Annotated in this window: 53 protein-coding genes (1 of these 53 cut by a window edge); 25 read left to right on the forward strand and 28 right to left on the reverse strand. The window is 71.9% G+C overall.

The genetic code is table 11. The features are described 5' to 3' along the window. Positions 1-152: 152 nt before the first annotated feature. Genes DEJ24_RS09745 through DEJ24_RS09760 form a run of 4 tightly spaced genes read right to left on the reverse strand, consistent with a single transcriptional unit; the run spans position 153 to position 5816 of the window. On the reverse strand, positions 153-2609 hold the full coding sequence (locus tag DEJ24_RS09745) for a glycoside hydrolase family 3 N-terminal domain-containing protein (protein WP_220036708.1): 2457 nt from the start codon (positions 2607-2609) through the stop codon (positions 153-155). Further along, entirely contained in the window at positions 2606-3487 is an 882-nt protein-coding gene (locus DEJ24_RS09750; RefSeq protein ID WP_110904899.1) for a carbohydrate ABC transporter permease, read from the reverse strand. Before DEJ24_RS09750 ends, DEJ24_RS09745 begins: the two co-directional genes overlap by 4 nt. After that, a complete protein-coding gene (locus tag DEJ24_RS09755) occupies positions 3487-4518 on the reverse strand; it encodes a carbohydrate ABC transporter permease (protein ID WP_111043988.1) in 1032 nt (343 codons plus the stop codon). The genes DEJ24_RS09750 and DEJ24_RS09755 overlap by 1 nt, the downstream gene beginning before the upstream one ends. Before the next feature lie 2 nt (positions 4519-4520). Further along, a complete protein-coding gene (locus DEJ24_RS09760) occupies positions 4521-5816 on the reverse strand; it encodes an ABC transporter substrate-binding protein (RefSeq protein ID WP_111078466.1) in 1296 nt (431 codons plus the stop codon). Between the two features lie 177 nt (positions 5817-5993). Between DEJ24_RS09760 and DEJ24_RS09765 the strand changes: the two genes are divergently transcribed. From DEJ24_RS09765 to DEJ24_RS09780, 4 genes are all read left to right on the forward strand, one after another. Then, positions 5994-7028: a LacI family DNA-binding transcriptional regulator gene (locus DEJ24_RS09765; protein ID WP_111078467.1), complete on the forward strand. Its 1035-nt coding sequence runs from the start codon at positions 5994-5996 to the stop codon at positions 7026-7028. Positions 7029-7582: 554 nt separating this feature from the next. Further along, positions 7583-8836: an endo-1,4-beta-xylanase gene (locus DEJ24_RS09770; protein WP_111078468.1), complete on the forward strand. Its 1254-nt coding sequence runs from the start codon at positions 7583-7585 to the stop codon at positions 8834-8836. A 139-nt stretch (positions 8837-8975) separates the two neighbouring features. Further along, entirely contained in the window at positions 8976-9983 is a 1008-nt protein-coding gene (locus tag DEJ24_RS09775) for a LacI family DNA-binding transcriptional regulator (RefSeq protein WP_111078577.1), read from the forward strand. A gap of 50 nt (positions 9984-10033) precedes the next feature. Then, entirely contained in the window at positions 10034-11509 is a 1476-nt protein-coding gene (locus DEJ24_RS09780; RefSeq protein ID WP_146245967.1) for a hypothetical protein, read from the forward strand. An 18-nt stretch (positions 11510-11527) separates the two neighbouring features. Here DEJ24_RS09780 and DEJ24_RS09785 read toward each other — a convergent pair whose 3' ends face one another. Genes DEJ24_RS09785 through DEJ24_RS09800 form a run of 4 tightly spaced genes read right to left on the reverse strand, consistent with a single transcriptional unit; the run spans position 11528 to position 14367 of the window. Further along, on the reverse strand, positions 11528-12199 hold the full coding sequence (locus DEJ24_RS09785) for a DUF4166 domain-containing protein (protein ID WP_111078470.1): 672 nt from the start codon (positions 12197-12199) through the stop codon (positions 11528-11530). Then, a complete protein-coding gene (locus tag DEJ24_RS09790; RefSeq protein ID WP_111078471.1) occupies positions 12196-12825 on the reverse strand; it encodes an SRPBCC family protein in 630 nt (209 codons plus the stop codon). The genes DEJ24_RS09785 and DEJ24_RS09790 overlap by 4 nt, the downstream gene beginning before the upstream one ends. Positions 12826-12877: 52 nt before the next feature. Next, positions 12878-13582, reverse strand: a complete 705-nt coding sequence (locus DEJ24_RS09795) for a triacylglycerol lipase (RefSeq protein ID WP_258366353.1) — start codon at positions 13580-13582, stop codon at positions 12878-12880. Next, positions 13579-14367 carry an alpha/beta fold hydrolase gene (locus DEJ24_RS09800; RefSeq protein ID WP_111078472.1) on the reverse strand — a complete coding sequence of 263 codons (789 nt, stop codon included), beginning with the start codon at positions 14365-14367 and terminating at the stop codon, positions 13579-13581. Before DEJ24_RS09800 ends, DEJ24_RS09795 begins: the two co-directional genes overlap by 4 nt. Before the next feature lie 104 nt (positions 14368-14471). Between DEJ24_RS09800 and DEJ24_RS09805 the strand changes: the two genes are divergently transcribed. The 3 genes from DEJ24_RS09805 to DEJ24_RS09815 all read left to right on the forward strand — a co-directional run bounded on the left by DEJ24_RS09805 (position 14472) and on the right by DEJ24_RS09815 (position 16879). Next, entirely contained in the window at positions 14472-14864 is a 393-nt protein-coding gene (locus DEJ24_RS09805; RefSeq protein WP_111078473.1) for a hypothetical protein, read from the forward strand. 58 nt (positions 14865-14922) lie between these two features. Next, positions 14923-15480 carry a dihydrofolate reductase family protein gene (locus DEJ24_RS09810; protein WP_111078474.1) on the forward strand — a complete coding sequence of 186 codons (558 nt, stop codon included), beginning with the start codon at positions 14923-14925 and terminating at the stop codon, positions 15478-15480. Positions 15481-15580: 100 nt separating this feature from the next. Then, positions 15581-16879 (forward strand): NAD(P)/FAD-dependent oxidoreductase, encoded by a 1299-nt coding sequence (locus DEJ24_RS09815; protein ID WP_110904906.1) that lies wholly within the window; start codon positions 15581-15583, stop codon positions 16877-16879. Between the two features lie 97 nt (positions 16880-16976). Here the strand turns inward: DEJ24_RS09815 and DEJ24_RS09820 are convergent, their stop codons facing one another. Beyond that, on the reverse strand, positions 16977-17915 hold the full coding sequence (locus DEJ24_RS09820) for an SDR family oxidoreductase (protein WP_258374779.1): 939 nt from the start codon (positions 17913-17915) through the stop codon (positions 16977-16979). Between the two features lie 62 nt (positions 17916-17977). On the opposite strand from DEJ24_RS09820, the gene DEJ24_RS09825 reads away from it, so the two are divergent. Together DEJ24_RS09825 and DEJ24_RS09830 are read left to right on the forward strand one after the other, a co-directional pair. Next, a complete protein-coding gene (locus DEJ24_RS09825; protein WP_111078475.1) occupies positions 17978-18553 on the forward strand; it encodes a TetR family transcriptional regulator in 576 nt (191 codons plus the stop codon). A gap of 59 nt (positions 18554-18612) precedes the next feature. Further along, on the forward strand, positions 18613-19815 hold the full coding sequence (locus tag DEJ24_RS09830) for an acyltransferase (protein ID WP_111078476.1): 1203 nt from the start codon (positions 18613-18615) through the stop codon (positions 19813-19815). On the opposite strand, the gene DEJ24_RS09835 is transcribed toward DEJ24_RS09830, so the two are convergent. The 5 genes from DEJ24_RS09835 to DEJ24_RS09855 all read right to left on the reverse strand — a co-directional run bounded on the left by DEJ24_RS09835 (position 19812) and on the right by DEJ24_RS09855 (position 24215). After that, a complete protein-coding gene (locus DEJ24_RS09835; protein WP_111078580.1) occupies positions 19812-20243 on the reverse strand; it encodes a DUF1801 domain-containing protein in 432 nt (143 codons plus the stop codon). The genes DEJ24_RS09830 and DEJ24_RS09835 overlap by 4 nt on opposite strands. 196 nt (positions 20244-20439) lie before the next feature. Further along, entirely contained in the window at positions 20440-21468 is a 1029-nt protein-coding gene (locus DEJ24_RS09840) for a DUF2382 domain-containing protein (RefSeq protein WP_111078477.1), read from the reverse strand. A gap of 68 nt (positions 21469-21536) precedes the next feature. Next, positions 21537-22334 carry a hypothetical protein gene (locus tag DEJ24_RS09845; protein ID WP_181436574.1) on the reverse strand — a complete coding sequence of 266 codons (798 nt, stop codon included), beginning with the start codon at positions 22332-22334 and terminating at the stop codon, positions 21537-21539. 118 nt (positions 22335-22452) lie between these two features. Continuing rightward, on the reverse strand, positions 22453-23691 hold the full coding sequence (locus DEJ24_RS09850; protein ID WP_111078478.1) for an MFS transporter: 1239 nt from the start codon (positions 23689-23691) through the stop codon (positions 22453-22455). Continuing rightward, positions 23688-24215 carry a helix-turn-helix domain-containing protein gene (locus DEJ24_RS09855; RefSeq protein ID WP_110904887.1) on the reverse strand — a complete coding sequence of 176 codons (528 nt, stop codon included), beginning with the start codon at positions 24213-24215 and terminating at the stop codon, positions 23688-23690. Before DEJ24_RS09855 ends, DEJ24_RS09850 begins: the two co-directional genes overlap by 4 nt. 104 nt (positions 24216-24319) lie before the next feature. Between DEJ24_RS09855 and DEJ24_RS09860 the strand changes: the two genes are divergently transcribed. Continuing rightward, entirely contained in the window at positions 24320-25519 is a 1200-nt protein-coding gene (locus DEJ24_RS09860; RefSeq protein WP_111078479.1) for an NAD(P)/FAD-dependent oxidoreductase, read from the forward strand. 22 nt (positions 25520-25541) lie between these two features. Here DEJ24_RS09860 and DEJ24_RS09865 read toward each other — a convergent pair whose 3' ends face one another. The 3 genes from DEJ24_RS09865 to DEJ24_RS09875 all read right to left on the reverse strand — a co-directional run bounded on the left by DEJ24_RS09865 (position 25542) and on the right by DEJ24_RS09875 (position 28071). Then, positions 25542-25823, reverse strand: a complete 282-nt coding sequence (locus tag DEJ24_RS09865; RefSeq protein ID WP_146244531.1) for a hypothetical protein — start codon at positions 25821-25823, stop codon at positions 25542-25544. Between the two features lie 180 nt (positions 25824-26003). After that, positions 26004-27170 carry a N(5)-(carboxyethyl)ornithine synthase gene (locus tag DEJ24_RS09870; protein WP_111078481.1) on the reverse strand — a complete coding sequence of 389 codons (1167 nt, stop codon included), beginning with the start codon at positions 27168-27170 and terminating at the stop codon, positions 26004-26006. Positions 27171-27201: 31 nt separating this feature from the next. Next, positions 27202-28071, reverse strand: coding sequence for a UbiA family prenyltransferase (locus DEJ24_RS09875; protein WP_111078482.1), 870 nt, complete (start codon positions 28069-28071; stop codon positions 27202-27204). 120 nt (positions 28072-28191) lie between these two features. On the opposite strand from DEJ24_RS09875, the gene DEJ24_RS09880 reads away from it, so the two are divergent. Next, positions 28192-29535 (forward strand): MFS transporter, encoded by a 1344-nt coding sequence (locus tag DEJ24_RS09880; protein WP_111078483.1) that lies wholly within the window; start codon positions 28192-28194, stop codon positions 29533-29535. On the opposite strand, the gene DEJ24_RS09885 is transcribed toward DEJ24_RS09880, so the two are convergent. Then, on the reverse strand, positions 29453-30475 hold the full coding sequence (locus DEJ24_RS09885) for a DMT family transporter (RefSeq protein ID WP_111078484.1): 1023 nt from the start codon (positions 30473-30475) through the stop codon (positions 29453-29455). The two genes, DEJ24_RS09880 and DEJ24_RS09885, sit on opposite strands and share 83 nt — an antisense overlap. A 70-nt stretch (positions 30476-30545) precedes the next feature. Here DEJ24_RS09885 and DEJ24_RS09890 point away from each other — a divergent pair, with 70 nt between their 5' ends. The 8 genes from DEJ24_RS09890 (at position 30546) to DEJ24_RS09925 (ending at position 40826) form a co-directional block, all read left to right on the forward strand. After that, on the forward strand, positions 30546-31394 hold the full coding sequence (locus DEJ24_RS09890) for a LysR family transcriptional regulator (RefSeq protein WP_111078485.1): 849 nt from the start codon (positions 30546-30548) through the stop codon (positions 31392-31394). Positions 31395-31444: 50 nt separating this feature from the next. Further along, complete coding sequence (locus tag DEJ24_RS09895; RefSeq protein WP_111078486.1) at positions 31445-32257, forward strand: fructosamine kinase family protein; 813 nt, start codon at positions 31445-31447, stop codon at positions 32255-32257. Positions 32258-32455: 198 nt separating this feature from the next. Next, a complete protein-coding gene (locus DEJ24_RS09900; RefSeq protein ID WP_111078487.1) occupies positions 32456-34150 on the forward strand; it encodes a ribonuclease J in 1695 nt (564 codons plus the stop codon). A gap of 200 nt (positions 34151-34350) precedes the next feature. After that, complete coding sequence (locus DEJ24_RS09905; protein ID WP_258374780.1) at positions 34351-35655, forward strand: ABC transporter substrate-binding protein; 1305 nt, start codon at positions 34351-34353, stop codon at positions 35653-35655. 49 nt (positions 35656-35704) lie between these two features. Continuing rightward, positions 35705-36661 (forward strand): carbohydrate ABC transporter permease, encoded by a 957-nt coding sequence (locus DEJ24_RS09910; RefSeq protein WP_110904877.1) that lies wholly within the window; start codon positions 35705-35707, stop codon positions 36659-36661. Further along, positions 36658-37554, forward strand: a complete 897-nt coding sequence (locus DEJ24_RS09915; protein ID WP_111078488.1) for a carbohydrate ABC transporter permease — start codon at positions 36658-36660, stop codon at positions 37552-37554. The genes DEJ24_RS09910 and DEJ24_RS09915 overlap by 4 nt, the downstream gene beginning before the upstream one ends. A gap of 53 nt (positions 37555-37607) precedes the next feature. Then, the gene (locus tag DEJ24_RS09920; RefSeq protein WP_111078489.1) at positions 37608-39965 is read left to right on the forward strand and encodes a glycoside hydrolase family 31 protein; all 2358 of its coding nucleotides are present in this window, start codon (positions 37608-37610) and stop codon (positions 39963-39965) included. A gap of 105 nt (positions 39966-40070) precedes the next feature. Next, complete coding sequence (locus tag DEJ24_RS09925; protein WP_111078490.1) at positions 40071-40826, forward strand: HAD family phosphatase; 756 nt, start codon at positions 40071-40073, stop codon at positions 40824-40826. A 36-nt stretch (positions 40827-40862) separates the two neighbouring features. Here DEJ24_RS09925 and DEJ24_RS09930 read toward each other — a convergent pair whose 3' ends face one another. Continuing rightward, positions 40863-41888, reverse strand: a complete 1026-nt coding sequence (locus DEJ24_RS09930; RefSeq protein ID WP_111078491.1) for a LacI family DNA-binding transcriptional regulator — start codon at positions 41886-41888, stop codon at positions 40863-40865. Positions 41889-41975: 87 nt separating this feature from the next. Here DEJ24_RS09930 and DEJ24_RS09935 point away from each other — a divergent pair, with 87 nt between their 5' ends. Both DEJ24_RS09935 and DEJ24_RS09940 read left to right on the forward strand, forming a co-directional pair. Then, positions 41976-43847, forward strand: a complete 1872-nt coding sequence (locus DEJ24_RS09935; RefSeq protein WP_111078492.1) for a glycoside hydrolase family 2 TIM barrel-domain containing protein — start codon at positions 41976-41978, stop codon at positions 43845-43847. A 98-nt stretch (positions 43848-43945) separates the two neighbouring features. Then, on the forward strand, positions 43946-44134 hold the full coding sequence (locus DEJ24_RS09940; RefSeq protein WP_146245968.1) for a hypothetical protein: 189 nt from the start codon (positions 43946-43948) through the stop codon (positions 44132-44134). A 93-nt stretch (positions 44135-44227) separates the two neighbouring features. Here the strand turns inward: DEJ24_RS09940 and DEJ24_RS16600 are convergent, their stop codons facing one another. The 6 genes from DEJ24_RS16600 to mvk all read right to left on the reverse strand — a co-directional run bounded on the left by DEJ24_RS16600 (position 44228) and on the right by mvk (position 50030). Then, positions 44228-44434, reverse strand: coding sequence for a hypothetical protein (locus DEJ24_RS16600; RefSeq protein ID WP_146242599.1), 207 nt, complete (start codon positions 44432-44434; stop codon positions 44228-44230). A gap of 272 nt (positions 44435-44706) precedes the next feature. Continuing rightward, positions 44707-45897 carry a hydroxymethylglutaryl-CoA synthase gene (locus tag DEJ24_RS09945; protein ID WP_111078494.1) on the reverse strand — a complete coding sequence of 397 codons (1191 nt, stop codon included), beginning with the start codon at positions 45895-45897 and terminating at the stop codon, positions 44707-44709. After that, positions 45894-46958 carry a hydroxymethylglutaryl-CoA reductase gene (locus DEJ24_RS09950; protein WP_111078495.1) on the reverse strand — a complete coding sequence of 355 codons (1065 nt, stop codon included), beginning with the start codon at positions 46956-46958 and terminating at the stop codon, positions 45894-45896. Before DEJ24_RS09950 ends, DEJ24_RS09945 begins: the two co-directional genes overlap by 4 nt. Beyond that, a complete protein-coding gene (locus DEJ24_RS09955; protein ID WP_111078496.1) occupies positions 46955-48034 on the reverse strand; it encodes a phosphomevalonate kinase in 1080 nt (359 codons plus the stop codon). The genes DEJ24_RS09950 and DEJ24_RS09955 overlap by 4 nt, the downstream gene beginning before the upstream one ends. After that, positions 48031-49026 (reverse strand): diphosphomevalonate decarboxylase, encoded by a 996-nt coding sequence (gene mvaD, locus DEJ24_RS09960; protein ID WP_111078497.1) that lies wholly within the window; start codon positions 49024-49026, stop codon positions 48031-48033. The genes DEJ24_RS09955 and mvaD overlap by 4 nt, the downstream gene beginning before the upstream one ends. Then, on the reverse strand, positions 49026-50030 hold the full coding sequence (mvk, locus tag DEJ24_RS09965; protein ID WP_111078498.1) for a mevalonate kinase: 1005 nt from the start codon (positions 50028-50030) through the stop codon (positions 49026-49028). Before mvk ends, mvaD begins: the two co-directional genes overlap by 1 nt. A gap of 101 nt (positions 50031-50131) precedes the next feature. Here mvk and DEJ24_RS09970 point away from each other — a divergent pair, with 101 nt between their 5' ends. The 3 genes from DEJ24_RS09970 to DEJ24_RS09980 all read left to right on the forward strand — a co-directional run bounded on the left by DEJ24_RS09970 (position 50132) and on the right by DEJ24_RS09980 (position 52099). Beyond that, positions 50132-50581, forward strand: coding sequence for a MarR family winged helix-turn-helix transcriptional regulator (locus DEJ24_RS09970; RefSeq protein ID WP_181436575.1), 450 nt, complete (start codon positions 50132-50134; stop codon positions 50579-50581). A gap of 98 nt (positions 50582-50679) precedes the next feature. Beyond that, complete coding sequence (locus DEJ24_RS09975) at positions 50680-51102, forward strand: organic hydroperoxide resistance protein (protein ID WP_111078499.1); 423 nt, start codon at positions 50680-50682, stop codon at positions 51100-51102. Positions 51103-51124: 22 nt separating this feature from the next. Continuing rightward, entirely contained in the window at positions 51125-52099 is a 975-nt protein-coding gene (locus tag DEJ24_RS09980; RefSeq protein ID WP_111078583.1) for a zinc-binding dehydrogenase, read from the forward strand. A gap of 75 nt (positions 52100-52174) precedes the next feature. Here the strand turns inward: DEJ24_RS09980 and DEJ24_RS09985 are convergent, their stop codons facing one another. Continuing rightward, positions 52175-53635 (reverse strand): sugar porter family MFS transporter, encoded by a 1461-nt coding sequence (locus DEJ24_RS09985; RefSeq protein ID WP_111078500.1) that lies wholly within the window; start codon positions 53633-53635, stop codon positions 52175-52177. A 281-nt stretch (positions 53636-53916) separates the two neighbouring features. On the opposite strand from DEJ24_RS09985, the gene DEJ24_RS09990 reads away from it, so the two are divergent. Further along, positions 53917-54855, forward strand: coding sequence for a LysM domain-containing protein (locus DEJ24_RS09990; RefSeq protein ID WP_111078501.1), 939 nt, complete (start codon positions 53917-53919; stop codon positions 54853-54855). A 12-nt stretch (positions 54856-54867) separates the two neighbouring features. Here the strand turns inward: DEJ24_RS09990 and DEJ24_RS17105 are convergent, their stop codons facing one another. Both DEJ24_RS17105 and DEJ24_RS10000 read right to left on the reverse strand, forming a co-directional pair. Then, a complete protein-coding gene (locus DEJ24_RS17105) occupies positions 54868-55482 on the reverse strand; it encodes a hypothetical protein (RefSeq protein WP_146245969.1) in 615 nt (204 codons plus the stop codon). Between the two features lie 185 nt (positions 55483-55667). Continuing rightward, positions 55668-56119: the 3' portion of an NmrA family NAD(P)-binding protein gene (locus DEJ24_RS10000; protein ID WP_111078503.1), read on the reverse strand. 448 nt of this gene lie beyond the right edge of the window; 452 of the gene's 900 nt are visible here — the last part of the coding sequence; its start codon lies beyond the right edge, outside the window; it ends in the stop codon at positions 55668-55670.

The following is a 56119-nucleotide window of genomic DNA, read 5'->3' on the forward strand; positions in this document are numbered from 1 at the left end:
CGTCCGTCGTGGGGGCGCCGCAGCCGCCCACTCCGCACCGCAGCCCCGCGCCGCCCCCACGACGGACGGGAGGCCCGTGACCAGCCGGTCACGGGCCTCCCGTCCGACGGCACCGCGCTCCCCCGCGGCGGCCGTCATCGGCCGGTTCCCCGTCAGCCGACGACCTCCCACGTGACGAGTCGCGCGTCCCGTGTGGTGACCTCGTGCACGGGTCCCTCGACCGCGAGGACCGCGCGCGGCGTCGCGGTACCCGGCAGGACCCGGACCGCGGTGGCGCGCTCGTTGACGATCACGCCACCGGTCGCGGTGTCGGCGTCCGCGACCGAGGCCGAGGCGGCCGCGTGCGAGCCGACCCAGACCTCCACGTCGCCGGGTTCCACGATCCGGACCATCCGCCGGTCGCTGAACGCGAGGCGGGTGGTGGGGACGGTGAAGGCGAGCCGCACGGACTCCCCTGCGTCGAGTTGGACGCGGGCGTACCCGAGCAACTGCACGACGGGTCGGGTGACCGATCCGGCCACGTCGTGCCCGAACAGCTGCACCACGTGGGCGCCGGCGACCGTCCCGGTGTTCGTGACGGTGACGCTCGCCGTGAAGGCCGAACCGGCCTGCACGGAGTCGTCGACGACCAGGTCCGAGTACCCGAACGACGCGTACGACAGACCGAACCCGAACGGCCGGACCGGGGTGGAGTCGGTCGCCGTGACGTCCGAGGGGCCACCGAGCGCCGGGTGCAGGTACGAGTACGGCTGCGCGCCCGCGGACCGCGGCAGCGACACTGGCAGCCGACCCGAGGGGTTCACCGCACCGGTGACGACGTCGGCGATCGCGAGTCCGCCGCCCTCGCCGGGGAAGAACGCCTGCAGGACGGCAGCCGGCCGCGGACCTTCGCCGTCGAGCGCCCAGCTGATGGCGTACGGACGGCCGGTGAGGAGCACCAGGACGACGGGCGTGCCGGTGGCGACCACGGCCTCCACCAGTTCGCGCTGCACGCCGGGCAGGTCGAGCGACTCGGAGTCGTTGCCCTCGCCGACGGTGCCGCGGCCGAACAGGCCGGCCTGGTCGCCGACGACGACGACGGCGAGCTCGGCGTCGGTGGCGGCGGAGACGGCAGTGGCGATGCCGGTCCGGTCCTCCCCCTCGACCGCGCAGCCCTCGACGACCCGGACCGATGCTCCGGTGAAGGCGTCGGTCAGTGCCTCGGCGACCGTCGGGATCGAGAACCCGAGCGGCAGCCCGGGGTGAGCGGCCAGGACGTGGTTCGCGAACGAGTAGCAGCCCTGCAGCGCCTCGGCGCGGTCCGCGTTCGGGCCGATGACCGCGACGGTGCCGGGGGTCCGTCGGACCGGCAGGACGCCGTCGTTGCCGAGCAGCACGATCGACTCCTCCGCGAGGCGACGGGCGAGCGCCTGGTGTCGGGGCGAGTCGAGGTCGACGCCGGTGGGCGGTTCGTCCTCGTACGCCTCGGGGTCGAGCAGACCGAGTGCTTCCTTCTGCGCGAGCGCACGGAGGACGGCCCGGTCGACGTACCCCTCGTCGAGCTGCCCCGAGCGCACCCGCTCCACCAGCGGGCGCAGGTACGCGTCCCCGGTCGGCAGTTCGACGTCGATGCCGGCCTCGAGCGCCAGTGCAGCGGCCTCGCCGCGGTCGCCGGCGACGGCGTGCATCACCTCGAGGAACGCGATCGCGAAGTAGTCGGCCACGACGACGCCGTCGAACCCGAGCTGTTCGCGGAGCACCCCGGTCAGGTACTCGGGGCTGGCGGCCATCGGGACGCCGTCGGTCTCGGTGTAGGAGTTCATGACCGAGCGGGCGTTGCCGTCGAGCAGCGCCATCTCGAACGGCGGCAGGAACACGTCCCGGATCTCACGGGGCCCGGCCGAGACGGGCGCGTGGTTGCGTCCGGCGCGGGAGGCCGAGTAGCCGAGGAAGTGCTTCAGCGTGGCGTGCACGCCAGCGTCCTGCAGACCCCGCACGTAGGCGGTGCCGACGGTGCCGACCAGGTACGGGTCCTCACCGATGCACTCGTCGACCCGGCCCCAGCGGGGGTCGCGGACGACGTCGAGCACCGGCGCGAGCCCCTGGTGGATGCCGAGCTCACGCATCGAGTCGCCGATCGCGCGGCCGACCTGTTCGACGAGCTCCGGGTCGAACGAAGCGCCCCACGCGAGCGGGGTCGGGAAGGTCGCGGCCTTCCAGGCGGCCAGTCCGGTGAGGCACTCCTCGTGCACGAGCGCGGGGATGCCCAGTCGGGTCTCCCGCTTGAGGCGACGCTGCTCCTGCCAGAGCCAGGCGGCCCGCTCCTCGGCGTCGACCGGGCGGGTGCCGTAGACGCGGGTGTAGTGCCCGATGCCGTCGCGGGTCACCTCCGGCAGGGTCGCCTGGGCGTCCTGCCCGGCTGCCATCTCGCCCTGCATGGGTGCCACGACGCCGTTCTGGTCGAGCCAGTAGCCGACGATCTGCGCCGCCTTCTCCTCGAGCGTCATCCGGGCGAGCAGGTCGCGGACGCGGTCGCTCACCTCGGGGACGGCCGGGAGGCCCGGGGCCGGGTCCGACAGGTCGGTGCGGACGGTGTCCACTGCCTGTCTCGGTTCGTTGGTGATCGTCATCCCTTGACCGCCCCGGTGAGACCGCCGACGATCCGGCGCTGGAAGATCGTGAAGAAGATCAGCGCGGGGATCATCGACATCGACGTGAAGGCGAGCACCTTGGCGGTGTCGACGGAGTACTGCGACGAGAACGCCTGCACGCCGAGCGGCAGCGTGTAGCTGCCCTCGTTGTTGAGGATGAACAGCGGCAGGATGTAGCTGTTCCAGCTGGCGATGAACGCCAGGATCCCGACGGTGACGACGCCCGGCAGGGACAGCGGCACGATCATCCGGAAGAAGAACCCGAGGCGGCTGGCACCGTCGATGGACGCTGCCTCCTCGAGCTCGTCGGGGATGGCCCGGAGGAACGGCACCAGGATGATGACCGTCGTGGGCAGGGCGAAGGCGATCTGCGGCAGGATCACGCCGGCCAGGCTGTTCGTCAGACCGAGGTCCTTGATGAGCAGGTACAGCGGCGTGATCGCGACGGTGATCGGGAACATCAGGCCTGCGGCGAACAGGGCGTACAGGGCGCCGCGGCCGGCGAACCGGTAGCGGGCCAGGATGTAGCTGACCATCAGGCCGAGCACGACGACACCGACGGTCGTCGCGATCGCACTGATCGCCGAGTTGCCGAGCTCCTGCCAGAAGATCGAACTGCCGAGGACCGAGCCGTAGTTGCCGAGCTCGAACGGGGCCGGCAGGCCGGCGGGGCTCGTGGTGATCTGCGAGTTCGTCCGGAAGCCGCCCAGCACGATGTACAGCACCGGGGCGAGGTTCGCGGCGACGAACAGGATCGCCACGACGTAGGTGAGCGGGTTGGCGCGACCGATGGCCGCGCTCGACCGGCGCTCCCGTGTCGCACGACGCCCGGGGGCGACGATGCTCGTGGTGGCCATCACTTCTTCCCTTCGGTGATCGCGCCCGCGGTGTCCCGGCGGAGCACGAATCGTTGGTAGATGAGCGCGACGGCCAGGGAGATGACGAACATCACGACGGCGACGGCGCTGCCGAAGCCGTAGTTCCCGGAGTTGCGGCCGTTGCCCACCATGTAGGTCGCCATGGTCGAGGTGCCTGCGGTGGAGGCGATGTACTGCCCCCAGATGATGTAGACGAGGTCGAACAGCTGCAGCGACCCGATGATCGACAGGAACGCCCAGATGCGGATGGTCGGGCCGAGCAGCGGCAGCGTGATGCGCCGCTGGATCTGCCAGTAGCCGGCACCGTCGATCGCGGCGGCCTCGAAGAGCTCCTCGGGGATGCTCTGCAGGCCGGCGAGGAACAGGATCACCGCGAAGCCGATGTACTTCCACGAGATGATCAGCAGCAGCGTCCAGATGGCGATGTCCGGGTTGGACAGCCAGTCGGCACGCAGACCGCCGAGTCCGATGGACTGGAGCATGTCGTTGACAGCGCCGTTCGACTGCAGCAGCAGGCTCCACCCGGTGCCGACGATGACCTCGGAGATCACGTACGGCACGAAGACCAGGACGCGGATGAGTCCGCGGCCGTGCATCTTCTGGTTGAGGAGCAGCGCGAGGACGATCGCGATCGGGCCCTGCAGCACGAGCGACAGGACGACGATGAAGCCGTTGTGCATGAGGACCGACCGGAAGGCCTGGTCCTGGAAGATGATGACGTAGTTCTGCAGCCCGACGAAGTCGGTGGGCGGGCCGTAGCCCTGCCACTTGAAGAACCCGTAGTACGCGGCCATGCCGACGGGCAGGATCACGAACGTGACGAAGACGATCACGGCGGGTCCGGCGAGGACGGCGATCTCGGCGCGCTTCCGCCAGTCCGCGAGCCGCTTGGCGGGCCGACGCCCGGCGGGGCGCGGTGCGCTGGACGCACCGCTCCCCGCCGTCGTTGACCCCGAGGCGCGGTCCGACCCGGTGGTCGGGTTCGTGCCGAGCGAGGTGTCGAGGGTCATGGTCAGCCCTTGGCCGCAGCCTGGTTGGTGGTGGTGACGATGTCCTTGGCGGTGCCCTTGTCGGCGAGGACGTCGACGACGCTGGTGTTCAGCGCGTTGCCGACGTTCTGGCCGTAGAGGGTGTCGAGGTACTGCGACACGAACGGGGCGTCCTTGTACGCGGCGAGCGCGGTCTTCAGGTACGACTCCGACACGACGGACTGGGCGTCCTGGTTGACGGGGATCGCCTGGAAGGCCTTGTAGTAGCCCTCCTGGTTGTCCTTCTGCACGATGAAGTTGAGGAAGTCCGTGCAGGCCTTCTTCGGAGCCTTCGCGGTGCAGGAGTAGCCGTCGACGCCACCCATCATCGACTTCGCGTCACCCTTGCCACCGGAGACGGCCGGGAACGGGAACCAGCCGAGGTCCGGCAGCGGCTTGGCGTCCGGGGTCAGCGAGGAGATCACGCCCGGGTCCCACGCGCCCATGAGTTCCATGGCCGCCTTGTGGTTGGCGAGGAGACCAGCGGAGCTGCCGGCGCCCTGCTGTGCGGCGGTGGTGAGGAAGCCCTGGTTGAACGGCTTGGTGTCGTTGAAGGCCTCGAGGTCCTTGCCGGCCTTGGTCCAGCAGGCGTTGTCGAACTTCAGCGACTCCGCGGCGCCGGTCAGGGTCTTCTCGCTGCAGGCGCGGAGGGCGAAGTTGTAGTACCAGTGCGCGGCCGGCCAGGCGTCCTTCGCACCGACGGCGACCGGGTCGACGCCGGAGTCCTTGAGCTTGGCGATGTCGTCGTTCAGCTCGTCCATCGTGGTGGGCGTGCCGTCGATGCCGGCCTTCTCGAACAGGTCCTTCGAGTACCAGATGCCCTCGGGGAGCACGGCGACGGGCATGGCGTAGGTGCCGTCCTTCGCGTCGTAGCCCGAGAAGGTGCCGGCGCTGATGGACTTCTTGGCGTCCGCGCTGATCGAGTCCTTGATGTCGAGCAGCTGCCCGGCGTTGATCATCGCGTTGAGCTTGCCGCCACCGCGCTGCAGGAACACGTCGGGGCCGTCGCCGGAGTTGAGCGCGGTCTGGAGCTTGCCGTCCAGGTCCTCGTTCTGGATGGCCTGGATCTTGATCGTGACGTTCGGGTTCTTCGCCTCGAACGCCTTGACCGTGTCCGCCCAGTAGGCCTTGCCCGGCCCGGTGGTGGAGTTGTGCCAGAAGGTCATCGTGACCTTGCCGTTGCCGTCGTCTGCGGCTCCGCCGCTTGAGCAGCCCGTGGCGAGCAGTGCGGTGCCGGCTGCGATGGCGATGGCCGCCGCGAACCTGTTCTTCCTCGTCATTGTGGAGTCCCTCGGTAGTCGTCGTTGACATGCGACCGCGAGGCCGCACGGAGAGCATGCCTGGCGCTCGAACGGCTTGTCAATCGATTTCGATAACGATTTCTGTCCGGTGCGCCACGCGGCACGAAGTTCGTTCATCGGCACGGAACGGGGCCCGGGGACGAGTACGGTGTCGACGTGGATGCCATCGCCCGTCCTGCTCCCCTGCCGGGGCGGACCACCATCAGCGATGTCGCGCGAGCCGCCGGTGTCTCCGTCCCGACCGTGTCGAAGGTGATCAACGGACGCGATGGTGTCGCCGCCGCCACGTCGCAGCGGGTGATGGCCGTGATCGAGTCCCTCGGGTACGAGAGTTCCCTGGTCGCACGCAGTCTGCGCCGCAGCCGGACCGACGTGATCGGCATCCTGGTCACCGAGTTCGAGCCGTTCTCCACCGAGTTGCTCAAGGGCATCTCGTCCGCTGCCGACGGCACCGGGTACGAGCTCCTCGCCTACGCCGGACTCGTCAGCGGCGAGGCCCGACCCGGCTGGGAGCGCCGGTCCCTCTCCCGCCTGGCCGGCACACTGATCGACGGTGCGATCGTCGTCACCCCCACCACCCTGATGGCGAGCACCCCCATCCCCGTCGTCTCGATCGACCCGCACACCGGGCCCGAGGGCCACGCCGCGATCGACTCGGACAACGTCGGCGGTGCCCGGGCGGCCACGGAGCACCTCATCGCCCTGGGTCACCGCCGGATCGCCCACATCCGCGGGCGTGCCGACCTGGCCTCGGCCGAACTCCGCGAGATCGGGTACCGACAGTCACTCGAGGCCGCGGGCATCCCCTTCGACCCCGACCTGGTGCGGGTCGGCGACTACCAGACCGCTGCCACCGCCGAGGTCGCCCGCGGACTGCTCGCACGCCACGACCGACCGACCGCGGTCTTCGCGGCGAACGACAGCTCGGCGATCGGGGTGCTGCAGGTCGCCGGGGAACTCGGGCTCCGGGTGCCGCAGGACCTGTCCGTCGTGGGCTTCGACGACGTCCCCCAGGCCGCGAACGCCACTCCCCCGCTGACCACGGTCGCGCAGCCACTGCACGACCTCGGCGCCGAGGCGCTCCGGATGCTGCTCGAGCTCCTCGGCGGCCGCGACGTGCCGGCGCACGTGCAGCTGCCGGCGTCGCTCGTGGTCCGGGCGAGCACGGCTCCGCCCCCACCCGGATCCTAAGGCGCGAGCCGCCGGCGTCTCCGCCAGACGGCGGCGTCTCCGCGGGACGGCGGCGTCTCCGCGGGACGCCGCCAACCGTCCGAGACGCCCCCGAACTCCGCGGCGTCTCGCCAACTCGGCGGCGCGTCGCATACTCGGAGGCGTCGGACGGGAGGCACAGTGCCAGCCCGCCCCACGCCTCCCGTCCGCCTCGCGAGACGCCGGCGGCGGCGCGAGACGCCACCTCCCCGGCGAAACACCGCCACTCCCGGCGGCGTCTCGCCAACTCGACGGCGTCTCGCCCACTCGGCGACGTCGGACGGGAGGCACAGTGCCAGCCCGCCCCACGCCTCCCGTCCGCCCCGCGAGACGGCGGCGTCTCCGCGAGACGCCGCCAACTGTCCGAGACGCCGCCGAACTCCGCGCCGTCTCGGACAGTTGGGGCGTCTCGCGCAGACGGGGAGTCTCGCGCACTCGGCCACGCAGGCACGCAGGCACGCGGCCACGCAGCCACTCTCGCGCGTGGCGGGCGGACCTGATAAGTTCCCGCTCACAACAAATACGGGAGGCCGTCGATGGCGACGCACCAGGACACAGCACACCGGACCGGCGAGGCCCTCGTCACCGTGCTCGACGCGGACGGCACACCCCGGGCGGGAACCGAGGTCGTCGTGGAACAGCAGCGCCACGCGTTCGGGTTCGGCAACATCGGGTTCGACTTCGTCGGCCTCGCGAACGGTGACGCGCCCGACGAACACGACCCGGACGGGGACCCCGGCACGCCCGAGCTCGCCGACCTCTGGCTCGACGTGTTCAACACCGCGACGCTGCCCTTCTACTGGGGCCGCTTCGAGCCGGAGCGCGGCCGCCCCGACACCGAGCGACTGCAGCGGACTGCCGCCTGGTTCCGAGACCGCGGTGTCGCGACGAAGGGACACCCGCTGGTCTGGCACACCGTGCAGCCGGACTGGTTGCTCGGGTTGGACACGGACGAGGTCGAGCGTCTCCAGCGGGAGCGGATCCGCCGTGAGGTGCGCGACTTCACCGGCCTCGTCGACACCTGGGACGCGATCAACGAGGTCGTGATCATGCCGCACTTCGCGAACGGCGACAACGGCATCACCCCCCTCGCCCTGGCCCGCGGCCGGCTCGCGATGATCCGGATGGCCGTCGACGAGGCACGCGCCACCAACCCCGCCGTCACACTGCTGCTCAACGACTTCGACCTGTCGGACGCGTACGAGTGCCTGATCGAGGGCGTCCTCGAGGCCGGCATCCGCATCGACGCCATCGGGCTGCAGACCCACATGCACCAGGGGTACTGGGGCGAGGACACCATGCTCGCGATGGTCGACCGCTTCGCCCGGTACGGTCTGCCGCTGCACCTGACCGAGACCTCCCTCGTGTCCGGCGACCTGATGCCCGCGCACATCGTCGACCTCAACGACCACCGGGTGGACTCGTGGCCGTCAACGCCCGAGGGGGAAGCACGTCAGGCCGACGAACTCGAACGGCACTACCGCAGCCTGGTCGGGCACCCCGCCGTCGAGGCGATCACCTACTGGGGCATCACCGACCAGGGTGCCTGGCTCAACGCCCCGATCGGGCTCGTGCGGGCGGACGGCACACCGAAGCCCGCCTACGACGCACTCCGTCGGCTGGTGAAGGACGAGTGGTGGACCGGGCCGACGACCCTCCGTACCGACGAGTCAGGACAGGCGTCGTTCCGCGGGTTCCGTGGCGACTACGCGGTCCGTGCCGGCAGCGCGGAGGCGACACTCACGATCGGTCGGGACACGCCGACAGAACTCCGGCTGACGACGGACTGACCGTCCCGCCGTGCGGGCGGGACCGCCGTCGGACGGGAGGCGCGTGACCGGTCGGGACGCGCCTCCCGTCCGGCAGATGGCCGGGTCTGACGCGCGACGACCCGCCGATCGCATGCGCCCCGCGCGCTACGGTGCTGTCATGCGCGCCACCGTGCGGGACGTGGCCGCCCTCGCCGGGGTGTCCCCCAAGACCGTCTCCAACGTCGTCAACGGCGGGGTCGTCGTGCGCCCGGAGACCCGTGCCCGGGTCGAAGCCGCGGTCATCGAACTCGGCTACGTGCCGAACCTGTCCGCTCGGGGCCTGCGGAACGGCCGGACCGGGGCGATCGCCGTGACGCTGCCGGAGCTCGCGAGTGCGTACTCGGCCGACCTCGCACGGTGGTTCGTGGTCCTGGCGCACGACCGCGGTCTCGTCGTGCAGCTCGAACAGACCGCGACCGACCCGGAGCGGGAACGCGACCTGGTCTCGCGGGCGCGGGCGCACCTGGTCGACGGGCTCGTCCTCAACCCGGTGTCGCTCGACGCCAGCACCCTCGCGAACACCGACGGCCTGCCGCCGACCGTCGTGATCGGGGAGGTCGAACCGGAGCACGTCGACCAGGTGCACGTCGACAGCCGGGCGGCTGCGCGCGAGGTCACGACGATGCTCCTCGACCGCGGACACCGGCGGATCGCGATCGTCGGTGCCGAGCGGGGCGACGTCGTCACCGCCACCGCACGGACGCGGCAGCTCGGGCACGAGGACGCGCTGGCCGCACGGCGTGTCCCCGTCGACCCGACGCTCCGTGTCCCGCTGCCGGAGTGGACGACGCCGGCCGCGGCACGGACGTTCGGCGAGTGGCTGGACCGGAACCCGCTGCCCGACGCGGTGTTCGCGTTCACGGACTCGATCGCGTTCGGGGTGCTGCACGTCCTGGCCAGCCGGGGCGTCCGGGTGCCGGAGCAGGTGAGCGTCGTCGGGTTCGACGACGTCGACCAGGCCGCGTTCGCGGTCCCCGCGCTGACGACGGTGTCGTTCGACCGGCGGGCGTTCGCGGGCGCGGCGCTCGACCTGCTCGAACGACGGATCGAGGACCGGGAGGCACCGGTCCGGACCGTCGTCGTGCCGCACCGGATCGTCGAGCGCGCGAGCGTCGCGACGCGGTGAAGGCGCGGTCGGGGCGGCAGGTCCGAGACCCGGCCGCTAGCGTCGTCGACGTGACCGATGAGCCCGGACTTCCCGCCCCCCTCGACCCGCTCGACCCGCTCGACGCCGTCGCGGTCGGAGCGGTGACGATCGTCCCGGACACGAACAGGCCGGTGGCCGCCGTGGTGCGGGGTGACGAGTTCCGACGCTGGCTGACCTGGCCGACGGCATCCCTGCCGGTGGTCGCCGTCGAACGGACCGACATCCGGGCGATCCCGTCCGGCATGTGGGTCGTCTACGAGGCGGAGAACCTGGAGCAGTCGTCCCGGACGGCCGTGTTCCTGTCACCCGAGCAGCCGCCGCGGTCCGTGGAACTCGGCGACCGGCGAACGATCGGGGTCGACGCCGAGGGGCTGTGGGTCGGCGATCCCCGCGACGCCTCGTTCTGGACGTCGGGGACGGGTGGCACGGACGAGGACGACGACATGTCCCGGATCGACCCGGAGACGCTCGAGTGGGCCGAGGCGGCACCGTTCTGGCCCGACCGTGACGCGTGGACCGAGCCGGACGACGAAGACGAAGACCGTGCCGGGACCGACGACAGTGACAGTGACAGTGACAGTGACAGTGACAGTGACAGTGACAGTGACAGTGACGACGACGACCAGACGATGGTCGGCACTGCCAGCCAGTGGACGGTCCGGTTCGGCCACCCGCTGGGCGGCGACGACGACCAGGACGACGACGCGGACGGCGACGGTCCGGTCAGCACTCCCCTGCCGACCCCCCCGACCGAGATCGTCCGCGTCACCCCGGCTGACGAACGCACCACGGTGCAGGTCGACCACCTGGTCGACGCCGTCTCGATCGAGGACGGCCGGATGACCCTGCGCTTCCACCCCGCCGGTCCCCGACAGGTCGAGGTGCCGTTCGGCGAACGCGGGCCCTGGCGCAGCTGGGACACCGTGTACGAGGCGCGCGAGGTGGTCATCGACGTCGCAGCGGGCATCCCGTCGGTCGTCGTCACCGAGGACCACACCTCCGAGCCGGCTGCGGACGAGGACGCCGGAGCGGACCTCGAGGAACTCGAGGCGGTGTGGTCGGCTGAGGACGCCGCGCTCCAGGCCCGACGCGCGCCCTGGATCGGGCGACTCGACCTGACGGGGGTGAGCGGAGCCTCCTGGCAGACGCCGGAACCGGACCCGGAGACGGTCGAGCGCAGTGTCGCGGCGGTCCGCGAGCAGCTCGCGGGGCTCAGCGAACCGAGCATCATGTGGTCGGCCGACACCGATACCGTCACCCGGGTGCGGAGCGACTACCGCTCGGTGCAGGTGGACGTCGAGAGGTCGTGGCCGGACACCGAGGTGGTCGTGTCGTTCGAACACACGGCGGTGCCGTTCCTGCGGCTCCGCAGGCGTCTCCGGGTCTTCGACGACGCCGGGTACCCGATCGACCGGCAGTACGTCACGGTCCACCTGGAGGAGGACATCGCGACCGGCCACATCGCGTCCCGGCGCGCGGCGGTCGACGGCGTCCTCGACATCTGAGCACGCTCCGGCTGACGCCTACGTCCGCGCCTCGGTCCGCCGCGGCTTCAACCGCTCGGGAGCGTCCGTCGCCGGCACCCACTCGCAGGTGAACGACCCGCGGTACCCGAAGAGGAACCCCAACAGCCGGTTGTGCACCTCGAGGTCGACGTGGAAGGACCGGTCCTCGTCCGACCACCACTCGTGCAGGGTCGCCCGGCCGCTGAACAGCATCGGGAACCGGAACGAGAACGGCCCCTCGTGGAACCGCTGCGCGTCCGAGGTCAGGACCAGCCCACCACGCTCGTCGACGGCCAGGTCGAGGTCCACCGCCAGGTGCTGGTGCGAGCCGAGGTAGTCGAGCACCCGACCGTCGACGAGCACCATCGTCGCGTCGAACCGTGCGGTGCGCCCGGACCGCACGCTGTAGGTCCGGACGAACGTGACGGTCTCACGGCCGAGGACGTCGCGGTAGGGGTAGTTCTCGATGGTGAACGGGACGCCGTTCCCGACGTCGGGCACCAGGATGTTGCGGAGCCGACCGATCTGCAGGAACGGCACCGTCCACCACGGACCTCGGCGGATCGACTGCATGGTGCCGTGGCCGACGCACGCCTCAGCGGCGTCGAGTCCGACGCCGAACCGTCGCTGCATCATCGGGTGGAGCCGGTCGAAGTCGGCGCCGAGCGCCTCCTGGAACACCGAGGTCATGACGTTCCTCCGGGTCGGGCCAGCGTCGCCAGGGTCGCCGGGGCGTCCCGCAGGTGGTCGGCGCGACGGGTCCCGCCGACCGGTGCGCGGCGCGTCCGGGAGGCCCGTGGCCGGTCCCGGCGCCACACCGCCAGGACGCTGGTGAGCGGCCAGGCCTCCGGTTCGGCCCCGCCCTCGAGCCAGACGCGGAGGCGGTCGAAACTCCACGCGGTCGCCCACCCGAGGAGCGGTCGGACGACGAGGTCGAGCGGTCCCCACCCGGAGTCGTAGTCGTACCCGGTGATGAACCGCGTCCGTCCGTCGTCGGTCGGCACGTACCGCCAGTAGCCCCGCCCGGTGCGGATCGGAGAGAGTCCGTCGTCGGTGGCGAAGCGCAGCGCCGAGGTGCGCGTGCCGTCGTCACGCAGTCGCTCGCCGATGGAGATGCCGGTGCCGTGCACGTCGTGGAGGGCCGAGCGTCGGACGTAGGTGAAGCGAGCGGCTCCGTCCGTGTCGGCCGGCTCTGGCACGATCTCCGAGAACCGGACGTCCCAGCGGACGTGCTGCCGGGGGTCCTGCGTGGCGGCCCACACTGCGTCGACGTCGGCGTCGATCAGCGTCTCGACGTAGATGCTCCGGCTGGCCACGGGGCTGAGCGTAGTGCCGGCCCGAGCGCCACCACCAGCGGCAGCGACGCCGTCAGTCGCCGTCCGCCGCCCGCAGCACGGCGGCCGCGGTGCGCCGGTCGGCGAGGATCCGGAAGTGGCCGCCGAGGTCCAGCCGCACGTTCTCCGCCCCGGCGAGCTCACTGCCGCCGGGGATGAGCGTGTCGAAGACCGCGTAGACCGAGGTGATCCGGGTGTTCGCGTCGAGCTCCCGCGCGAGGCCCGCGAGCACCGGGTCGGCGGCGCGGAACACCCGGAGGTGTCGGACGGGTGCCAGGACGGCGTACTTCGACCCGGCGAACGGCGTCGACACCGCCACCATCCGGTCGATGCGGCCGTGCGGGTCCAGTCGGGTCATGGCGTACTTGCCGATCAGGCCGCCCTTGCTGTGCGCGAGGACGAGCACCCGGTGCAAGTCGTGCTCGTCGAGGTAGGCCATCACCTCCTCCGCCGAGACGGGCACCGGCTTGAGGTTGTGCCGGAGGACGGTGAGCACGTGCACCGGGTGGCCGCGGTCGTGGAGCACGTCCATCAGGGGGCGCATGAAGTGCCACGTCTCGTAGACGCCGGGGATCACGATCACGGCCTGCCGGTCGCCGGAGCGGTAGTCGTCGGCGGTCGTGGGCCCGAGACTCCTGACCTGCCACACCACGGCGTACACCCAGTCGAGGAGCGCCCATCGCGCACGACGCACCAGTCCGACCCGGACCGGGCTCGTCCCGGCGGTCGCGCCGGTCACAGGGGGACGCCGTCCCGGGTCGCCTCCAGGGTCTGGACGCGACGGAACTCGTCGACGAGACGGGCGACGGCGACGGGCTGGTGTTCCTGCACGTGGTGGGGCCCGGGGAGCTCGACGAGCGCGCCCGCGTCCGCGGCGGCCACGAGCCGTTCCACCCAGTCGTGCTTGGCGATGGGGTCCTGCTCGCCGCGGATCACGAGCACCGGCACGGTCAGGGCCCGGACGCTGTCGAGCATCCGGAAGTCCCGCATGGGCAGGAGTTCCCGGGCGTACTGCGGGATGCTCCGGAGGTAGTCCCCGAAGACGATGACGTTCATCCGGAGGCCCTCGATCGCGCAGTCGAGCAGGAGCTGCGCACCCAGACGCGGCAGCGAGCGCCGCCGGTCGTCGACGACCGGCCCGACCAGGACCACGGAGTTGACGACGTCGGGGTGGCGGAGGGCGGCGGCGACGGCGATCTGCGTGCCCATCGACTGCCCCATCACGACCAGGTCGCTGATGCCACGAGCGGTGACCGCGCGGACGACGAGGTCGGCGTACTCGTCCACCTGGAACCTGCGCCCGGCACGGGTCAGTCCACCGAACCCGGGCAGGTCGACCGAGACGGTCCGGTGCGTCTGCGAGAGCAGTGTCTGCACCCGGAGGAACGACCGGTGGGACATGCCGATGCCGTGCACCAGGACGATGGTCGGAGCGAGGGCGTCCCGGACGCGTCCTGCCGGGGCGAGGGTGCGCAAGCGCACGGGGTGTCCGTCGATCCGGACGGTCTCGACGAGAGCACGCATCCCCTGAGACTAGGCGGCTCACCACCCGCTGCCTGTGAACGATCCGCAGCGGGGAGTCAGCACCGTCTTCGACTCCTGCAAGGTCGACGCGGTGCACTGCTCTCATGACCGACACGAACCCCTCCGGACGGCGCCCCGACGACTGGTCGGCTGCCCCGGCACCCGCCCCCACCGGCCCGACCGCGGGCACCGTCACCGCCGCCCCGCAGTCGGGCCCCGACAGCGCTCGTCCCGCTCCCGCCGGGACGCACCCCGCTCCCCCGGCCTGGTCCGGCACCCCCGCTCCGGCACCGACCGGACGGACCACACCGCGACCGCCGTGGTTCTGGCCGATCGTGGCGGTGGCCGTCGGTCTCGCAGCACTGCTCGTCGGCGGCGGCGTCGGCTTCGCGGTCGGCCACGCGGTCGGCGGAGCGCACGGCGGCGCGTCGTTCTCCGGCCCCGGCTTCGGCCCCCGCGGCCAGACCGACAGTGGGACGGACGGCAGCGGCAACTGACCGCGGCGCGGGCGCAGGCCCTGGTGCTCCGACTCCGGCCAGCGCTACGCTCGCGCCCATGCGCAAGGTCACAGCGGGGCTCTTCACCTCGGTCGACGGTGTCGTGCAGGACCCGTACGAGTTCCAGTACGACAGCTTCGACGACGAACTCGGCGCGGGCATGACCGCGTGGATGGACGCCACCGACACCGTGCTGCTCGGCCGGAACAGCTACCTGGAGTGGTCGGAGTGGTGGCCCGCCCACCCGGAGGACCCCTTCGGCCAGTGGATCAACCCGATCGAGAAGCACGTGGCATCCACCACCCTCGGCGACGACCTGGCGTGGGAGAACAGCACGCGCATCACCGGCGACGTCCCCACTTTCGTCCGCGAGCTGCAGCAGCGTGACGGAGCGGACATCGCCGTGTGCGGGAGCGTCACCCTGGTGCGCAGCCTGCTCTTCGCCGGGGTGCTCGACGAACTGCAGCTGATGATCCACCCGGCCGTCGCCGGCCGCGGTCGGAAGCTGTTCGAGCCGACCGACCCGCCCACGCGCCTCCGGCTGGTCGCGAACTCCGTGACGAGCAAGGGCAACGTCCTGAGCACCTACGGGCGGTACGCCGAGTCGGCGGCCTGAAGCCGCGCCTCCCGGCCGTCAGCCACAGGGGTGGACGGCGGGTGCGCGCGATCGGCGTACCCTTCTGGGTGGCCCAGACCGCACGAAACCGGAGCTCACCATGCCGCAGGACACCCGCCCGCACGTCGTCATCGTCGGCGGTGGATTCGCCGGGATCGCCGCCATGCGTGAGCTGAAGGACGCTCCGGTCCGGGTCACGCTCGTCGACCGCCACGTCTACAACATGTTCCAGCCGCTCATGTACCAGGTGGCGACCGGCGGCCTGAACGCGGGTGACGTGACGTACTTCCTCCGCAGCCTGCGTGCCCGGCAGTCGAACGCCGACTTCCGCCACGGTCTGCTCACCGGCATCCGGCACGACGAGCGGATCGCCGAGATGTCGGACGGCGAGCACCTGCACTACGACTACCTGATCCTGGCCAACGGCGTGAACACGAGCTACTTCGGGACGCCCGGCGCCTACGAGTACGCGTACTCGATGTACTCCCGCTCGCAGGCACTCCGCATCCGTGACGAGCTGTTCACGCGCCTGGAGCAGGCCGCGGCGAAGCAGGGTCCGGACGAGATCCGCGTCGTCATCGTCGGTGGCGGTGCGACCGGTGTCGAGATGGCGGGGGCACTCGCGGAACTCCGCGACCAGGCGCTGGTCGGTGCGTACCCGGAGATCGAACGCGGCAACATCTCGATCACGCTCGTGCACCGCAGCGGCGAGCTCCTCAAGCCGTTCGCCCCGCGACTGCGCCGGTACGCGGCGAAGATCCTGCTGAAGCGCGGCGTCGTCCTGCGGCTGAACTCCGGTGTCGAGGAGGTCATGCCCGACGGCGTCCGCCTGGCCGGCGGCGAGGTCATCCCCGCCTCGCAGGTGATCTGGGCGACGGGTGTGTCGGCACACAAGGAGGTCGGCAACTGGGGGCTGCCGCAGACCCACGGCGGCCGCATCCAGGTGAACGACGACCTCAGCGTGAAGGGCGTGGACCGTGTCTTCTCGGCCGGCGACATCGCCGCGCAGGACGACGCGCTCGCGCAGCTCGCGCAGCCGGCGCTGCAGGGCGGCAAGCACGTCGCCGAGCAGATCAAGCGTCGCCTGGCCGGCAAGCCGACCGAACGGTTCAAGTACTTCGACAAGGGCACGATGGCGACGATCGGCACGAACGCCGCGGTCGCCCAACTGCGTGGTGGCATCACGATGGTCGGCCCCGTGGCCTGGGCGGCGTGGGTGTTCGTCCACATCACCAGCCTGCTCGGCAACGGCAACCGCATGTCGACGCTGACCCACTTCTTCGTCCGCTACGTGTGGTTCATGCGGAAGCGCTCGATCCCGATCGTCGGCGACGTCCGTCCGGTCCGCCCGAACGGCGACCGCGAGCCGGAGCCCTGGCAGCTGCAGAAGGCGGAGTAGCCGCCACGCGATGACAGACGTCGCCACATGACGGACGGGAGGCTCCCCACCGGACCGGTGGGGAGCCTCCCGTCTGTCACGTGGTCGGGCGGGACCGTCAGCCGCGCGGCGCCGTGTACGCGCCGTCGGCGATGTCGTCGAGCAGCGTCGGCCCGGTCGGCTGCCAGCCGAGGAGCTCGCGTGTCGCGGTCGACGAGGCAGCCATCGGCATGCCGTAGAACGGGGCGAGGAAGCCGAAGTGGTCGATCGCGTCGGCGGCCTCGACCGAGGTGACCGGCACACCGAGGGCGTCCCCGATCGCCTGCGCGATGTCGCGGGTGGGGACGGCGTCCTCGGCGGTGACGTGCATCCGGGTGCCCGCGGGGGCGCTCTCGAGGCCGAGCCGGACCAGTCGAGCGGCGTCGGTGCGGTGCACCGCGGCCCAGCCGTTCGTCCCCTCGCCGATCATCGCGGCGACCCCGTGGCGCCGCGCCGCCGCGGTGAGCAGCGCGACGAACCCGTGGTCGCCGTGCCCGTGCACGGTCGGGGCGAACCGCGCGATCACGGTGCGCACGCCCTGGTCGACGAAGTCGAGCGCGCGGTTCTCACTGCCGCCGCGCATGGCCTGCGGACCGACGAAGGGGTTCGGGTCGTCCTCGATGGCGGGGCGGTCGGCGGTGAGTCCAGCAACGCCGGAGGCGACGACGAACGGCCGGTCACTGCCGACGAGGACCCCGCCGAGGGTCTCGACCGCGGCACGCTCGGCGGCGTTGGTCTCCTCCGGGTGTGCCCAGTCGTGCTTGTTGGCGAGGTGGACGACCCCGTCGGCGGCTTCGGCTCCGCGACGCAGGGCCGCGAGGTCGTCGAGGTCGCCGCGGAGGACCTCGGCGCCCTTCCCCTGGACGGACGCGGCGGCTGCGTCCGACCGGACGAGCCCGGTGACGCGGTGGCCGGCGGCGAGGAGCTCGTCGACGGTGGCGGAGCCGATCCAGCCGGAGGCTCCGGTGACGAACACGTGCATGGTGGTGCCCTTCTCGATGATGTCAGTTGCTGACATCAGGAACCGTACACCCGATGGCAGCGGCTGTCATCACCGTCATCGCTCGGTAGACTCCGGGCATGGCGAGATGGCAACCCGGGACGCGGCAGCGACTGCAGGGGACCGCGCTGCAGCTGTTCCTCGACCGCGGCTTCGAGACCACCACGGTCGCCGACATCGCCCGTGCCGCCCAGGTCACCGAACGCACCTTCTTCCGGCACTTCGCCGACAAGCGCGAGGTCCTGTTCGCCGGCCAGGACGACTTCCTGCAGATGTTCGTCGGCCCGATCCAGGAGGCCCCGGCCGGCACTCCGCCGCTCGAACTCGTGGCGCGGGCGCTGGCGGGCGCCGGAGCGTTCTTCCCCGAGGACCGCCGCGAGTGGTCCCGCGCCCGCCAGCGGGTGATCGACGCCGAACCAGCGCTCGGCGAACGGGAGCTGGCGAAGCTGTCCGGCCTCGGCACCCGGCTCGCCGAGCTCCTCCGCGACCGCGACGTCCCGGAGCCGGCCGCGACCCTCGTGGCCCAGTCCGGCGTGACCGTGTTCCACCTGGCGTTCGCGCAGTGGATCTCCCCGGGCGAGACGCGGACGATGCCCGACCTGGCGACCGAACGGCTGGAGGCCCTGGCGAGCACGCTGGGTCGACAGCACGCCTGACCGCTGGGTGACCGGAGCGCACTGAGCCCGTTCTTGGACTCCCGGAGCACACTGGCGGGATGACCCGGACCGCAGCCCCGGCGCCAGCCCGGAGGACCGTCCCCGAGGCGGGGACCCCGGCCGTCCCGACCGGTACGGCCTCACCCGCTCCGCTCGTGCACCGCGCCCTGGCCCTCGACGGCCTGCGCACGGTCGCGATCGTCATCGTGGTCCTCTACCACCTGCACGTGCCGCAGTTCGAGGGCGGGTGGATCGGCGTGACCGTCTTCTTCGTGCTCTCCGGGTACCTGATTACCACGCTGCTCCTCGGTGAACGTCGGAAGACCGGCATGATCCGGCTCGGGTCGTTCTGGTGGAAGCGGCTGCTCCGGCTCTACCCGGCGCTCCTCGCACTCGTGGTCGCCGGGCTGCTGCTCTGGAACTGGGTCGGGGACTACAAGGGTGCTTCGTTCTCGGCCGGCGAGGCCGCGTTCATCGCCCTGACCTACACCGGCAACCTCTACCGGTCGTTCTGGGACACCACGCAGGGCGTCTTCGCGCACACGTGGAGCCTGTCGATGGAGGAGCAGTTCTACCTGGTCTGGCCGCCGGTGCTCGTGCTCCTGTTCGCCCTGGGACGACGCCGGCGCACGCTGGTCACCGGCCTGTCCGCCGTGGTCGTCGGCGCCTCGGCAGCAGCCTGGCTGAGCTACCGCACGCCCTCAGGGGGATCGACCCCGGACGTGTACTTCTCGCCCGTGCTCGGCGTCGTCCCGCTCGCCACGGGGTGCCTGCTCGCGCTGCTGCTCGACGACGAGCGCTTCCGTTCGTTCGCCTCAGGTCTCGCCGGACACATCGGTACCTGGGCCGGTGCGGCTGCGGTCCTCGGCGTGCAGTTCTGGATCGACGACGACTGGACCGAGCACGCCTGGACCTTCGGGCTGCTCATGCCGGTCACCGGGGTCTTCGCCGCGGTGCTCATCGGCGGCCTGGTCTCGGTCCGCACCCCGGTGTCGGCGGCGCTCTCCTGGACCCCCGTCGCCTGGTTCGGCCGCCGGGTCTCGTACTCCGCGTACCTCTGGCACCCGCTCGTCATCGCGCTGCTCGGCACGTTCGCGATCGGCTGGTTCGGCGACGTCTGGCTCTTCGCCGCCGCGGTCGTGGTGTCGATCGGCGCGGCCTACGCGGTCGAGGTCCCCGTCGAGAAGCTCCGCGCCCGCACCCGGGAGGCCCACCGCCTGGTCACCGAGGACCGGGCCGCGCGGAGCGCCGCCACGAGCTAACGCCGGCGACCGGCCTGGCGTCGGGTGTGGTTGTGCTCGATCGCCCGACGGACGAGCGCCTGCAACGCCGGGACGTCGACGGGGTCACCGGCGGAGTACTTGATCGCGCGGCGCTGGTTGCCGCCGAGCTCGTCGTTGAAGAGACCGTCCGGGTCGTCGAGGGACGCGCCGTACATGAAGCCGAGCTTCACGGCCTGCTTGAAGACGTTGCCGACGACGAGGATGCCGTCGAGCTCCCACACCGGGGCACCGCGCCACTTCCACGTCTCCTCGATCGCGGGATCGACGGCCAACACCGCGGCGCGGGCGTCGGCGAGGACCGCACCGCGCCAGTCCGGGTGCGCCGCGATCATCGCGTCGATGTGCTGCGCGGGCGTCAGCTCGCCCGCTGGTGGCTCATCGGTCTGGGGCGCATCCGTCTCGGCCATGCGCACACGGTAGTGCCCCGGACAGATCGGAGACCGCGTCGTGCGTTCCGGTGGAACCACGGACGGGAGGCTCCCACCCGACACGGCCGTCCCGCCGCTGGCGCGGCGGGACGGTGTCGGCCGGAGGGGGCCCGGGTGCCGACCGGCACTGGGCCTCCCGTCCGGTCGCGGACCGGACCGCAGTGGTCCTGACGGTTCAGCGGCGGGTGTCGCCGTCCTGGTCGAGGTCGATCTCCTCGTGCGCGACGTCCTCAGACACCTGCTGCTGCTCGGTGACGGTCTCGGTGCCGAGGCGGACGCGCTCGACCGGGACGGTCTCCTTGTCGACGACGACGCGCTCCTCGCTGAGGGTCACCTCGTGCTCCTCCTCGGACAGGTCCGGGCCGTCGGTCGCAGCACCGACGTTGCCGTCGGTGATCGGCTCGGTCTCGACGCGGAGTTCCTCGTGCTGCACCGGCACGGTGACGTTCTGCTGCTCCGTCACGACGTGCTTGCGGAGACGGGCGCGGCCCGTCTGGACGCGCTGCGTGCCGACGTCGAGGCGCTGCTCCGACCGGGTCATCGCATCGTCGGTGTCCGGCCCCGACGTGTCGTGCCCGGCGGACGCGGTCGTGTCGTGCCCGGCGGACGCGGTCGTGTCGGTCACGCCACGGTCGGTGTCCGTCGTGTCGCGGCCGGTGACCGTATCGCTGTCGGCGACGCCTGCCGCGTCCGCGGTGGTGTCGTACCCGGCCGCTCCGGCCACGCGGTCGTCGGTGGCGGGGAGGTCACGTCCGGACGTGTCGCCGGTGTGGTGCGGACCTGCGGCAGCGGGGTCGGTCGGGGTCAGGTCGGGGTCGACGCCGATCGTGCCGTCGTCCGCGCCCGTGTCGGTGCTCGTGCCGTCGCCGGTGCCGGTCGTGCCCGCGGCACCGCTGCCGAGGCCGTAGTGGTCGAAGATCCGGTCCTGCTCGTCGTCGCTCAGGTCGCCGTCGGCGTCGATGCGCGGGGCGTCCTTGATGCGGTCCTTGTCGTAGGCCACCCGGAGTTCGTCACCGGTCAGGTCGGCGCCCTCGAGCGGGACGAAGGACTCCGACGTGCCGAAGAGCCCCGTCGAGACGCTGGCGAAGAGGGGGTGCCCGTCCTCGTTGTCGACGTAGACCTGCTTGACGGTGCCGACCTTCTGGCCGTCCGGGTCGATGACCTTGGCGCCGAAGACGCTGTTGATGGTGTTCGTGTCGATCATGGTCGTTCCTTCCGTTCGTGCTGTGGGGTTGTGGACGCGGGCGTTCCCCGGGTGGTCGGAGCCGGACGTCAGCGACCGAGGCCGACGCGGTCGACCTTGCGGTGGTACCGCATGCCGGCCAGCCCACCGAGGACGGCGCCGACCAGGCTGATCACCGCGACCAGGACGACGGTGATGATGCCCGTGACGGTCAGGGTGCCCTCGTCGACGGGGATGCGCGGGAAGCTGTTGAGGTTCCCGAGCACGTTGAACTGGCTGCCGGCGACGGCGGTGACGATCGCCACCACGATCGCGATGACGACCGCCCAGATCCACACCGCGACACCCTGCTTGGCCCCGGAGAAGCGCGCCATCCGGCCGGCGACGTAGCCACCGGCGACGTAGGCGACGAACAGGATCACCGCGAGGGCGATGGCGCCGACGATGCCGACGACGTCGCCGTTCTTCGTGACGTCCTTCGCGGCACTGTCGACGTCACCGGCGTTCTGGCCGAGGCCGACGCCCGCGCCGACCGCGGTGAGCACCGCCGTGAGGATGACGGCGGTACCGGTGGCGGTGAGCCAGCCGAAGAACGCCGAGCCCCATTTGAAGCCGGCGAACTCGTCCTTCTCGCGCTCCAGGACGCTCTCGCGCTGGGTCGGACCGCGGTCGGCGCGGGCGGCGCCGCCGCCGACGGCCGTTGCCGCTGCCCCGTCCCGGGTCCCGTCGTTCCGGGTCCCTTGGTTCCGGGCCCCGTCCGGTCCGTCCTGGTCGTGTGCCGGGACGGCGTGCGAGGCTTCGCCGTCACGGTGCGCTCCCTCCGGACCGGTGCCGTCGCTCGCTCCGGCGTGACGGACGGGCCGGGTGTCGTCGTCGGGTGTGCTCATGGCTGCCTCCTGGCGTGGTGCTCGTGCTGGTGTTCGATCCGCCCGGTACGGAACACCGGAGCGGGTGGGAGCGCGGGCAGACGACGACGGCCGTGCGGTTCGCGGACAGTCCCGCGGATCAGGCCGGAGGAGCCTCCTGGACCGTGACGCGGCGGACGCTCGGGGTGACGGCGGCGACCACGGTGGCGACCACGATGAGCACCGCGCAGCCGAGCAGGGTCGGCGTGGTCCCGACGGTGTGCGCGAGCGGTCCGACGAGCGCCTCGCCGAACGGCACGGCGACGACCGACCCGACGGCGTCGTACGAGTAGACCCGGGCCAGGACGTCCCGCGGCACGTTGGTCTGCAGGGACTGGTCCCAGGCGATCGAGAAGACCTCGATCGCGGCCCCGGCGACGGCGAACGACACGATCAAGGCCGGGACGGAGGGACGGAGCGCCAGGGCGAGGACCGGTACCGCCGCGACGACCATCAGCGCCACACCGATGCCGAGTGCGTGCCGGGGGTGCCACCGGAGGGCGATCACCGCGCCGACCGCCAGTCCGACCGACAGCGCGGCGACGACGAGCCCCCAGGCCGCCCGGCCGAACGAGGCGTCCGCGACGACGGGCCCGAGCACCGCGGTCGCACCGACGAAGGCGGCGTTGAGCACGGCGAACTGCAGGACGACGATCCAGACCCAGCGGCGGCCGACGAACTCATGCCATCCTTCGCGGAGGTCCGCGACGACCGAGGTGCGCTCGGACCGATCGGCCTCGGCCCGCCCGCGCGGCAGTCGCATGCGGGCGAAGAGGACCGCGGCGACGGCGAAGCCCGCTGCGTCGACGGCGAGCCCCCACCCCGGTCCCACCACCGCCACGAGTCCCGCACCGGCCGACGCTCCGAGGATGCTCCCGCCGTTGAGCCCGAGCCGGAGCAGGGCGTTCGCCGGCCGGAGCTGCGCTCCGGGCACGGTGTCCGGCACCAGCGCCCCGGCCGCGGGCAGGCTGACGGCCGCGACAGCCCCGTTCAGGACGCTCAGCACCACCAGTGACGGGATGCTCGCCGTCCCGGAGATGACGAGCGCGGCCACCGCCGCCTGCGTGACGGCCGCCGCCGACGACGTCCCGACCAGGACCACGTCGCGGGGCAACCGGTCCGCGATCACCCCACCGAAGAGCAGGACCGCGACGTTCGCGACCGAGCGGGCCGCCACGACGAGGCCCAGGTCCGCGGCAGACCCGGTGAGGTCGAGCACCGCGAACGCCAGGGCGATCGGGGCGACCGCGTTGCCGAGGATGCTCGTCGTCCGCGCTGCCAGGAGCCACCGGAAGGGCGCGGAACGCAGCGGACCGAGCCGGTCGACCGTGGTGCTCACGAGCGGCGGAGGGGGAACAGGGCGGCCGTGACCGACACCGGACGCGTGCCGGGTGTCCGCGGCGGACGGGCAGCCGCGTGCAGGATCGCGGACGCCTGGCCGATGTGCTGCACCACACGACGCCAGGTCTCCGGGTCGACCCACAGTTCGGCGTCGGTCGAGACGCCGGGACCGTCGACCTGGTCGCGGGCGCGTCGGCGGAGCTCCTCGGCGACGGCGTCGAGGTACACCAGCCGGTCCTCGGCCGCCTCGGGGTCGAGCGGATGCACCTCGTGGGCGTCGAACGGCACCGAGGAGGCCTCGTGTCGGTAGCGCTTCGCCTCGCCACCCCGCAGTCGGACGACCTCGACGACCCGGACGAGCCCGGCCCGCTCGAGGACCCGGAGGTGGTAGCTCGCGGTCGCCTGGGACAGCCCGAGTTCCCGTCCGGCCTCCGCGGCGCTCATCGCGACGCCCGTCAGCAGGGACAGCAGTCGCAGGCGGATGGGGTGCGCGGTCGCGCGGAGTTCGTCGATCGTGGACACGGAGGCATCGTGGCAGTCGGGGGTCGGCACCGTCAAAAGGCTCTTCGGGGGTCGGGATCCGCACTCCTGCCGTCGGCGATCACGGTCGTGCGTAGGCTCTCCCCGTGACCACGGACACCACGGACGTCCTCGTCGTCGGCGGCGGACCGGTCGGCCTGTTCCTCGGCGCGCTCCTCGCAGCACGCGGCACCGCGGTCCAGGTCTGGGAACGCCGGACCACCGACCCGGTCGGCTCGCGCGCCATCGGGATCCACCCGCCGTCCCTCGACGCGTTCGCCGACCTCGACCTGGCCGGCCCGGTGCTCGCCGAGGCCGTGCTCGTCCGTACCGGCGTCGCCCGTAGTCGCGGTCGGGTCCTCGGCGCGCTGTCGTTCGCCCGCGCCTCGGACACGCACCCCTACGTGGCGACGCTCGACCAACACCGCACCGAGACCCTGCTGCGCGGACGTCTCGACGCCGGCGCACCCGAGGCCCTCCGCACCGGCACCACGCTCGTCGACCTCGCCCGGCACGCCGACCACGTGGACGCGACCGGGACCGACCAGGACGGCCGGACCGTCACCGTCCGGGCCTCGTTCGTGGTCGGTGCCGACGGCGCCCGGAGCGTCGTCCGCGACCTGCTCGGCATCGGCACGACCGGCCGGGACTACCCGGATCGGTACGTGATGGGCGACTTCGCCGACCCCGAGGCCCCGGACGCCCGCGCGACGGCGCTCGTCGACGTCGGGCCGGCCGGGGTCGTGGAGTCCTTCCCCCTCCCCCATGGTCGCCGGCGCTACGTCGCCCTGCTGCACGCCGACGACCCGCTCGTCGACCCGGCCGCCCCGGCGACCGCAGCGGACGCACCGGAGGCGGGACGGGCCTCCCGGCTGGCGGCGATCGTCCGCGGACGGACCGGCGTCGCACCGGATCCGACCACCTGCTCGATGCTCAGCGCGTTCCGGGTGCGACGCCGCACCGCGGAACGTGTCGGTGTCGGCCGCGTGGTCCTGGTCGGTGACGCAGCTCACGAGATCAGCCCGATCGGCGGGCAGGGCATGAACCTCGGCTGGCTGGACGCCGCGGAACTCGGACCGTTGCTCGCCGACGCGGTGCGGACCGGCGAGGCCGGCCCGTGGCCGTCCTACGCGCGCCGCCGGCAGGCCGCCGCCCGTCGAGCGGGTCGGCAGGCCGAGGCGAACATGGCCCTCGGCCGTGCCGTCCCGGACGCCGTCGGCATCGGCCGGGAGGCACTGCTCCGGTCCGTCCTGACCCTCCCGACCTCCGGTGCGCTCGCCCGGCTCTACGCGATGGCGTGGGCGTAGCCGGAACCGTTCCCGGCGCTGCTCAACGGGCGGTGCGGTGCCGTCCGTACCGCTGGAACAGGGCCGCCCACCGGGGCAGGGCGCGCCGCTCACCGGACACGACCGCCGCCGCGGTGGGGGACGGTGCGAACGCGAACCAGGGGCACACGGGGCAGACGTGCAGCCACTCGTGGACGGCGAGACCGACGCCGTAGTACTGGTTCCGCGCCACGCGCAGCGGGCGGGAACACCGGGGACAGGACAGCTGCGCGCCGTCCCGTCCGAGCGCGGGGGTGGTCGTTCGTGTCACGTCGACAACTGGCATGGCCGGTCCTCTTCGATGTCCCGTCACGCACCGTTGCGTGACCGTGCGCCGAGGATACGACCGGACCCGCGCCGGTGCACGTCGGGGCACGGTCCTGTCCGCAGAACGCGAGCGCCGGCCTGCGCGCCGGGTCGGCCGCCCGGTCCGACCAGGGACGGACCGGGCTCGGCGCGACCGGGGTCAGGCGGTCACGGCGTGCGGGTACTCGGGCGCACGACCCTGGAACGCGAGGATCGCGTCGTTGCGGACCCGGCCGTCCTCGATCTCCACTGCACGACGGATGGTGTCGGACTCCGCCCAGGCCGACGGCCCCGACATCACGGTCCGGAGGAACGGCATCAGCGCCTCGCTGATCTCCCACGTCGACGAGTTCCAGAGCAGCGACGGGCTGTGGTCCACGGCGTAGTAGTTCGTCGAGTCGCCCACCGTGATCATCGGCTCGGCGAAGGACGTCGTGCGTGCCCAGCTGAAGCCCATGCCCTCGTCGATCGACACGTCGACGATGAGACTCCCCGGCCGGAAGGCGTCGAGGTCCTCGGTGCGCAGGTACGTGAGCGGGGCGTTGGGGTCCTGGAGCGTGCAGTTCACGACGATGTCGTTCCCCGCCAGGTACGGCGCCAGCGGCACCGGGCCGTCGGGTGTCCGGACCGTGCTCGCGAAGGGCGTGTGGTCGTCGTGCTCGAACTGCAGGATGTCGACCGACGGGATCGGTGACCCGACCGCCGCGATGTCCCGGTTGGTCAGGACGCGGACGTCGTGGACGCCGTGCGCGTTCAGCGCGGTGACGGCTCCGCGCGCGGTGGCCCCGAACCCGATCACGACGGCGGTGAGGCGTCGGCCGTAGTCCCCGGTGGAGCCGCAGAGCTGCAGGGCGTGGAGCACCGAGCAGTACCCGGCGAGCTCGTTGTTCTTGTGGAAGACGTGCAGGCCGAAGCCGCCGTCCTCGCGCCAGTGGTTCATCGCCTCCCAGGCGATCAGGGTCAGGCGCTTGTCGATCGCGAGCTGCGTCAGGGCCTGGTCCTGCACGCAGTGCGGCCAGCCCCAGAGCACCTGGCCGTCGCGGAGGTCGGCGAGGTCGGCGGCCAGGGGCTTCGGCAGGAGCACCACGTCGGACGTGGCGATGATCTCCGCACGCGTGGCCATCCCGGCGACGAGCGGCTCGAGGTCACCGTCCGGGACGCCGAACCGGTCCCCGTACCCCCGCTCCAGCACCATCTGTGCGCGGAGGTCCGGGTCGATGCGCCCGAAGTGGGCGGGGTGGATCGGCAGGCGACGTTCGTCGGCCTTCCGGGAGACAGCCAGCACCCCGAGCCGGAGCAGGTGGGGGGTCGGCGTGGTTTCGGTCATGGTGCACTGTACGGCGCGCCCGGGCTGCGGTTCACGCGACGAGTGCGGCCCCCGCGATCCCGAGCTCGACGACGAGCACGAGTGACGACGCGATGACGAGCCGGAAGAGGGTGCGGGTCGGCGGACCGGTGAGCACGAGCCGCACCCCGACCGCCGCGAGCACGACCACGACCACGGCACCGAGGACCGCGAGCACCGCACCGGCACCGCGGACCGGGTCGTCCCCGCCGAGCTGCCCGACCAGCACCAGGACGGCAGCGACGACGAGCGAACCGAACGCCACGATGCCGGACGCGTGCAGCCCCAGGCGGTGCGGGAACCCCCGGACACCGGTGGCCGCGTCGTCGACCAGGTCGGGCAGGACGTTCGTGCAGTGGATCGCGACGCCGAACACCGCCCCGGTGGCGATCGCCCACGTCGCCGGCCAGCCGCCGTCCGGTCCGGCGGCGACCGCGACGACCGGCAGCAGGCCGAACGCGACGACGAACGGCACGACCGAGGCCGCCGTCCGCTTCAGTCCCCCGTCGTAGGCCCACCCGGCTGCGACCAGCACGACGTGCGCGACGGCGGCGACCGGTCCGAGGAACAGCGAGAGCACGACGGCGACCCCGGCTGTCACGAACGCGGCGGTCCGGACCGTGGTGACGGCGATGATCCCGCGGGCGACCGGCTTGTCGCTCCGCCCGACCGCGCGGTCCCGGTCGGCGTCGATCCAGTCGTTGGCGAGCCCGATCGACAGCTGCCCGGCGACCACGGCGAGCGCCACCAGGACGACGACCCGGAACGGATACCCGACCGCGGTGGCGATGACCGCCGCCAGGACGGTGACGGTGACGGTGGGACCCGGGTGCGAGGACGCGAACAGCAGGCGGATGGTGGAGGGCCTGCGCGGAGAGGTCACCCGGCCAGCGTACGGAAGCGGTGGACGGCCGGTCCCGCTCCGTGGACATCCTGGGTCGTGTCCGGTCGGACGCGGCCTAGGTTCCGAGCAGCGTCGACCCCCGGCGCGGGAGGAACGACCATGACCACCACGACGAACACCCCGCCCGGCCGCACGGGCTTCCTGCGTCGGATGACCTTCGCCTGCGCCTGGGGTGAGGGCCTGGACGGCTTCGACCTGGGTGTCATCAGCGTCGCGCTCCCCGCGATCACCGTCGCGCTCGGGCTGGACCCGGTGCTCGCCGGGCTGATCGGGGCCAGTTCCCTGATCGGGATCTTCATCGGGGCGCCCCTCGCCGGGTGGCTGACCGACCGGTTCGGGCGGAGGCGGGTCTTCACGATCGACGTGCTGGCGTTCATCGTGCTCGGACTCGCGCAGGCGTTCGTCGCCGACGGGTGGCAACTGTTCGTCGTCCGGGTGCTGCTCGGGATCGCGATCGGTGCGGAGTACGCCATCGGTGCCGCGATGCTCGCCGAGTTCGCGCCGGCGGCGGACCGCGGGCGACGGCTCTCCGGGCTGCTCGTCTGCTGGTACGGCGGCTACCTGATCGCCGTCGTCACCGCGTACGTGATGATCGACGCGTTCGACCTCAGCTGGCGGTGGGTGCTCGTCACGAGTGCCCTGCCCGCGGTGGTCACCGCGATCGCGCGCATCGGGTTCCCGGAGTCGCCGCGGTGGCTGCTGTCCCGCGGCCGGGTGGACGAGGCACGGGCGATCGTCACGGCGCACCTGGGCGGCGAGGCGTACTTCCGCGAGGAGCAGTACGCGGCCGAGGAGCAGCGCGCGGGCGGCTACCGGGTGCTGTTCTCGAAGGACAACCGGCAGCGACTGGCGTTCATCTCGCTGTTCTGGGCGTGCAACGTCGCCCCGTACTTCGCGATCTTCACGTTCGCGCCGACGGTGCTCGACGCCCTTCGCCTGCAGAACGAGGCCGCGGGCACCATCACGGTCAACGCGATGGCTGCGGTCGGTGCGTTCGTCGGCATGCTCACGATCGAACGGCTCGGCCGTCGTCGCCAGCTCATCCCGCCGTTCTGGATCATGGCGGTCGCCCTGGCCGTGGTCGGGGTCTGGGGGTCGGCACCCGCCGTCGTGGTGGTGCTCTGCTTCGCGGTGTTCTCGTTCATGAACGCCGCCCAGGGCAACCTGACCGCGGTCTACCCGATCGAGGTGCTGCCGACCGAGGTCCGCTCCACCGGGGTCGGCTTCGCCGCCGCCTGCAGCCGGATCGGTGCTGCTGCCGGCACGTTCCTGCTGCCGGTCGGGATCTCGTCGATCGGCATCGGGGCGTGCATGCTCATCGCGGCGGCCGTGTGCGTCGCCGGCGGGATCCTGTCGCAGGTCATGGCACCGGAGACGACGGGTCGCGGTCTGCACGAGACGAGTACGCAGCCGCTGCGCCAGCAGGTGCCGACGGGTCGGTGACGGACGGCTCGTCGGGCGCGGACTCGACGGGGTCGGCGACCGCCCTGGTGCGGCGGCGACGCCGTGCCCCGAGCAGCCCGGAGGCCAGCGCGATCCCGGCGAGCACGACGAGCCCGCCGACCGGTTCGTTCCACCGCAGCGGCTCGCCGAGCACCAGGACGCCGAGCGCGACGCCGACGACCGGTGTCAGGTAGGTCACCGTGGAGGCGCGCCCCGCGCCCCACGCGCCGACCAACCGGGTGTTCCATGCGTAGGCCAGCCCGGTGCCGACGGCGCCGAGCGCGACCATGGCGCCCACGATCCTCCAGTCCAGTTGCACCGGACCGGTGGCGACGACGGGCGCGACGACGAGCATCAGCCCGGCGGCCAGGGTGAGCTGCACCGTCGCGACGGTGGTCGGGTCGTACCCGCCGCCGACGCCGAAGCGGCGGAGCCAGGCGAGGCCGATGCCGTAGGAGGCGGTCATGCCGAGCAGCGCGACCTGCCCGGGGACACTCGCCAGCACCTGCGGATCGCCGAGGACGTCCCACGGTCCGACCAGGACCAGCACCCCGACGATGCCCAGGACGACCCCACCGACCTGCCGGCGGGTGAGCCGCTCGGTGGGGACCAGGACGGCCAACGCCAGCAGCGTCATGATCGGCGTCGTGGCGTTGTAGATGCTCGCGAGTCCCGACGGCACGGTCTGCTCCGCCCACGCCATCAGCGACGACGGCACCGCGTTGAGGAACACCGCGACGACGAGCAGGTGCCCCCAGACGCGCTTCTCGCGCGGCCAACGTCGACGGGTGACCAGGAGCACCACGACGAGCGTCAGCGCACCGAGCACGGTGCGGACGGTGGCGACCTGCTGCGGTGCCAGACCGTCGAGCCCGATCTTCGCGAAGAAGAAGCTCGAGCCCCAGGTCAGGGCGACGAGCACGTAGAGGAGGGCGTTCATGTGGCCTAGTCTCGGCACAGCACGCACATGCGGCAAACGCATGGACCTCATGTCGACATGAAGGACACGCATGACCGTCTCGCTCCCGCAGCTCCGGGCCTTCGTCGCCACCGTCGACGCCGGCTCGTTCACCACGGCGGCCGTGGTCCTCGGGGTCGGCCAGTCCGCCGTCTCACACGCCGTGGCCGGGTTGGAACGCGAGGTCGGCGGTCCCGTGCTCCGCCGTGGCACGGCCACCGCCCCGACCCCACTGGGCGACCGCTTGCTGGCCCACGCCCGCAGCGTGCTCGCCTCCGTCGACGCCCTGGAGGCCGTGGTCCGGCCCGCCACGGCCCGCGGCACCGTGCGCCTGGCCGCCGTGCCGACCGTGTGCCAGGGACTGCTCCCCCGGCTCCGGGAACTCTGGTCGGTGACGCTGCCGGACGTCGACGTGCAGGTCTACGAGGGCGACGACGACGAGATGCCGGAGTGGCTCGAGGCCGGCACCGTGGACGCCGCCGTGCTCGTCGACCCGGTCACCGTCCCCGACGGCGGGGTCGTCGTGGCGACGGACGAGATGGCCGCCGTGGTCCGGCGCGACCACCCGCTCGCCGGAGCCGAGGCGCTGACGCTCGACGACCTCCACGACGACGGCCTGGTCGCCGGCGGCGGGGGCTGCGAGCACCAGATCCAGCGGATGCACGAGATCGCCGGGCAGCCCTTCCGGTACGCCCACCGCGTCCGGGAGATGAGCACCATGTTCGGCATGATCGAGCGCGGCGAAGGGGTGTCGATCGTGCCGACGCTCGGCCGCGTGATGCTGCCCGCCGGGCTCGTGATGCTGCCGGTGGCACCGCGGTACGAGCGGACCCTGGTGCTGTCCGGACCGTCGTCCCGACCGTGGCACCCCTTGGCGCGGGCGCTGGTCGACGCGGTGTGAGCGGCATCCACGTCGACCCGGTCACCAGGCGCGCTCGGCAGGATGGGGTGATGTCGGAGACCTACGTCAAGACCTTCACCAGCCCGGACGAGGCCGCTGCCGAGGCGGCCGGACTCGAGTGGCTCGCCGAGGCCGAGGACGCCGGCGGCACCCGCGTCGCCCGGGTCCTGGCTCGTCCGCGCCCGACGGTGCTCGAACTCGAGTTCGTCTCCGACAGGGCACCGTCGACCGCCCAGGCGGAGCGCTTCGGCCGCTCACTCGCCCACACCCACGCTGCCGGCGCGTCGCATTGGGGAGCACCGTCGCCCGGGTTCCCGGCGAACGGGCCGCTGCGGATGGGCCGCTCGCGGACACCGTTCGTCCCCGCGACCGAGGCACCGGGCAACTGGGGCGAGTTCTTCGCCGAGTACCGGATCCGTGACTACGTGCAGCGCATCGTCGACGCGGGCGGCTACGACGGGTCCGAGGCCGCGGTGTTCGAGCGCGTGTGCGACCGCCTGGAGGACGGCACGCTCGGCTCGCCGCAGCCCGCGCTGGTGGGGGACGGACCCGCCCGGCTGCACGGTGACCTGTGGGCGGGGAACGTGCTGTGGCCGCGGGATGCGTCCGAGCCGACGGGCGCGGTGCTCATCGACGCGAACCCGCACGGCGGGCACGCCGAGACGGACCTGGCGTTGCTCGCATTGTTCGGGTTGCCCCGACTGCAGACCGTCCTGGCCGCGTACGACGCCGAGTCGCGCCTGGCCCCCGGGTGGCAGGAGCGCGTCGAGCTGCACCAGCTCGCACCCCTGCTGTTGCACGTCCTGCTGTTCGGCGGCTCCTACACGGACGCGGCGCTCCGGGCAGCTCGCCGCTACGCCTGACACCGCGGTCGTCGGGCTCGCCGTCATCGGCTCGCCGTCGATCTCGCCTACGCTGGTCGGCGGTACCTCGCTGCAGGAGTCCTCGCGGCGACCGAACGGCCCCCTCGCGCTCACCAGCGACGCGAACGGCGGAGCCGCTCACGACCCGCGTGTTCCGCTGCGCGACCGAGCCACACCGATGAAAGGCACATCGCCGCCATGCCCGCTCCCCAGCACGCCCTCGACCTCAAGCAACCCGCACCGCTCAAGCGCGGCGCCCTGCGCGTCACTCCGCTCGGCGGACTCGGTGACGTCGGCCGGAACATGACGCTCTTCGAACACCGCGGCAAGTTGCTCGTCGTGGACTGCGGTGTGCTGTTCCCGGAAGAGACGCAGCCGGGCATCGACGTGATCCTGCCCGACTTCACGGCCGTGCGCGATCGGCTCGACGAGATCGACGGCATCGTCCTCACCCACGGGCACGAGGACCACATCGGTGGGGTGCCCTACCTGCTGAAGGAACGCCCGGACATCCCCGTCATCGGGTCGAAGCTCACGCTCGCGTTCATCACGGCGAAGCTCCAGGAGCACGGCATCACCCCCGTCACGCACGAGGTCGCCGCCGGCGACGAGCACTCGGCCGGCCCCTTCGACCTCGAGTTCGTCGCGGTCAACCACTCCATCCCCGACGGTCTGGCCGTCGCGATCCGCACGAGCGCGGGCACGGTGCTGCACACGGGTGACTTCAAGATGGACCAGTTCCCGCTGGACCACCGTCTGACGGACCTGAACGCGTTCGCGCGGCTCGGCGACGCCGGCGTCGACCTGTTCATGACGGACTCGACCAACGCCGAGGTCCCCGGCTTCACGACGGCCGAGCAGGAGATCGGTCCGGCGATCGACCGGGTGTTCCGCGAAGCACCGAAGCGCATCGTCGTGTCGAGCTTCGCCAGCCACGTGCACCGGATCCAGCAGGTCCTCGACGCCGCGAAGCGCCACGGCCGGAAGGTCGCCTTCGTCGGCCGGTCCATGGTCCGGAACATGGGCATCGCCGCCGACCTCGGCTACCTGCACATCCCGGACGGCCTGGTGGTCGACCTCAAGCAGCTCGGGAAGCTCCCCGACCACAAGAGCGTCCTGATCTGCACCGGTTCCCAGGGCGAGCCGATGGCCGCCCTGTCGCGGATGGCACGTCGCGAGCACATCATCAAGGTCGGCGAGGGCGACACGATCCTGCTGGCGAGTTCCCTGATCCCGGGCAACGAGAACGCGATCTACGGCGTCATCAACGGCCTCATCCGCTGGGGTGCCACGGTCGTGCACAAGGGCAACGCGAAGGTGCACGTGTCCGGTCACGCCAGCGCCGGCGAACTGGTCTACTGCTACAACCTCGTCAAGCCGAAGAACGTCCTGCCCGTGCACGGCGAGTGGCGTCACCTCGTGGCGAACGCCGAGCTGGCAGTCCGGACCGGTGTCCCGGAGGACCGTGTCCTCGTCGTCGAGGACGGCGTCGTGGTCGACCTCGATCGTGGCAAGGCCCGCATCGCGGGGCGCATCCCGGCCCCGTACGTCTTCGTCGACGGATCGACCATCGGCATCGCGACCGAGGCGGCCCTGAAGGACCGCCTGTCGCTCGCGGAAGAGGGGCACATCACGGTGCTCGGCATCTTCGACGAGGGCACGCAGCGGCTCGTCGACCCGGTCGAGTTCCTGCCGAAGGGCTTCGTCGAGGAGGCCGGCTGGAGGACCCACGCCGAACAGGTCGCGTCGAAGGCGATCGCCGAAGCCACCCGGCGCGGACACATCGACGGCGCCGCGGCGGAACACGCCATCGCCGAGGGGCTCGAGCGGTGGTTCCTCCGTCGACACCGCCGCACCCCGGTCATCACGGCGGTCGTCGTCGACGCCGACTGAGGTCGACGCCCGGACGACCCCCGGGCTGACGACACCGGACCCCGTCGAGCGGTTGCCCGCCGGGGTCCGGTGTCCGGTGTCCGACCCGACCCCGCTCACCGGGGCTCCCACCGGTGGCGTGGTCGGGTCGTTGACTTTCGGTTTACAGCGCTGTAAAGATTGGCGTGCGCGACGGAGCGCACGAGGGAGTGACCATGGTCATGAGCAGCACAACGGCACGGACGGCGCTGAGCCGCCGCGGGTTCCTGGCGGGCGCGGTCGGCGGACTCGGCCTCGGGACCCTGACGCTCGCCGGTTGTTCGGCTCCCTCGGCCGCCGGCACCGCTGCGGGTGGGACCACCCTGCGCTTCTACGAGCAGAAGCAGGAGGTCATCGCCTACTTCGACGACCTGCTCCGACGGTTCGAGAAGGAGAACCGGGGCATGCGGGTCGTGCACGACAGCACCGTCGCGATCGCACCGCAGTTCGTCCGAGGCGAACCCGCGGACGTCGGGTGCTTCAACGACAACCTGGAGCTCGCCCGCTACATCGAGCGCGGGGTGCTCAGTGACCTCAGCGGCCTCCCCGCCGCCGGCCGGGTCCGCAAGAGCATCGACGGCCTGACGAACCAGTACGCGAAGTACGAGGACCGCACGAGTGTCCTGCCGTTCTCGCTCGCGGCCGCCGGGGTCATCTACAACAAGCGGATCTTCGCCGAGCAGGGCCTGCCCGTGCCGACGACCTGGGACGAGTTCGTCGACGTCTGCACGGCGCTGCAGAAGGCCGACATCACCCCGGTCTACGCCACCGACCGCGACACCTGGACCCTCTGGCAGGGCCTGTTCGACTACTCGGTCGGCAGCCTGGTCGAGACCGGCTCGTTCTTCCGGAAGATGAAGGCCCTGGGCACCGACGTCGGCCCGGACGCCGAGGTGTCGTTCGAGAAGGACTTCGCCCTGCCGATGGAGCGCGCGAAGACGATCTCGTCGTTCTTCAACCCCGACCACGCCACCCGCTCCTACGCCGACGGCAACCTCGCCTTCGGGCAGGGCAAGGCCGCGATGTACCTGCAGGGACCGTGGGCGCTGAGCCAGATCGCCCTGGTCGACGAGGACCTGCCGGTCGGCACGTTCGCGCTGCCGGTGTCGAATGACCCGGGCGACCGGAAGGCCCGCGTCAACATCGACCTCGGCCTCTGGATCCCCACCACCACGTCGAACCCCGACCAGGCACAGCAGCTCGTCGAGTTCCTCATGCAGCCGGACGTCATCAACGCCTACAACCTCGACAACCTGGCGTTCTCGACCACCGAGGACGCGACCCCGCAGACCGACGAGCGCATCGCCGGCCTGCAGTCCTACGTCGACGACGGCGCCTTCTACCAGGGCGCCGGCACCTTCATCCCGACCTCCATCCCGCTCGGGAACTACCTGCAGACGGCCATCCGCAGCGGGGACTTCGACTCGATGCTGCGGCGGCTCGACACCGACTGGCGACGCCTCGCCGGACGCTCGGCGACGGTCTGACCGGCGCGAACAGCACCCGTCGGACCGAACCCGGAACCCAGGAGCGACCATGACCATGCAGACCCCACTGACCCCCGAGACGCAGGACCCGCGTCCCGGTCCCGCCACGGCAGCGACCCGGGTGCACCGACGCGTCGGCTCGCTGCACCGCACCGAGGGCATGTACTACCTGTTCCTCGTCCCCGCGCTCGTGCTGTTCACGGCGTTCGTCGTCGCCCCGGCGTGCGTGGGCATCTTCTACAGCTTCACCGACTACCTCGGGTTCGGGCAGTGGCACTTCCTGGGACTGGCGAACTACCGCGCACTCGTGTCCGACCCGGCGATCCTCGGGTCCTACGGGTTCACGCTCGGCTTCGCGGTCGTGACGGTCATCGTCACCCAGGTGATCGCGCTGACGCTCGCCGTCGCCCTGTCGAAGCGCGTTCGCTTCGCCGCCGGCCTGCGGTCGGTGTTCGTCATCCCGATGGTGGTGTCCGGGATCGTCGTCGCCTACGTCTTCAACTACATGTTCTCGAACACGCTGCCGGCGTTCGCCACCTCCGTCGGCTTCGGCCCGCTCGAGCAGAGCATCCTCGGTGACCCGAACCTGGCGTGGCTCGCCATCGTCGTGGTCTCCGCCTGGCAGACGATCCCCGGCGCCCTGCTGATCTACACGGCGGGGCTGACCTCGATCCCGTCGGACGTCTACGAGGCCAGCTCGCTCGACGGCGCCGGCACGTGGAAGCAGCTGCGGTCGATCACCCTGCCGCTCATCAGCGGGTTCATCGTGATCAACACGGTGCTCGGCGTGAAGGGCTACCTCGGCGCCTACGACGTCATCGTCGGCCTGACGAACGGCGGACCCGGTTCCGCCACGAGCAGTGTCGCGATGACGATCTTCACCGGCTTCACCAGCGGCGACTACGCCTACCAGATGGCCAACGCGACCGTCTTCTTCATCATCACCGTCCTCATCTCGGTCCTGCAGCTCGCAGTGACGCGCGGAAGGAACCTCCGACTCGCATGAGCGCCATCGACACCCGGTCCCCCGCGACCGCAGCAGCCCGCACCGCCCCCGGTCAACCGCGTCGCCGCCGGCTCGACCGGGTGAACTGGCCGCTGACGGTCATCCTGGCGATCGCCTCGCTGAGCGTCCTCATCCCGCTGTACGTCACCGTCGCGATGGCGTTCAAGACGAGCGCGCAGGCCGTGGACGGGAACGCCCTGTCCCTGCCGCTGCCGTTCAACCCGGCGAGCTTCGCCGAGGCGTGGCAGCTCACGCGCTTCCCGATCTCGTTCTCGGTGTCGCTCGGCGTCGCCGCGCTCACCGTCGTCGCGACCCTGCTGCTCAGCTCGTTCGCGTCGTACGCGATCGTGCGGAACTGGCACCGCCGGTTCTTCCGCTGGTCGTTCGTCTACCTGCTCGCCGCGATGTTCCTGCCGTTCCCGGTGGTCGCCCTGCCGCAGATCAAGCTCACCGCGATGATCTCGCTGGACAACCCCGTCGGCGTCGCGATCCTGCACGCCATGTTCCAACTGTCGTTCAGCGTGCTGCTGTACTCGGCGTTCCTCCGGTCCATCCCCGTCGAGCTGGAGGAGAGCGCCCGCATCGACGGCGCCTCCACGTGGCAGATCTTCTGGCGCGTCATCCTGCCGTTGCTCGGGCCGATGAACGCCACCGTCGGCATCTTCGCGTTCCTCGCCAGCTGGAACGACTTCATGATGCCGTCGCTCATCACCGCCGACCCCGGACTGCAGACGTTGCCCGTCGTGCAGAACATCTTCCAGAGCCAGTTCGGCACGAACTACAACGTCGCCTTCGCCTCGTACCTGATGGCGATGGCGCCGACGATCGTCGTCTACCTGTTCGCGCAGCGCTGGGTGATCAGCGGCGTGACGCAGGGCGCCGTCAAGAGCTGAGCCGAGCCTCCAGACCGACCCCGGCCGGACCGGCCGAGACAGGACCACCACACGTGACCACGTCGCCACTGCCCACCATCCGCCCGTTCCCCGGCTCCGACCCGGTCGCGTCCCCGGACGCGACCGTCACCGGCGACCACTGGCGGGTCACCGTCCTCCGCGACGGGCTGTTCCGGATCGAGTGGAGCGAGGACGGCGGGTTCGAGGACCGCGCCTCCACCTTCGCGATCCGGCGACGGCTGGACGTCCCCGAGTACACCGTCACCCGCCGCGGCGAGGGGGTCGAGGTGACGACCGGCCGCGCCACCCTGCGCTACGACGGTCGGCCCTTCTCCTCGGCCGGCCTGGTCGTCGAGACCTCCGGACCCGACGCCAACCGGTGGCGGTACGGACAGGAGGCCCGCGACCTGGGTGGCACCGGACGCACCCTCGACGACGTGGACGGGCGGATGCCGCTCGAGTCCGGCATCCTGGCGCGCGACGGCATCGTCATGCTCGACGACAGCGAGTCGTTCCTGTTCGAGGACGACGGCTCGGTCGGCAGCCGCATCCCCGGCCGCCGGGACGTCAGCGTGTTCGCGTACGGGCGCGACTACGGCGAGGCACTCCGCGCCTTCCACGCGGTGTCCGGGCCACCGACCCTGATGCCCCGGTGGGCGCTCGGCAACTGGTGGAGCCGGTACCACCCGTACTCGGACGAGTCGTACCTGGCCCTGCTCGACCGGTTCGACGAAGAGCGTCTGCCGTTCTCCGTCGCCGTGATCGACATGGACTGGCACCGTGTCGACTCCGTCCCGTCCCGGTTCGGCAACGGCTGGACCGGCTACTCGTGGGAGCCCTCGCTCTTCCCCGACCCGCAGGCGTTCCTGGCCGAACTGCACCGGCGCGGGATGCGTACGACGCTGAACCTGCACCCCGCCGACGGTGTCCGGGCGTTCGAGGACGCCTACCCCGCGATGGCCGCAGCGATGGGCGTCGACCCGGACACCGAGCAGGCGATCCCGTTCGACCCCACCGACCCCGACTTCCTCCGCGCGTACTTCGAGGTCCTGCACCGTCCACTCGAGGAACAGGGCGTCGACTTCTGGTGGATCGACTGGCAGCAGGGCCGGACGTCCTCCATCCCGGGGGTGGACCCGCTCTGGGTGCTCAACCACTTCCACCTGTTGGACTCGGCCCGCGACGGTGGCGCCGGCATGACGTTCTCCCGCTACGCCGGCCCCGGCAGCCAGCGGTACGCCGTCGGCTTCTCCGGGGACGCCGTCGTCTCGTGGGCGTCGCTGGCGTTCCAACCGGAGTTCACCGCGACCGCCGCGAACATCGGGTACCCCTGGTGGAGCCACGACATCGGCGGCCACACCCGCGGTGTCCGGGACGACGAGCTCGCCACCCGGTGGGTGCAGTTCGGGGTGTTCTCCCCCGTCATGCGGCTGCACTCGGCGAACAACCCGTTCATCCGCAAGGAGCCCTGGGTGTTCCCCGCCGAGCCGCGGGCTGCGATGGGTGACGCGCTGCGCTTCCGGCACCGACTCGTGCCGTACCTGCACACGATGAACCACCTCGCCGCCGCCGGCACACCGCTCGTCCGACCGATGTACCACCTGGAGCCGCACCGGGACGAGGCCTACCGGGTGCCGAACGAGTACGCCTTCGGCACCGAGCTCGTCGTCGCGCCGATCGTCGAACCGCGAGACCCCGTGACCCTGCGCGGTCGCGCCCGGGCCTGGCTGCCGGCAGGGACCTGGACGGACGTCTTCACGGGCACCACCTACGCCGGCGACCGGTTCGTGGACCTGCACCGCAGCCTCGAGACCATCCCCGTGCTGCTCCGTGCCGGCGGGATCCTGCCGCTCGCCGCACCGGACGAGGTCGACGCGACCGTGAACCCGGCGGCCCTCGAGGTGCTCGTCGCGCCCGGGGCCTCCGGGTCGTTCACACTCGTGGAGGACCGCGAGGGGCCCGAGGACCCGGACGGCGGCGTCTGCCGGACGACGCTGACCTGGGACCGGAGCACGGCCTCCTTCCGGATCGACCCGGCGGACGGCGACGTCGACAGCGTGCCCGTCCGGCGACGGTGGCGGATCACGTTCCTCGGGTCACCCGCAGACGGGCAAGAGGTGCAGGTCGTCGCGGCCGACCGCTTCTCCGTCGACCTGGACGTCGTGACGGACGAGGGCGCGACGCTCACCCTCGCCGGCGCGCCGACCGTCGGTGTCGACGCCCGAGACGCCGCCCGGCAGCTGCTGGAGAGCGCCCAGGCGGGGAACGCCGAGAAGCTCACCGCGTGGGAGGTCGTGGACCGGGCCGTCCCGCGAGCCGACCGACTCGTGGAGCTGGAGACCGTCGGGCTGCCCGACTCGCTCCGGAGCGCGCTCGTGGAGCTGCTCGGGAGCGTGCACCCGGAGGTCTGACCGCAACACGCAACGTCGGCGGCGTCTCGCAGCGGTACTCCGTCGCGGGACGCCGCCGACGTTGCGTTCCGCGGTGGGTTCAGCCACACCGCCTAGCCTGGGCCGATGACGGACGAGCAGGCGGGCACCCCGGTCCTCGCGTTCTTCGACGTGGACAACACCCTGATCCACGGCGCGAGCGCGTTCCACCTGGTGCGCGGGCTCCGTGCCGCCGGACTCATCACGATGCGGGACATCGTCAGCGCCGGCTGGAAGCACGCGCGCTTCAAGGTCCGCGGCGAGAACGACCGGCACCTGGCGTCCGCCCAGACCCGCGGGCTCGAGGTGATCACGGGCATCACGGTCGCCGACATGGCGAAGCTGTCCGACGACGTCTACGTCCGCCACACCGCTGCGACGGTGTGGCCGGAGACCGCCGCACTCGCGCAGGAGCACCTGGCGAAGGGCCACGAGGTGTGGCTCGTGACCGCGACGCCGACGTTCCTGGCAGAGGTGATCGCCCGCAGCCTCGGGCTCACCGGTGCGCTCGGCAGCGTCTTCGAGACCAGCGACGGGGCCTACACCGGCCGCCTCGAGGGTGCGTTCCTGCACGGCGAGCACAAGGCCGTCGCCGCCCGCCGACTGCTCACCGAGACCGGGGCCGACCCCGCCGCGTGCTGGGCGTACTCCGACTCCCGCCACGACATCCCGCTGCTGTCGCTCGTCGGGCACCCGGTCGTGGTGAACCCGGACCAGGGGCTCGCCGCGCATGCGCATGCCTCCGGCTGGCCGTCCATGCGACTGCAGCGGGCGAGCATCCGGGAGGCCCGTCGCCGGGTCCGACGGGAGGCCGCGACCGCAGGTGGTACGCCCGGCACCTGAGCCTGTCGAGCGGGTCCGATCACCGACCGGCAGCGGTCAGTCGACCGATCCGTCGGGGTACGGCGCGCTCTCCCCCACCAGGATCCGGTGCCCGACGGTCACGGCACGTCCCTCCCCGGGACGCCCGGCGATGCGCTCCTGCAGGCGGTCCAGGGCGGCCTCGGCGAGCGCGACGGTGTCCGGCGCGACCGACGTCAGGCTCGGGACCAGGCTGGCGGCGAGGCCGATCGCGTCCCACCCGACGACGGCGATGTCCCGCGGTGCTTCGAGTCCGCGCAGGCGCATCGCCCGGAGCGCGCCGACGGCAGCGAGGTCGTCACGGCACAGCAGCCCGTCGATGGACAGGCCGGCGTCGAGCGCCTGCCCGAACGCGTGCTCGGCCCCGCGGGCGTCGCCGACCTCACGCGCGACGCAGAGCGACGCGTCGAACGGCAGGCCGGCCGCGGTCAGGCCGTCGCGGTACCCCTCCAGGCGGAAGGCGGAGGTGCGGGACTGCTCGCCGACCTCGTGTCCGAGGAACCCGATGCGCCGACGTCCGAGGGCGGCGAGGTGGGCGACGGCCTCGGACGCCGCGAGCACGTTGTCGATCGCCACGAGGTCGCTCCCCGGTGGCCGGACGTCCTCGCCGAGGAACACGACGGCGGTGTCCCCGCGGGCGCTGTCGATCTCGGTCGGCGTGAGGACCTGGGGGTGGATGACGACACCGTCGACGACGCCGGCTTCGCGCCCGCGGACGGCGGAGAGCTCGCCCCCCGGAGCACCGGCGGTCTCCTCGAGCAGGAGCTGGTATCCGCGGTCGGCACAGACGCGCGAGAAGACGTGTGCGAGTTCGGCGAAGTACGGTCGCCGGAGGTCCGGGAACGCGAAGGCGAGCATGTTCGTGCGGCCGGTCGCCAGGCTGCGGCCGGAGACGTTCGGCCGGTAGCCGAGGGCGTCGATGGAGTGCTGCACGCGGGTCCGCATGGCGTCGCTGACGTGCCGGTAGCCGCGCACGACGTTGGACACGGTCTTCATGGAGACGCCGGCGTGCTCCGCGACGTCCTGCAACGTGACCTGGCCCACGCGCTCACCGTACCGCGGCCGTCGACGCGCGCCCGCCGCGACCCGGGTCGTTGACGGCTTGTTTACAGCGCTGTAAATTGCACCACCATGAGCACCGTCGCTTCCCCGGCCCCCGTCGTCGTCCCCGACGTCCCCCTCGCGAGCCGACAGGACGGGCGCTACCCCCGGCCACAGATGCTGCGGCACCACTGGACCGACCTCAGCGGCACCTGGTCCTTCCGACACGACGACGCGGACACCGGAGCGGACTCGGGATGGACCACGGGCCTCCCGGACCCGCTCGAGATCACGGTGCCGTTCCCGCCGGAGTCGACGGCCTCCGGCATCGGCGACCCGGGGTTCCACCCCGTCGTCTGGTACGCCCGGACCATCCGCCGGGCAGAACTCGACGCCGCGGGTCGGGGGCCCGAGCGGCCGCGCCTGCTGCTGCACTTCGGCGCCGTCGACCACCGGGCGCAGGTCTGGATCGACGGCCGGTTCGTCGGCGAGCACGAGGGCGGCCACACCCCGTTCTCGTTCGACGTCACCGCGCTGCTGGCCGAGGCCGGCGAGGACGCCGGTCCGACCGAACACCTCCTCGTCGTCCGCGCCGAGGACGACCCCCTCGACGTGACGCAGCCGCGCGGCAAGCAGGACTGGCACGAGGACGCGCACGCCATCTGGTACCGACGCACGACCGGCATCTGGCAGCCGGTCTGGCTGGAGGCCGTGCCCACCACCGCGATCAGCACCCTCCGGTGGACCCCGGCCGGACCCACGGCCGTCGACCTGACCGTCCGGTTCCGTGGGCGCGTCCCCGCCGGCGCCCGCCTCCGCGTCACCCTGCGGTTCGACGAGCGCGACGAGGACCTCGGCACCACCGACTTCGACGCCACCGCGAGCCGGCCCACCCTCGACGTCACGGTGCCCGTCGCCCGGCAGCGGAACGGCCAGGCCGAGGACGAGCTCACCTGGTCCCCGGAGCACCCGCGCCTCGTCGACGCCGTGCTCACCCTGGTCGATGACGCCGGTCAGGTGCTCGACGCGGTCTCGAGCTACCTCGGGCTCCGCAGCGTCGGTGTCGGCGGCGGGCGGTTCCTGCTCAACCGTCAGCCGTACCCGGTGCGGAGCGTCCTCGACCAGGCGTTCTGGCCGGAGTCGCACCTGGCCGCCCCGCACCCGCTCGCACACCGTCAGGAGGTCGAGCTCATCAAGGCCCTGGGCTTCAACGCGGCCCGGATGCACCAGAAGATCGAGGACCCCCGGTTCCTGCACTGGGCCGACCGCCTGGGCCTCCTGGTGTGGGGCGAGGCACCGGCCGCGTACGAGTTCTCCCCCACCGCCGTCCGGCTGCTGACCGCCGAGTGGACGGCCGCCGTCGAACGGGACGCCTCGCACCCGTCGATCGTCACGTGGGTGCCGTTCAACGAGTCGTGGGGCATCCAGCACGTCGTCTCCGACCCGGCGCAGCAGGCGTACGCCCGGGCACTCGTCGACCTGACCCGGGCCCTCGACCCGTCGCGACCGGTGATCGGCAACGACGGGTGGGAGCAGCAGGACACCGACATCGTGACGATCCACGACTACGAGGGCGACGGCGACGTCCTGGCCCGCACCTACGCCGACGACGCGGCCCGGACGCGTGCGCTGGACGGGCTCGCCCCGTCCGGCCACCCGCAGTTCGTCGGCGGCGCGGTCGACCGCGGACAGCCGGTGATGCTCACCGAGTTCGGCGGGGTCCGGCACCAGTCCGGTGGCCGACGCGAGGAGGGCTGGGGCTACACGACCGCCGTCGACGGGGACGACTGGGTCGGCCGCATCACCGCGCTGCACGACGCGGTCCGGGCCAGCACCTTCCTGGCGGGGTCCTGCTGGACGCAGCTGACCGACACCATGCAGGAGACGAACGGCCTGCTCAACGCGGACCGGACACCGAAGGTCCCGATCGAGCAGATCCGTCGCGCGGTCACCGGGCAGTGACGAGGAGGGCCGGTGCCGGTCGGGAGCGGCCGCGCAACCCGGACCGGCCGGCGGTGCACCGACTGGTGGGAGGCTGCGACGGTCGCTACGGTCGTCTCGTGCACCCGATCCATCTGCACCACGACGAACCCGACGCCCTGAGCCCCGCCACGGCGGCAGCGTTCGACGCCGACGTCCCCGGCGTGGCCGTCGCACCGAGCGGCGAGTTCCTGCCCGGTGCCGCGCTGCCGTCGACCGTGGTGCACGACACGGAACGCGAACGCGACGACCACAGCCCGGTCTCCTAGCGCGTCGCCTGCGGGAGCCCAGCGGGGTGCCGGTGGCGCGTTGGTCTGCATGGTCCCGCTGACGACCGGGAGGTCCGCCGCCCCCTCCGGAGATCAGCCCAGTCCGCTGACCGACAGCACCGCGACCCGCTCGCGCCCACGTGCTCCGGCACTGGCGAACGGAGCGCCGCGGACCAACTGGGTCTGGACGACGTCCACGGTGTTGCACATCAGGTCGCGGAACGGCGGCATCCACTGCTGCTCGCGGTGGTTCCTGGCCGTCGCCGGCGCGAGACCGGGATGTGTCTCGTGCCGGGTCACGGTGCCACCCCGGTCTGCGGTGCTCGGTGTGCGCCCATGACGCCTCCCTGGTCTCGGCAGCACCGCACCCTGACGCGGTGCTGCTCGTGACCGAACGCTACGTCGGGATCCGAGCCGCAACCACGCAGGTCCGGCCATCCGCGGATCGCGTACACGGTGGCCGCGCACGGCGGATGGCGCAGGACCTCGCCCTCGCCCTGGCCCTGGCCCTGGCCCTGGCTCGCACCCTGGCACCGGCACCGGTCATCCGCACGGATCGGACGGGGAACCGCTCAGCTGGCCGCCGTCGGTGCGGTCCCGGTCGCCTCGTAGTGCCGAGCGCCACCGGACACCCCCGCGAAGCGGAACGGCGCCGCGGTCACCCGGGGACGCTCGACGTCCTCGCTCGTCGCGGCACCGGCAGCGTGCAGCTCGCGGTAGGCCTCGACCGACAGCGGCACCCGGGCCGCCAGCAACCCGGTGACCCGTCCGTCCCGGCGGTGGTCGCGGTAACCGTCGCGCACGACGCCCGTCATGAGCTCGCCGACGCTGCCGGAGCCGTAGCTGAACATGCCGATGCGGGCACCGGCCAGGTCGTCGTCCAGGTCGAGCAGCGCACCGAGGGCGATCCAGAGCGACGCCGTGTACGTGTTGCCGGTCTGCCGGTTGTACGTGAAGCCGACGGCCAGCTCGGTCTCCTCGAAGGGGACCCCGACGTGCTGGGCGAGCTTCCGGTGTGCCTTGATCGCCATCTTCGTGAACGGCTGGTGGTGGACGAAGCGGTCGATCGCCTCGATGCCCGGGCCACCTCGCGAGGCCAGGTCGTCCCAGGCCCCGATGAAGGCGTCGACGTACGCCGTGACCGACAGCCGGCCGTCGACCAGCGCGGTGGAGCGGTCGTTCGGCCGCCAGAAGTCGTCGACGTCCGCCGTGAACAGGCCGGACTGCGGCTCGAGTTCGATCAGGTCCGGATCGGCGGCGATGAGCATGACGACCGCACCAGCACCCTGCGTCGGCTCGGCCGCGGTCTCCACGTCGTAGCGGGCGACGTCGGCGGCGATGACGAGCACGCGCTCGCTCGGGTCGCGCGCGATGATGCCGAGCGCCATCTGCACCGCGGCGGTCCCGCCGTAGCAGGCCTGCTTCAGCTCGACGACGCGGACGTTGCGGGGCAGGCCGAGCAGTCCGTGCACGTACACGCCGGCGGCCTTCGACTGGTCGACCCCGGACTCGGTGGCGAACAGCACGGTCCGGATGCCGTCGACCCCGTGGCGGTCCAGCACCTCCTTCGCGGCGGCGGCACCCATCGTGACGATGTCCTCGTCCGGGGCGGGCACGCTGAACGCGTCCTGGCCGATGCCGACGTGGTACTTCGCCGGGTCGACACCGTTCACGGCGGCGAGGTCGTCGAGGTCGAGCACGTGGTGCCCCGTCGCGATGGCGAGGTCGTGGATGCCCAGTGCGAGTGGGTGCTGGGCGGTCATGCCGAGGCTCCTTCGGGTCGGTGTCCGCGGCGTTCCATGGCGACGTGGGCCGCCATCAGCTCGCCCGGGTTCGTCTGCGCGGCGAGCAGCGAGAGTTCCCCGCACAGCACGGTGGCGGCGCAGAGTGCGGCCAGACGGCGGGCGTTGGCACCGGGCTCGCGGTCCTCCCGGCAGCCGAGGCGCACCAGGGCGTCCTCCACCACCGGCAGGTCGTTGCCCTTGCCGTTGCCGACGGTGCCGACGATCAGGTGCGGCAGCGAGCACGAGAAGTACAGGTCGTCGCCGCGGGCCTGGGCGAGCGTGATCCCCTGGGAGCCCTCGACGATGTTCGCGGCGTCCTGTCCGGTGGCCAGGTAGAAGCCGAGCAGCATGTTGGCGTAGTGCGCGTTCGCCGAGCGCAGCGCCCCGGCGATGGTGGAGCCGACCAGGTTCTTCGCGGTGTTCAGCTCGACGATCCGCTCGGTGGACGAGCGCAGACGCTTCTCCACGATCTCGCCCGGGATCACGATCTCGGCGATGGTGTTCCGGCCACGACCGCGGATGCCGTTCACCGCGGTCGCCTTCTTGTCGGAGCAGAAGTTGCCGGAGATCGACACGTACCGCAGCTCCGGCTCCCATGCCAGGATCGCGGGCAGCAGCGTGTCCGCGGCCTGCGTCACCATGTTGTGCCCGGACGCGTCGCCGGTGGTGAACGCGAAACGCAGGAACAGCAGGTCCCCGACGATCTCCGGGTGCACCTCGATGAGCTTCGCGAACCGGCTCTGCCCGACGACGATCGCCTCGAGCTCGGCCTGGCGCGCCAGGATCCGGCCGGCGGAGATGTGCGCGGCAGCGGCGCTGGCGGCACGGACGACGACCGACCGGGTCATCCGCTCGTCGACGACCGTCGAGACGATGCCGCCCTCGATCATGCGGGAGATCCGTGCGCCACGGCCGACGGACGGCCAGAGCGGCGATTCGTACGTGGCGAGGGGCACCTCGTGCTCACCCTCGACGGCGTTGCCGCTGACGCGGATCGGTCCGACCCACTTCGTGGGGATCGGGGTCTGCAGGTCACTCATCGCGTGGTCCCTTCCTCGGGTTGCACCGCGACGCTGAGGTGCCTGATGTCGTGCGCCTCCCAGGCGCGGAAGATGTCGGCTGCGTCACTGTCCGCGGGGACGAGCGCGATGCCGCAGTCGCCGCCGCCGGCGCCGGAGGGCTTCGCCGCACCACCGGCGGCCTCGACGACGTCGCAGAGGGTCGCCAGCCGCGGGGTCTCGATCTGGGACCCGACGGACGTCCCGAGGTCCTGCAGCAGGCCGCGCGCGCGTCGGAGCGCACCGAGCGTGCGATCCGCGTCGCCGGTCCGGAGGCCCGTGGTCAGGTCGTCCACGCAGGCCCGGCTGGCGTCGAGGAACGCCGCGTAGTCGCCGTCACGGTGTCGGCGGACGACGCCGACGAGCTTCGTGGTGGACGCTGGCGAACCGGTCCAGCCGACCAGGAGGCGCAGGTCGGTCGGGGCGGGCAGGTGCTCGACGTCGAACCCGGCCCAGGCCTCGTCGTCGTCGAGGATCGACGAGACCGAGCGCTCGTCGAGCAGGCCGGCCAGGACCTCGCGGTCCGGCGCGCTGTAGCGGAGCCAGCCGCCGAACGTGCTCGCGGCCAGGTCGCCGCCGGAGGCACGCGGTGCGACACGGATCGTCGCGAGCAGCGCCACCATGAAGCGTCGGCGCTGCGAGAGTCCGAGGCCGTAGAAGCGGTCGAGGGCCCCGACGGTCGCCACGGTCACCGCGGCGGAGGACCCGAGACCGAACTTCCGGCCGCTGGCGTCGTCGAGCTGGCTCTCGATGCGCAGGTCGTGGAACCGCGGCGCGATCCCGAGCTCCGCGCGGAGCTTCTCGACCAGGTCGATCGTCGCCATCACGTAGTCGTAGGGGTGGTGCTCGCGGTCGAGCGCCAGGCCGTCCTCGGCCCGGGTCCAGGTCAGCGGGAGGTTGCCGTACTCCTCTGAGTGCACGCTGCCGGCGCCGTGGCCCTCGCTCACGCGTGCGGTGATCGCCCGGTCGAGGGCGATGAGCACCGACGGTTGTCCGGGCTCGACGACGGCGTACTCGCCCGCCACGAACAGCTTGCCGTGGGCTCGGAACTCGATCACGCGGTGCTCTCCTCTGCCTCGGGGTTCTCCCCCGTGCCTTCGGAGCGGACCAGCCCCGCGGCTGGTCCGGTGCCGGACTCGATGACCGCTCCGAACCCGTCCAGGGCCGCCGCCACGCGGGCACGGTCCTCCGGACGGCAGAGCACGACGACGTTCGGGCCGGCATCGGCGGTGGCGTATGCCTCGAGCCCCTCGCCACGCATCGCGGCGACGGCGTCGAACACCGCGACGCTCCGGCTGTTCAGGTAGCGGATCGGGGGGAACGCGCCCTCGATCGTGGCGTGCATGCGGAGCGCGTTGCTCTCGGTGAGCTGGCCGATCCGGGTGAAGTCCCCGGCGGCACACGCGGCGAGCATGTCGTCCACGGTGACGGTCGTCGAGCTCACCCAGGCCGGGTAGAACGGCGACGTCGCGATCGTGCGGCGCATCGCCTCGCGTGAGCCGATCTCCTTCGGGCCGTCGTCGATCGTGACGACCACCATGGCCATCGGCGGCGCGGGGACGGTCTCGGCGAACGAGGCCTGGTCGTCGCCGGCGTGCCACACCGACACCCCGCCGGGGATCGACCGGGTGGCCGAACCGGAGCCGCGTCGGGCGAGCCGTGAGAGGTCGCGCGGTGACAGGTCGAGGCCGTACGCGTCGGCGGCGGCGACCGCGAGGGCGGCGAAGCCCGACGCGCTCGAGGCCAGTCCGGCGCCGGTGGGCACGGTGTTCTCCGAGACGACGACGGCGCGGGCGTCGGATCCGGCCAGCTCGCGGACCAGGTCCAGGAACCGCTCGACCCGCACCAGTGCGCCGTCGTCGACGACGCGGCCGTTCAGCGTGAAGGCGTCGTGCTCCCGCTGGTCGGCCAGGGTCACCGAGGTCGTGGTGGGGAAGACGTCGAGGCCCATCGAGACGCTGCCGGTGGCCGGAAGCGCGAGGTCGGCGTCCGCCTTGCCCCAGTACTTCACGAGCGCGATGTTGGGGTGCGCGACGGCGGTGGAGGTCATCAGGCACGGGCTCCGATCGAGGTGGTCCAGGTGGCGGTCGCGCCGGCGCTGCGCAATGCGGTCGCGATGCGGACGGCGTGCTCGTCGTCGGCGGCGAGCGTCAGGACGCATCCGCCGCGGCCACCGCCGGTGAGCTTCGCGCCCAGGGCGTCCGCCTTCCGTGCGGCGCCGACGAGCCGGTCGAGGTCCGCACTCGACACGTCGAGGGTGGTGAGCAGTTCGTGCGCGGCGTCCATGGTGGCACCCAGGGCCTGGGCGTCGCCGTCGACGAGTGTCCCCCGCGCGGTGGTGGCGAGCGAGCCGATCCGGTCCACGACGGCGTCGACCGCGGCGGGGGCGCGGTCGTGGCGGCCGCGGACGGCGGCGACGGCTTCGCGGGTGTGGCCCGGCACGCCGGTGTCGGCGACGACGAAGACGAACCGGCCGGTGACCTGCACAGGCTCGATGACGCCGTCCGCGAACCAGACCGGCTCCGTGGCCACGACCCCGCGCGCGTCGAGTCCCGACGGGCGGCCGTGGGCGACGCGCTCGCACTCCTGGATGAGTTCGTGGTGGGTGTCCGTGTCGAGCGCAACGCCGAACACGTCCGCGACGGCAGCGGTCACGGCGGCGGCGACGGCCGCGCTCGAGCCCATCCCCCGCGCGGTGGGGACCTGGCTGTCGACGAGCACGTGGAGCGGGGTGCCCTCGGCGTCGGCGTGGCCGTGCTTGGCCAGGTGTCGGAGCGTCGCGGTGACCGCGGTGACGGTCGGGAGCACGGCAGCGGGCGCGAGTCCGAGCGGCCCGGTGTGCACCGTCGACTCGAGCGTGTGCTCATCAGCGGCCGGCAGCGGGCTCGCGGTGGCGGTCACCCGGACGTCGGTCACCGGCAGGACGAGGGCGGGTGCGCCGTAGACCACGGCGTGTTCGCCGATCAGGATCGTCTTGCCGTGGGACGCCGATGAGCCGACTCGCGGGATCGCTGGGGTCGTCGTCGGTGCGGAGGCTGGGTCGTTGCTGGTCATCGTCGGTCCGGCCAGCCTAACCGGCCCCGGCGACACCCGCCCTGACTGGACATCCGCCCCGCTAGGTTGTGCACAATCCGATGGCGTGCAACAGTGGAGTCATGCCCGTGACCGACGAGATGGTGTGCTTCTCCCTCTACGCAGCGACCCGGGCGACGACCCAGGCGTACCGCACGCTGCTCGAGCCGTGGGGCCTCACCTACCCGCAGTACCTGGTCCTCGTGACCCTGTGGGTCGAGGGTGACCAGACGGTCTCGAGCCTGGGCGACCACCTGCAGCTCGACTCCGGCACGCTCTCCCCGCTCCTCAAGCGGATGGAGCAGGCCGACCTGGTCCGCCGCGAACGCCGCAGCACCGACGAGCGAGTCGTGACCGTCACGCCCGGGGAGCGCGGGCTCGCCCTGCGCACCGAACTCGCCCACGTACCGGCGCGCATCGCCGCTGGCACCGGCCTCGCCGACGAGCAGTCGGCCACCGAACTCATCGCGACCCTGCACCGCCTCACCGAGACGATGCACCGAGCGGCGGCCGCTCCCCTCACTTCGGGCTGAGCGACACCGCTCGCCCCGAGCGGCCCGAGTCCTGTCGCCCAGCGCGAAACCGGGCACCGCACCCAGACCACAAGACCCCACGAAGGAAGGAACCCCACATGGACGTCCTCTACACCGCAGAAGCCCTGTCCACCGGCGAAGGCCGGAACGGCAAGGTCCAGATCACCAACAGCACGCTCGAGCTGGACATGGCCATCCCCAAGGAGATGGGCGGCTCCGGCGCCGGCGCCAACCCCGAGCAGCTCTTCGCCGCCGGGTACGCCGCGTGCTTCCACTCCGCGCTGCAGGGTGTCGCCCGTGCGCAGAAGGTCAAGGTCGCGGACTCCTCCGTCGGCGGTCGCGTCCAGATCGGCCCGAACGGCCAGGGCGGCTTCCAGCTCGCCGTCATGCTCGAGGTCGTCATCCCCGGCATGGACCACGACCAGGCCCAGGCCCTCGCGGACGCCGCCCACCAGGTGTGCCCGTACTCGAACGCGACGCGCGGCAACATCGACGTCACGATCACCGTCTCGGAGGACTGAAGCGATGGCAGACCAGACCACGATGCGCGCCGTCGTCCACCCGGAGTTCGGCGAGCCCGCCGACGTCCTGACCGTCGAGCAGCGCCCCGTCCCCACCCCGGGCGTCGGCCAGGTCCTGGTCCGGACCGTGCTCTCCCCGATCCACAACCACGACCTGTGGACGATCCGCGGCACCTACGGCTTCAAGCCCGACCTGCCCGCCCAGTCCGGCACCGAGGCGCTCGGCGTCGTCGAGTCCCTGGGCGAGGGCGTCACGAACCTGACCGTCGGCCAGCGCGTCGCCGGTGGCACGTTCGGCGTCTGGGCCGAGTACTACGTCGCCGACGCGGCCGGGCTCATCCCGGTGCCGGACGCGATGCCCGACGAGTCCGCCGCCCAGCTCGTCTCGATGCCGTTCAGCGCGATCAGCCTGCTGCACTCGCTCGACCTGCACGAGGGTGACTGGCTCATCCAGAACGCGGCGAACGGTGCCGTCGGCCGCATGGTCGCGCAGCTCGGTGCCGCGCGCGGCATCAACGTCATCGGCCTGGTGCGTCGCGCCGCCGGTGTCGACGAGCTCCGCGAGCAGGGCATCGAGCGCATCGTCGCCACCGACGCGGACGACTGGCGCGACCAGGTGACCGCCATCACCGGCGGTGCCCCGATCCTCGCCGGCGTCGAGTCCGTCGGCGGACCGGCAGCGGGCGACATCGCCTCGGTCCTCGGCGACGAGGCCACCCTCGTCGTCTTCGGCGCGATGGCCTCCCCCACGCTCGAGATCCCGTCCGGCAAGGTCATCTTCGGCCAGCTCACCGTGAAGGGCTTCTGGGGCAGCGTCGTCAGCCGCACGATGCCGTCCGACACGAAGCAGCAGCTGTTCGGCGAACTCATCACACGCGTGCTCGACGGGTCGCTGACACTGCCCGTGTCCGAGACCTTCGCGTTCGAGGACGCCCGTGACGCCGCCCGCGCGAGCGACACCGCGGGCCGGGTCGGCAAGGTGCTCCTGCGCCCGTAGGACGCGACCACGCGACGGACGGGAGGCCCGGTACCAGCTGGTACCGGGCCTCCCGTCCGTCGTGAGGTCGCGACGTCAGTGCGTGCGGCGACCGACCTTGTCGACGGTGAAGATGTTGCCGGTCGTGACGCCTTCTTCGACCTCTTCGAGGGTGCGACCGCGGCTCTCCGGCACGAACTTCCAGATGAACAGCAGCGCCAGCAGACCGACGATGCCGAAGCCGAAGAACGTGCCGGTGATTCCGGTCGCGGCGACGATCGACGGGAAGTACAGCCCCAGGAAGGCGTTCGCGATCCACAGGCAGAACACCGAGATGCCCATGCCGAGCGCGCGGATCTGCGTCGGGAAGATCTCGGACAGCACGACCCAGACGGCGATGTTGAGGAACGTCTGCATCGAGCCGACGAACGCGACGACGAGGAACAGGATCACCCAGGGGCGGGCGGGGTTGCCGTCGGGCAGGGCGACGGAGGCGATGCCGATGAGGAAGTGGCAGACCGTGGTCAGCGAGAACCCGATGATCAGCGTCGTGCGGCGGTTGATCCGCTCCATGTTCATGATCGCGATGACGCCACCGATCACGGCGATGACCCCGGGTGCGATGTTGGCGATGAGGGCCGCGGAGGCCTGGAAGCCCGACTCGATGAGGACGGTCTGGCCGTAGTACATGATCGAGTTGATGCCGGTGAGCTGCTGCGCGACACCGAGGCCGGCACCGATGAGCACGATCCGGATCAGCCACTTGTTGCCGAGCAGGGTGTGCCAGCCGCTCTGACGCTGGACCTGCGCCTCGATCTCGTTGCTCCGCTTGATGTCCTCGATCTCGGCCTCGGCCCGCTCGTCGGAGCGGATCTGCCGCAGGACGTCGAGCGCCTCGTCGTTGCGGCCCTTCGACGCCAGCCAGCGCGGCGACTCCGGGACCCGGAGCATGCCGACGAACAGGGCGATGGCGGGCAGGGCGCACACGGCCAGCATGATCCGCCAGACACCGTTGCCCTCTCCCCAGAGGCTGCCGATGAGCGCGTTCACCAGGAAGGCGGCGAGCTGCCCGATCACGATCATGAGTTCGTTCCGGCCGGACAGCGACCCACGGATCTCGTACGGGGCCAGTTCGGCGAGGAACACCGGGACGACCGTCGACGCGCCGCCGACCGCCAGGCCGAGGAGCACGCGGCCGACCACGATGACGCCGAACGTCGGAGCGAACACACATGCGAGCGTCCCGACGAAGAACGTCACCGCGAGCACCAGGATCGTCTTCCGGCGACCCCAGCCGTCGGCGATGCGTCCGCCGAGCATGGCGCCGATGGCCGCACCGAACAGCAGGGAGCTCGTCACGACGCCCTCGGTGAAGTTCGTCAGACCGAGCTCCTGCTTCATCGGGAGCAGGGCGCCGTTGATCACGCCGGTGTCGTAGCCGAAGAGCAGCCCGCCGAAGGTGGCGACCAGCGCCAGCAGTCCGAGGCGGCGGCGGTGCGGGCCGGTGCCGACCGGGGGCAGGGCGACAGTCGGTGCTGCCGGTTTGATGTCGACCATGTCGGTGACTCCTTCGTCCGTGATCGCGCGTCGTCGCGTGGAAGTGATCGTGACCCAGAAACTTTGTCCTGTCAACCGGACAACCTGTCGATTCGCGACTTGGACCGGTCCACGAAAGCCCTGGTCAGCGTCGGAGCGGTCCATCGCGCGTTCGGAGAGCGTCTCCGCTCGCGAGGTGGACCGTCTCTGATCTTCCCATCCCGCTGGTGACGTCGCCGCCGGTAGGCTCTCCGGGTCAGAAGACGACGATCCATCACGCAGGGGACGAGCGCAGGGGGACCATGCACCACGGGGACGGACTCCAGGGGAACAGCCGCAGACTGACGGCAGCACTCGTGCTCGCCGTCGTGGTCACGACCGCCACGGCCGGCTGCTCGCTGCTCCGCGGCCCGGACGAGTTCCCCGCGCCGCAGCGCAGCTCCGCCAGCGCCGCTCCCCGCACACCCCAGGCCGACCCGAGCGCGAGTGCCGAGGCCCGCCGCATCTCCGAGTCCGCCTCTCCGCGAACGCCGACGGCCGTCCCGACCGAGGCCGCCGCGCCGGACCCGACCGTCTCGCCGATCCCGGTCGGCAGTGTCCTCAGCGAGGCCGACGTCGTCTCACCGAAGGGGAGCGTCCGGTTCCACTACCGCGTCGTCGTCGGCGCGGACGGCACCCCCACCGCACAGTGGACCGGTTTCGCCTCGACCCTGCCGGTCCCCGTCGCGACCACGTTCCTCGAGACGCCGCCCTCGGTCGGCGACGGGATCACCTGGCACGGCGTCGGCGACACCACCCTCGGCGGCGGCCCCGGCGCAGCGGCAGCACCCGCCTCGACGGCGCTCGACCCCGGCCGCGCAGACCCTTCCTGGCTCGGCACGATCGTCGTCTACTCGGCGGCGGCCTCGGCCAGCCCGGACCTGCCCGTCGAGATCGGGCCCGGCAAGGTGCTCGCCGTGCAGCCCGTCCGGTGGTCGGTACCGTCCCGCACCACGAACGTGCACCCGGTCGACGGCGGAGCCCGGCCGAACGCCACCGGCAAGTCGAGCAGCGAGGGCTCGACCGACGGCGCCCCGACCGCCTACCGGATCGCGTCGGAGGACCTCATCGGCGCCGTGGCGAACCGCTTCGGACTCTCGGTGAAGGACCTGGTCTGGCTGAACCCGGACGTCACGGTCTACGGCGACCAGCAGTACCTCTACGAGGACACCGTGCTCAACCTGGACCCGTTCCGGCGCTAAGCAGAGCGGACGTCAGCGTCCGGTCGTGTCGTCTCGCCCGGCCGACCCGTCTCGCCCGGCTGACCCGTCGCGCCCGGACGTGTCGTCTCGCCCGGCCGACCCGTCGCGCCCGGCCGACCCGTCGTGCCCGACCGGCCCGTCGTGCCCGACCGGTCCGGCGTCGAGGACGTCGCCGAGGGCCGACATGCCGGCGCCGTGGTCCGTGTAGCGGCGGACCGTCCGTCGCGCGGCAGCGCGTGCCGCACCGGTCAGCCGTTCGTTGCGTCGCGCGGCGTCGGCGACCCGGCCGGCGTGCCCCGCGGTGGAGAGCAGCACGTTCGCGAAGGCCCGGGCGTCCCCCTGCTCCGGGATGCCGGTCACCGTCCACGCACTCCGGACCTGTGCGTCCGGCGTGACACCGCGACGGGTGCCCATCCGGCGCCAGTCCGAGAGCGCGCCCTCCGTGCGGTCGGCGGCGCGCCCGGACTCCGCGGCGCGCTCAGCGTCCGCGGACCGACGACGCTCGGGTGCCGGCGCAGCCGAGGCCGCCTCGGCGCGGTCACGCGCGGCGGTGTCGTCCCCGCCCGCGGCGGCGATGCGGGCGGCGTGGGCCGCTGCTGCGGCCGCGAGGATCTCGGAACGGTCCATGCGTCGACGGTACCCCGGACGACCGACGTGGTGCGGGCCTCCCGGCCGTGCGACGCCCCGCCGGACAGGAGACGCCGCCACGAGACGCCGCCACGACGTCGAGACGCCGCCGTTCCCAGCGGCGTCTTGACGACACGGCGGCGTCTCGACAGCCCGGCGGCGTCTCGACGACCCGGACCTCGCGGTCAGACCCCGAGGTGCGCCGCCAGCACGTCCCGCACCGACGTGTAGTCGTGGGGGCCGTAGCGGTCGTTGCGGACGTGGCGCAGCTCGGCTTCGCCGCTGAACATGCTCACGAAGTACTGCATCCCCTGCCAGGCAGGGAAGGTCTCGTCCTCAGTCGACGACAGTCGCCGTCCGGTGCGGGCCATCGCGGACAGGAGGCCCGTGGTCCCGGCCCACTGCAGCCGGAACGTCCGTCCGGTGAGCCGGGACAGCGTGTCCGCAAGTTCCCGGGAGGTCACCCGGTCCCCCGCCACCTCGACGACCCGCGGGGCGTCGGTGTCGAGCGCCACCCGCGCGGTGACCCACGCGACGTCGTCCTTCGTCGTGAAGTCGAGCACCTGGTCCGGCGAGGACCAGAACAGCACGCGCTGCCGGTCGAACAGCACCAGCGGCGCCTGCCCCGTGAGCATGT

The sequence above is a fragment of the Curtobacterium sp. MCPF17_001 genome (assembly GCF_003234615.1).
GTDB lineage: Bacteria > Actinomycetota > Actinomycetes > Actinomycetales > Microbacteriaceae > Curtobacterium.

What these genes read in the sequence shown, in the direction of transcription:
- DEJ24_RS09745 (WP_220036708.1), bottom strand. Translation starts at nt 2,609, where the DNA reads ATGACGATCACCAACGAACCGAGACAGGCAGTGGACACCGTCCGCACC.
- DEJ24_RS09750 (WP_110904899.1), bottom strand. Translation starts at nt 3,487, where the DNA reads ATGGCCACCACGAGCATCGTCGCCCCCGGGCGTCGTGCGACACGGGAG.
- DEJ24_RS09755 (WP_111043988.1), bottom strand. Translation starts at nt 4,518, where the DNA reads ATGACCCTCGACACCTCGCTCGGCACGAACCCGACCACCGGGTCGGAC.
- DEJ24_RS09760 (WP_111078466.1), bottom strand. Translation starts at nt 5,816, where the DNA reads ATGACGAGGAAGAACAGGTTCGCGGCGGCCATCGCCATCGCAGCCGGC.
- DEJ24_RS09770 (WP_111078468.1), top strand. Translation starts at nt 7,583, where the DNA reads ATGGCGACGCACCAGGACACAGCACACCGGACCGGCGAGGCCCTCGTC.
- DEJ24_RS09775 (WP_111078577.1), top strand. Translation starts at nt 8,976, where the DNA reads ATGCGCGCCACCGTGCGGGACGTGGCCGCCCTCGCCGGGGTGTCCCCC.
- DEJ24_RS09785 (WP_111078470.1), bottom strand. Translation starts at nt 12,199, where the DNA reads ATGACCTCGGTGTTCCAGGAGGCGCTCGGCGCCGACTTCGACCGGCTC.
- DEJ24_RS09800 (WP_111078472.1), bottom strand. Translation starts at nt 14,367, where the DNA reads ATGCGTGCTCTCGTCGAGACCGTCCGGATCGACGGACACCCCGTGCGC.
- DEJ24_RS09805 (WP_111078473.1), top strand. Translation starts at nt 14,472, where the DNA reads ATGACCGACACGAACCCCTCCGGACGGCGCCCCGACGACTGGTCGGCT.
- DEJ24_RS09810 (WP_111078474.1), top strand. Translation starts at nt 14,923, where the DNA reads ATGCGCAAGGTCACAGCGGGGCTCTTCACCTCGGTCGACGGTGTCGTG.
- DEJ24_RS09815 (WP_110904906.1), top strand. Translation starts at nt 15,581, where the DNA reads ATGCCGCAGGACACCCGCCCGCACGTCGTCATCGTCGGCGGTGGATTC.
- DEJ24_RS09820 (WP_258374779.1), bottom strand. Translation starts at nt 17,915, where the DNA reads ATGTCAGCAACTGACATCATCGAGAAGGGCACCACCATGCACGTGTTC.
- DEJ24_RS09825 (WP_111078475.1), top strand. Translation starts at nt 17,978, where the DNA reads ATGGCGAGATGGCAACCCGGGACGCGGCAGCGACTGCAGGGGACCGCG.
- DEJ24_RS09830 (WP_111078476.1), top strand. Translation starts at nt 18,613, where the DNA reads ATGACCCGGACCGCAGCCCCGGCGCCAGCCCGGAGGACCGTCCCCGAG.
- DEJ24_RS09835 (WP_111078580.1), bottom strand. Translation starts at nt 20,243, where the DNA reads ATGGCCGAGACGGATGCGCCCCAGACCGATGAGCCACCAGCGGGCGAG.
- DEJ24_RS09840 (WP_111078477.1), bottom strand. Translation starts at nt 21,468, where the DNA reads ATGATCGACACGAACACCATCAACAGCGTCTTCGGCGCCAAGGTCATC.
- DEJ24_RS09845 (WP_181436574.1), bottom strand. Translation starts at nt 22,334, where the DNA reads ATGAGCACACCCGACGACGACACCCGGCCCGTCCGTCACGCCGGAGCG.
- DEJ24_RS09865 (WP_146244531.1), bottom strand. Translation starts at nt 25,823, where the DNA reads ATGCCAGTTGTCGACGTGACACGAACGACCACCCCCGCGCTCGGACGG.
- DEJ24_RS09870 (WP_111078481.1), bottom strand. Translation starts at nt 27,170, where the DNA reads ATGACCGAAACCACGCCGACCCCCCACCTGCTCCGGCTCGGGGTGCTG.
- DEJ24_RS09880 (WP_111078483.1), top strand. Translation starts at nt 28,192, where the DNA reads ATGACCACCACGACGAACACCCCGCCCGGCCGCACGGGCTTCCTGCGT.
- DEJ24_RS09885 (WP_111078484.1), bottom strand. Translation starts at nt 30,475, where the DNA reads ATGAACGCCCTCCTCTACGTGCTCGTCGCCCTGACCTGGGGCTCGAGC.
- DEJ24_RS09890 (WP_111078485.1), top strand. Translation starts at nt 30,546, where the DNA reads ATGACCGTCTCGCTCCCGCAGCTCCGGGCCTTCGTCGCCACCGTCGAC.
- DEJ24_RS09895 (WP_111078486.1), top strand. Translation starts at nt 31,445, where the DNA reads ATGTCGGAGACCTACGTCAAGACCTTCACCAGCCCGGACGAGGCCGCT.
- DEJ24_RS09900 (WP_111078487.1), top strand. Translation starts at nt 32,456, where the DNA reads ATGCCCGCTCCCCAGCACGCCCTCGACCTCAAGCAACCCGCACCGCTC.
- DEJ24_RS09905 (WP_258374780.1), top strand. Translation starts at nt 34,351, where the DNA reads ATGAGCAGCACAACGGCACGGACGGCGCTGAGCCGCCGCGGGTTCCTG.
- DEJ24_RS09910 (WP_110904877.1), top strand. Translation starts at nt 35,705, where the DNA reads ATGACCATGCAGACCCCACTGACCCCCGAGACGCAGGACCCGCGTCCC.
- DEJ24_RS09915 (WP_111078488.1), top strand. Translation starts at nt 36,658, where the DNA reads ATGAGCGCCATCGACACCCGGTCCCCCGCGACCGCAGCAGCCCGCACC.
- DEJ24_RS09925 (WP_111078490.1), top strand. Translation starts at nt 40,071, where the DNA reads ATGACGGACGAGCAGGCGGGCACCCCGGTCCTCGCGTTCTTCGACGTG.
- DEJ24_RS09935 (WP_111078492.1), top strand. Translation starts at nt 41,976, where the DNA reads ATGAGCACCGTCGCTTCCCCGGCCCCCGTCGTCGTCCCCGACGTCCCC.
- DEJ24_RS09945 (WP_111078494.1), bottom strand. Translation starts at nt 45,897, where the DNA reads ATGACCGCCCAGCACCCACTCGCACTGGGCATCCACGACCTCGCCATC.
- DEJ24_RS09950 (WP_111078495.1), bottom strand. Translation starts at nt 46,958, where the DNA reads ATGAGTGACCTGCAGACCCCGATCCCCACGAAGTGGGTCGGACCGATC.
- mvaD (WP_111078497.1), bottom strand. Translation starts at nt 49,026, where the DNA reads ATGACCTCCACCGCCGTCGCGCACCCCAACATCGCGCTCGTGAAGTAC.
- mvk (WP_111078498.1), bottom strand. Translation starts at nt 50,030, where the DNA reads ATGACCAGCAACGACCCAGCCTCCGCACCGACGACGACCCCAGCGATC.
- DEJ24_RS09970 (WP_181436575.1), top strand. Translation starts at nt 50,132, where the DNA reads ATGCCCGTGACCGACGAGATGGTGTGCTTCTCCCTCTACGCAGCGACC.
- DEJ24_RS09975 (WP_111078499.1), top strand. Translation starts at nt 50,680, where the DNA reads ATGGACGTCCTCTACACCGCAGAAGCCCTGTCCACCGGCGAAGGCCGG.
- DEJ24_RS09980 (WP_111078583.1), top strand. Translation starts at nt 51,125, where the DNA reads ATGCGCGCCGTCGTCCACCCGGAGTTCGGCGAGCCCGCCGACGTCCTG.
- DEJ24_RS09985 (WP_111078500.1), bottom strand. Translation starts at nt 53,635, where the DNA reads ATGGTCGACATCAAACCGGCAGCACCGACTGTCGCCCTGCCCCCGGTC.
- DEJ24_RS09990 (WP_111078501.1), top strand. Translation starts at nt 53,917, where the DNA reads ATGCACCACGGGGACGGACTCCAGGGGAACAGCCGCAGACTGACGGCA.
- DEJ24_RS17105 (WP_146245969.1), bottom strand. Translation starts at nt 55,482, where the DNA reads ATGGACCGTTCCGAGATCCTCGCGGCCGCAGCAGCGGCCCACGCCGCC.